58 protein-coding genes and 6 pseudogenes (1 of these 64 running past the window's edge) are annotated in these 55628 nt (G+C 57.3%); 33 read left to right on the forward strand and 31 right to left on the reverse strand.

Going from position 1 to position 55628, the window contains the following annotated elements; all coding sequences use genetic code 11:
* Window positions 1-1297: 1297 nt before the first annotated feature.
* Together DJ75_RS18175 and DJ75_RS18180 are read left to right on the forward strand one after the other, a co-directional pair.
* Window positions 1298-1504, forward strand: coding sequence for a hypothetical protein (locus DJ75_RS18175; RefSeq protein ID WP_094558235.1), 207 nt, complete (start codon window positions 1298-1300; stop codon window positions 1502-1504).
* An 829-nt stretch (window positions 1505-2333) separates the two neighbouring features.
* Window positions 2334-2693, forward strand: a complete 360-nt coding sequence (locus DJ75_RS18180; RefSeq protein WP_141212001.1) for a hypothetical protein — start codon at window positions 2334-2336, stop codon at window positions 2691-2693.
* 596 nt (window positions 2694-3289) lie between these two features.
* Here DJ75_RS18180 and DJ75_RS18185 read toward each other — a convergent pair.
* Together DJ75_RS18185 and DJ75_RS18190 are read right to left on the reverse strand one after the other, a co-directional pair.
* Window positions 3290-3745 carry a hypothetical protein gene (locus DJ75_RS18185; RefSeq protein ID WP_141212002.1) on the reverse strand — a complete coding sequence of 152 codons (456 nt, stop codon included), beginning with the start codon at window positions 3743-3745 and terminating at the stop codon, window positions 3290-3292.
* A gap of 208 nt (window positions 3746-3953) precedes the next feature.
* Window positions 3954-4388, reverse strand: coding sequence for a hypothetical protein (locus tag DJ75_RS18190; RefSeq protein WP_141212003.1), 435 nt, complete (start codon window positions 4386-4388; stop codon window positions 3954-3956).
* A gap of 712 nt (window positions 4389-5100) precedes the next feature.
* Here DJ75_RS18190 and DJ75_RS09760 point away from each other — a divergent pair.
* The 6 genes from DJ75_RS09760 (at window position 5101) to DJ75_RS09785 (ending at window position 9405) form a co-directional block, all read left to right on the forward strand.
* Window positions 5101-5694: a hypothetical protein gene (locus DJ75_RS09760; protein ID WP_094524302.1), complete on the forward strand. Its 594-nt coding sequence runs from the start codon at window positions 5101-5103 to the stop codon at window positions 5692-5694.
* A 157-nt stretch (window positions 5695-5851) separates the two neighbouring features.
* Window positions 5852-6685 (forward strand): hypothetical protein, encoded by an 834-nt coding sequence (locus tag DJ75_RS09765; protein WP_094524303.1) that lies wholly within the window; start codon window positions 5852-5854, stop codon window positions 6683-6685.
* Window positions 6686-6746: 61 nt separating this feature from the next.
* Window positions 6747-7199: a helix-turn-helix domain-containing protein gene (locus DJ75_RS09770; protein WP_094524304.1), complete on the forward strand. Its 453-nt coding sequence runs from the start codon at window positions 6747-6749 to the stop codon at window positions 7197-7199.
* Complete coding sequence (locus tag DJ75_RS09775) at window positions 7196-8101, forward strand: hypothetical protein (protein WP_094524305.1); 906 nt, start codon at window positions 7196-7198, stop codon at window positions 8099-8101. The genes DJ75_RS09770 and DJ75_RS09775 overlap by 4 nt, the downstream gene beginning before the upstream one ends.
* 71 nt (window positions 8102-8172) lie before the next feature.
* A complete protein-coding gene (locus DJ75_RS09780; protein WP_094524306.1) occupies window positions 8173-8949 on the forward strand; it encodes a hypothetical protein in 777 nt (258 codons plus the stop codon).
* Between the two features lie 69 nt (window positions 8950-9018).
* The gene (locus DJ75_RS09785; protein WP_094524307.1) at window positions 9019-9405 is read left to right on the forward strand and encodes a hypothetical protein; all 387 of its coding nucleotides are present in this window, start codon (window positions 9019-9021) and stop codon (window positions 9403-9405) included.
* A gap of 652 nt (window positions 9406-10057) precedes the next feature.
* Here the strand turns inward: DJ75_RS09785 and DJ75_RS18640 are convergent.
* The 3 genes from DJ75_RS18640 to DJ75_RS19080 form a co-directional block, all read right to left on the reverse strand.
* Window positions 10058-10222, reverse strand: a complete 165-nt coding sequence (locus DJ75_RS18640) for a hypothetical protein (protein ID WP_170938240.1) — start codon at window positions 10220-10222, stop codon at window positions 10058-10060.
* Window positions 10223-10305: 83 nt separating this feature from the next.
* Complete coding sequence (locus DJ75_RS09790; protein ID WP_094524308.1) at window positions 10306-11127, reverse strand: IS5 family transposase; 822 nt, start codon at window positions 11125-11127, stop codon at window positions 10306-10308.
* Between the two features lie 68 nt (window positions 11128-11195).
* Window positions 11196-12596 carry a DUF6498-containing protein gene (locus tag DJ75_RS19080; RefSeq protein WP_254921667.1) on the reverse strand — a complete coding sequence of 467 codons (1401 nt, stop codon included), beginning with the start codon at window positions 12594-12596 and terminating at the stop codon, window positions 11196-11198.
* 1772 nt (window positions 12597-14368) lie between these two features.
* Here DJ75_RS19080 and DJ75_RS09800 point away from each other — a divergent pair.
* Both DJ75_RS09800 and DJ75_RS09805 read left to right on the forward strand, forming a co-directional pair.
* Entirely contained in the window at window positions 14369-14707 is a 339-nt protein-coding gene (locus DJ75_RS09800) for a type II CAAX prenyl endopeptidase Rce1 family protein (RefSeq protein WP_141212004.1), read from the forward strand.
* 263 nt (window positions 14708-14970) lie between these two features.
* Window positions 14971-15372 carry a hypothetical protein gene (locus tag DJ75_RS09805; RefSeq protein ID WP_094524309.1) on the forward strand — a complete coding sequence of 134 codons (402 nt, stop codon included), beginning with the start codon at window positions 14971-14973 and terminating at the stop codon, window positions 15370-15372.
* Window positions 15373-15788: 416 nt separating this feature from the next.
* On the opposite strand, the gene DJ75_RS09815 is transcribed toward DJ75_RS09805, so the two are convergent.
* Window positions 15789-16208: a DUF5518 domain-containing protein gene (locus DJ75_RS09815; protein ID WP_094524310.1), complete on the reverse strand. Its 420-nt coding sequence runs from the start codon at window positions 16206-16208 to the stop codon at window positions 15789-15791.
* Window positions 16209-16419: 211 nt separating this feature from the next.
* Here DJ75_RS09815 and DJ75_RS09820 point away from each other — a divergent pair, with 211 nt between their 5' ends.
* The 3 genes from DJ75_RS09820 to DJ75_RS09830 all read left to right on the forward strand — a co-directional run bounded on the left by DJ75_RS09820 (window position 16420) and on the right by DJ75_RS09830 (window position 19371).
* Complete coding sequence (locus DJ75_RS09820) at window positions 16420-17931, forward strand: bacterio-opsin activator domain-containing protein (RefSeq protein ID WP_249269070.1); 1512 nt, start codon at window positions 16420-16422, stop codon at window positions 17929-17931.
* A gap of 147 nt (window positions 17932-18078) precedes the next feature.
* Window positions 18079-18423 carry a winged helix-turn-helix domain-containing protein gene (locus tag DJ75_RS09825; protein WP_094524312.1) on the forward strand — a complete coding sequence of 115 codons (345 nt, stop codon included), beginning with the start codon at window positions 18079-18081 and terminating at the stop codon, window positions 18421-18423.
* A 420-nt stretch (window positions 18424-18843) separates the two neighbouring features.
* A complete protein-coding gene (locus DJ75_RS09830; protein ID WP_217900383.1) occupies window positions 18844-19371 on the forward strand; it encodes a CPBP family intramembrane glutamic endopeptidase in 528 nt (175 codons plus the stop codon).
* Window positions 19372-19683: 312 nt separating this feature from the next.
* Here DJ75_RS09830 and DJ75_RS09835 read toward each other — a convergent pair whose 3' ends face one another.
* Window positions 19684-21171: a sensor histidine kinase gene (locus DJ75_RS09835; RefSeq protein WP_094524314.1), complete on the reverse strand. Its 1488-nt coding sequence runs from the start codon at window positions 21169-21171 to the stop codon at window positions 19684-19686.
* 953 nt (window positions 21172-22124) lie between these two features.
* Here DJ75_RS09835 and DJ75_RS09845 point away from each other — a divergent pair.
* Window positions 22125-23162 carry a HAMP domain-containing sensor histidine kinase gene (locus DJ75_RS09845; RefSeq protein WP_094524316.1) on the forward strand — a complete coding sequence of 346 codons (1038 nt, stop codon included), beginning with the start codon at window positions 22125-22127 and terminating at the stop codon, window positions 23160-23162.
* 69 nt (window positions 23163-23231) lie between these two features.
* Here the strand turns inward: DJ75_RS09845 and DJ75_RS09850 are convergent, their stop codons facing one another.
* Together DJ75_RS09850 and DJ75_RS09855 are read right to left on the reverse strand one after the other, a co-directional pair.
* Window positions 23232-23804 carry a response regulator gene (locus DJ75_RS09850; protein ID WP_094524505.1) on the reverse strand — a complete coding sequence of 191 codons (573 nt, stop codon included), beginning with the start codon at window positions 23802-23804 and terminating at the stop codon, window positions 23232-23234.
* Window positions 23805-24100: 296 nt separating this feature from the next.
* Window positions 24101-24958, reverse strand: a complete 858-nt coding sequence (locus tag DJ75_RS09855) for a CPBP family intramembrane glutamic endopeptidase (protein ID WP_176451434.1) — start codon at window positions 24956-24958, stop codon at window positions 24101-24103.
* Window positions 24959-25856: 898 nt separating this feature from the next.
* On the opposite strand from DJ75_RS09855, the gene DJ75_RS09860 reads away from it, so the two are divergent.
* Entirely contained in the window at window positions 25857-26282 is a 426-nt protein-coding gene (locus DJ75_RS09860) for a universal stress protein (protein WP_094524318.1), read from the forward strand.
* Between the two features lie 426 nt (window positions 26283-26708).
* Here DJ75_RS09860 and DJ75_RS19085 read toward each other — a convergent pair whose 3' ends face one another.
* The gene (locus DJ75_RS19085; RefSeq protein ID WP_394338275.1) at window positions 26709-26969 is read right to left on the reverse strand and encodes a TRAM domain-containing protein; all 261 of its coding nucleotides are present in this window, start codon (window positions 26967-26969) and stop codon (window positions 26709-26711) included.
* Between DJ75_RS19085 and DJ75_RS09865 the strand changes: the two genes are divergently transcribed.
* Window positions 26970-27539, forward strand: a complete 570-nt coding sequence (locus DJ75_RS09865; RefSeq protein WP_094524319.1) for a type IV pilin — start codon at window positions 26970-26972, stop codon at window positions 27537-27539.
* A gap of 198 nt (window positions 27540-27737) precedes the next feature.
* Here the strand turns inward: DJ75_RS09865 and DJ75_RS19325 are convergent.
* The 6 genes and pseudogenes from DJ75_RS19325 to DJ75_RS18200 all read right to left on the reverse strand — a co-directional run.
* Window positions 27738-27848: pseudogene (locus DJ75_RS19325) on the reverse strand (AAA family ATPase); the annotation flags it as partial.
* Window positions 27849-28499: 651 nt separating this feature from the next.
* Complete coding sequence (locus DJ75_RS09870; protein WP_241881394.1) at window positions 28500-29012, reverse strand: hypothetical protein; 513 nt, start codon at window positions 29010-29012, stop codon at window positions 28500-28502.
* Window positions 29013-29550: 538 nt separating this feature from the next.
* Complete coding sequence (locus DJ75_RS09875) at window positions 29551-31101, reverse strand: hypothetical protein (RefSeq protein ID WP_254921939.1); 1551 nt, start codon at window positions 31099-31101, stop codon at window positions 29551-29553.
* Between the two features lie 59 nt (window positions 31102-31160).
* Complete coding sequence (locus DJ75_RS09880) at window positions 31161-32000, reverse strand: ABC transporter ATP-binding protein (RefSeq protein ID WP_094524321.1); 840 nt, start codon at window positions 31998-32000, stop codon at window positions 31161-31163.
* Between the two features lie 37 nt (window positions 32001-32037).
* A complete protein-coding gene (locus tag DJ75_RS09885) occupies window positions 32038-32757 on the reverse strand; it encodes a hypothetical protein (protein ID WP_094524322.1) in 720 nt (239 codons plus the stop codon).
* A complete protein-coding gene (locus DJ75_RS18200; protein WP_141212005.1) occupies window positions 32757-32945 on the reverse strand; it encodes a hypothetical protein in 189 nt (62 codons plus the stop codon). The genes DJ75_RS09885 and DJ75_RS18200 overlap by 1 nt, the downstream gene beginning before the upstream one ends.
* Window positions 32946-33093: 148 nt before the next feature.
* On the opposite strand from DJ75_RS18200, the gene DJ75_RS09890 reads away from it, so the two are divergent.
* Window positions 33094-33300 (forward strand): hypothetical protein, encoded by a 207-nt coding sequence (locus tag DJ75_RS09890; RefSeq protein ID WP_094524323.1) that lies wholly within the window; start codon window positions 33094-33096, stop codon window positions 33298-33300.
* Here the strand turns inward: DJ75_RS09890 and DJ75_RS09895 are convergent.
* Window positions 33283-33951, reverse strand: a pseudogene (locus DJ75_RS09895) (RNA-guided endonuclease InsQ/TnpB family protein); the annotation flags it as partial. The gene DJ75_RS09890 and the pseudogene DJ75_RS09895 sit on opposite strands and share 18 nt — an antisense overlap.
* Before the next feature lie 261 nt (window positions 33952-34212).
* On the opposite strand from DJ75_RS09895, the gene DJ75_RS09900 reads away from it, so the two are divergent.
* The 3 genes from DJ75_RS09900 to DJ75_RS09910 all read left to right on the forward strand — a co-directional run bounded on the left by DJ75_RS09900 (window position 34213) and on the right by DJ75_RS09910 (window position 35572).
* A complete protein-coding gene (locus DJ75_RS09900; protein WP_094524324.1) occupies window positions 34213-34536 on the forward strand; it encodes a hypothetical protein in 324 nt (107 codons plus the stop codon).
* A gap of 213 nt (window positions 34537-34749) precedes the next feature.
* Window positions 34750-35076: a hypothetical protein gene (locus DJ75_RS09905; protein WP_094524325.1), complete on the forward strand. Its 327-nt coding sequence runs from the start codon at window positions 34750-34752 to the stop codon at window positions 35074-35076.
* Window positions 35077-35170: 94 nt separating this feature from the next.
* Window positions 35171-35572: a DUF4864 domain-containing protein gene (locus DJ75_RS09910; RefSeq protein WP_094524326.1), complete on the forward strand. Its 402-nt coding sequence runs from the start codon at window positions 35171-35173 to the stop codon at window positions 35570-35572.
* Window positions 35573-35607: 35 nt separating this feature from the next.
* Here the strand turns inward: DJ75_RS09910 and DJ75_RS09915 are convergent, their stop codons facing one another.
* A complete protein-coding gene (locus DJ75_RS09915) occupies window positions 35608-35928 on the reverse strand; it encodes a hypothetical protein (RefSeq protein ID WP_094524327.1) in 321 nt (106 codons plus the stop codon).
* Between the two features lie 270 nt (window positions 35929-36198).
* On the opposite strand from DJ75_RS09915, the gene DJ75_RS09920 reads away from it, so the two are divergent.
* Window positions 36199-36726, forward strand: coding sequence for a helix-turn-helix transcriptional regulator (locus tag DJ75_RS09920; RefSeq protein ID WP_094524328.1), 528 nt, complete (start codon window positions 36199-36201; stop codon window positions 36724-36726).
* Window position 36727: 1 nt separating this feature from the next.
* Entirely contained in the window at window positions 36728-37168 is a 441-nt protein-coding gene (locus DJ75_RS19380) for a hypothetical protein (RefSeq protein WP_094524329.1), read from the forward strand.
* A gap of 44 nt (window positions 37169-37212) precedes the next feature.
* On the opposite strand, the gene DJ75_RS09930 is transcribed toward DJ75_RS19380, so the two are convergent.
* Window positions 37213-37860: a 7-cyano-7-deazaguanine synthase gene (locus tag DJ75_RS09930; protein WP_094524330.1), complete on the reverse strand. Its 648-nt coding sequence runs from the start codon at window positions 37858-37860 to the stop codon at window positions 37213-37215.
* 163 nt (window positions 37861-38023) lie between these two features.
* Between DJ75_RS09930 and DJ75_RS09935 the strand changes: the two genes are divergently transcribed.
* Window positions 38024-38929: an SDR family NAD(P)-dependent oxidoreductase gene (locus DJ75_RS09935; RefSeq protein WP_094524331.1), complete on the forward strand. Its 906-nt coding sequence runs from the start codon at window positions 38024-38026 to the stop codon at window positions 38927-38929.
* 91 nt (window positions 38930-39020) lie between these two features.
* Here DJ75_RS09935 and DJ75_RS09940 read toward each other — a convergent pair whose 3' ends face one another.
* From DJ75_RS09940 to DJ75_RS09950, 3 genes are all read right to left on the reverse strand, one after another.
* Entirely contained in the window at window positions 39021-39419 is a 399-nt protein-coding gene (locus DJ75_RS09940; protein WP_094524332.1) for a universal stress protein, read from the reverse strand.
* Between the two features lie 123 nt (window positions 39420-39542).
* A complete protein-coding gene (locus tag DJ75_RS09945) occupies window positions 39543-39977 on the reverse strand; it encodes a universal stress protein (protein ID WP_094524333.1) in 435 nt (144 codons plus the stop codon).
* A 153-nt stretch (window positions 39978-40130) separates the two neighbouring features.
* Window positions 40131-40766 (reverse strand): helix-turn-helix domain-containing protein, encoded by a 636-nt coding sequence (locus tag DJ75_RS09950; protein WP_094524334.1) that lies wholly within the window; start codon window positions 40764-40766, stop codon window positions 40131-40133.
* Window positions 40767-40842: 76 nt separating this feature from the next.
* Here DJ75_RS09950 and DJ75_RS09955 point away from each other — a divergent pair, with 76 nt between their 5' ends.
* Window positions 40843-41685, forward strand: a complete 843-nt coding sequence (locus DJ75_RS09955) for a hypothetical protein (protein WP_254921942.1) — start codon at window positions 40843-40845, stop codon at window positions 41683-41685.
* 13 nt (window positions 41686-41698) lie between these two features.
* Window positions 41699-41920 (forward strand): annotated as a pseudogene (locus DJ75_RS09960) (restriction endonuclease); the annotation flags it as partial.
* A gap of 234 nt (window positions 41921-42154) precedes the next feature.
* On the opposite strand, the gene DJ75_RS09965 reads toward DJ75_RS09960, so the two are convergent.
* On the reverse strand, window positions 42155-42421 hold the full coding sequence (locus DJ75_RS09965; RefSeq protein ID WP_094524335.1) for a hypothetical protein: 267 nt from the start codon (window positions 42419-42421) through the stop codon (window positions 42155-42157).
* A gap of 537 nt (window positions 42422-42958) precedes the next feature.
* On the opposite strand from DJ75_RS09965, the gene DJ75_RS09970 reads away from it, so the two are divergent.
* Both DJ75_RS09970 and DJ75_RS09975 read left to right on the forward strand, forming a co-directional pair.
* Window positions 42959-43210 carry an AbrB/MazE/SpoVT family DNA-binding domain-containing protein gene (locus DJ75_RS09970; protein ID WP_094524336.1) on the forward strand — a complete coding sequence of 84 codons (252 nt, stop codon included), beginning with the start codon at window positions 42959-42961 and terminating at the stop codon, window positions 43208-43210.
* Entirely contained in the window at window positions 43211-43645 is a 435-nt protein-coding gene (locus tag DJ75_RS09975) for a PIN domain-containing protein (protein WP_094524337.1), read from the forward strand.
* Window positions 43646-43682: 37 nt separating this feature from the next.
* On the opposite strand, the pseudogene DJ75_RS19090 reads toward DJ75_RS09975, so the two are convergent.
* The 3 genes and pseudogenes from DJ75_RS19090 to DJ75_RS09990 form a co-directional block, all read right to left on the reverse strand.
* A pseudogene (locus DJ75_RS19090) lies at window positions 43683-43941 on the reverse strand (transcriptional regulator TrmB); the annotation flags it as partial.
* Between the two features lie 87 nt (window positions 43942-44028).
* A pseudogene (locus DJ75_RS09985) lies at window positions 44029-44727 on the reverse strand (IS1595 family transposase); the annotation flags it as partial.
* 33 nt (window positions 44728-44760) lie between these two features.
* Window positions 44761-46491, reverse strand: a complete 1731-nt coding sequence (locus tag DJ75_RS09990) for a site-specific integrase (RefSeq protein ID WP_094524338.1) — start codon at window positions 46489-46491, stop codon at window positions 44761-44763.
* A gap of 218 nt (window positions 46492-46709) precedes the next feature.
* Here DJ75_RS09990 and DJ75_RS09995 point away from each other — a divergent pair, with 218 nt between their 5' ends.
* Window positions 46710-47351 carry a MarR family transcriptional regulator gene (locus DJ75_RS09995; protein ID WP_094524339.1) on the forward strand — a complete coding sequence of 214 codons (642 nt, stop codon included), beginning with the start codon at window positions 46710-46712 and terminating at the stop codon, window positions 47349-47351.
* A 431-nt stretch (window positions 47352-47782) separates the two neighbouring features.
* Window positions 47783-47992 (forward strand): annotated as a pseudogene (locus DJ75_RS10000) (IS4 family transposase); the annotation flags it as partial.
* A 147-nt stretch (window positions 47993-48139) separates the two neighbouring features.
* On the opposite strand, the gene DJ75_RS10005 reads toward DJ75_RS10000, so the two are convergent.
* The gene (locus DJ75_RS10005; RefSeq protein ID WP_217900388.1) at window positions 48140-48370 is read right to left on the reverse strand and encodes a winged helix-turn-helix domain-containing protein; all 231 of its coding nucleotides are present in this window, start codon (window positions 48368-48370) and stop codon (window positions 48140-48142) included.
* Between the two features lie 285 nt (window positions 48371-48655).
* On the opposite strand from DJ75_RS10005, the gene DJ75_RS18210 reads away from it, so the two are divergent.
* Together DJ75_RS18210 and DJ75_RS10010 are read left to right on the forward strand one after the other, a co-directional pair.
* The gene (locus DJ75_RS18210) at window positions 48656-49261 is read left to right on the forward strand and encodes a hypothetical protein (RefSeq protein ID WP_141212006.1); all 606 of its coding nucleotides are present in this window, start codon (window positions 48656-48658) and stop codon (window positions 49259-49261) included.
* A complete protein-coding gene (locus tag DJ75_RS10010; protein ID WP_094524341.1) occupies window positions 49254-49910 on the forward strand; it encodes a hypothetical protein in 657 nt (218 codons plus the stop codon). Before DJ75_RS18210 ends, DJ75_RS10010 begins: the two co-directional genes overlap by 8 nt.
* A gap of 253 nt (window positions 49911-50163) precedes the next feature.
* On the opposite strand, the gene DJ75_RS10015 is transcribed toward DJ75_RS10010, so the two are convergent.
* Window positions 50164-52707 (reverse strand): PAS domain S-box protein, encoded by a 2544-nt coding sequence (locus tag DJ75_RS10015; protein ID WP_094524342.1) that lies wholly within the window; start codon window positions 52705-52707, stop codon window positions 50164-50166.
* Between the two features lie 320 nt (window positions 52708-53027).
* On the reverse strand, window positions 53028-53261 hold the full coding sequence (locus DJ75_RS18215; protein WP_176451435.1) for a hypothetical protein: 234 nt from the start codon (window positions 53259-53261) through the stop codon (window positions 53028-53030).
* A 460-nt stretch (window positions 53262-53721) separates the two neighbouring features.
* Here DJ75_RS18215 and DJ75_RS10020 point away from each other — a divergent pair, with 460 nt between their 5' ends.
* Window positions 53722-54069, forward strand: a complete 348-nt coding sequence (locus tag DJ75_RS10020; RefSeq protein ID WP_094524343.1) for a DUF6788 family protein — start codon at window positions 53722-53724, stop codon at window positions 54067-54069.
* A gap of 48 nt (window positions 54070-54117) precedes the next feature.
* On the opposite strand, the gene DJ75_RS10025 is transcribed toward DJ75_RS10020, so the two are convergent.
* Together DJ75_RS10025 and DJ75_RS18220 are read right to left on the reverse strand one after the other, a co-directional pair.
* Window positions 54118-54555, reverse strand: a complete 438-nt coding sequence (locus DJ75_RS10025; protein ID WP_094524344.1) for a TRAM domain-containing protein — start codon at window positions 54553-54555, stop codon at window positions 54118-54120.
* 200 nt (window positions 54556-54755) lie between these two features.
* A complete protein-coding gene (locus DJ75_RS18220) occupies window positions 54756-54953 on the reverse strand; it encodes a hypothetical protein (RefSeq protein ID WP_141212008.1) in 198 nt (65 codons plus the stop codon).
* 283 nt (window positions 54954-55236) lie between these two features.
* Here DJ75_RS18220 and DJ75_RS10030 point away from each other — a divergent pair, with 283 nt between their 5' ends.
* On the forward strand, window positions 55237-55628 hold the 5' end (the start) of the coding sequence (locus tag DJ75_RS10030; RefSeq protein WP_254921943.1) for a glycerophosphodiester phosphodiesterase. Its footprint extends 694 nt past the window's final position; 392 of the gene's 1086 nt are visible here — the first part of the coding sequence; the start codon lies at window positions 55237-55239; the stop codon falls past the right edge of the window.

Genomic DNA, 55628 nt, shown 5'->3' on the forward strand with positions numbered 1-55628 from the left:
GCTCTCAAACAGTGATCCCCACGCCGTCATCGGATTCAACAAAGCAGTCACTACAGAACATTCACAAACTACCCTGAAAGGGAGAGCATATATCTCACGCCAAATGGTACTTATCTATACAAGATGAATCCCTATCGCAAATTTATGTTTATTGCGCTGGCTTGTCTGCTGGTTGGTGTCTCTCTTTGGACGTTGGTTCTAGCCCCGAGTGAGTTTTCACCTGCGATGGTTCTAGACCCGGGATTTTGGATAGCCGTAGTAGCCGGGTTTGCTATCCTTCTCTTTGGTTTTTGGATAGGGGAACGAACAGATACCGGTGAATAAGCGCACCTGCTGAGCGGCTGTTATACGCGATATTATATCTGAAGAATAGGATTTCAACAGAGCCTGTCCGTTCTAATTGCTCTTCTTGGAGTAGTCGCATACATTAGGTGGCGACCCCTTAGGTGACTGAGCGCAGGATCGATATGTTCGCAGCACTCATCGACCGACTGTTTCAGGCGAGAATATGTCTAAAGAATAGGGTTTCAACAAAGCCAAGCGAGATGAATCTGCTTTGACCGCGCTATTCGGTCAGTAAGTGTCGAAAGCCCCCGGCCCACTCACAACCGCTGCGTGACGTCTTCTCGGTTGATTTGGCCACTCGAATAGTGGTCGCAGTTTGATGATTGAAACGACAGTCTCGTCCATCCAGCGCTGGCCGTATGATTTACCGTCCAATTGGGCGTTATGTGCGTGATCGTAGTGTTCAAACAGTAAATATACCGGTCGTGGAGTGTAACTCGCGGTTATGAACCCCTCTAGGTTAGTCGCTCTCTGCTTCTTTTTTGTCAGTGTCTTGTTGTTAGCTCAGGTCAGTGTCGGTGGAGAGTTACGATTCACCATCGGAACTGTGTTACAGCTGGCGGGTGGTTTATTTTTGTTACTGACCAGTCTCTACGGATTGGCACGGTATGAGGAGAATCCAATCGTCAGTGAGTATAACCCGCTAACGTATCTCCTGATCTCTGGCTTGTTACTCTGGGCTGTCGGATTACTTACGCAAATAGCCACAGTTTGAACCGAACAAGTTTACGTTGCCAACAGATCGATTGATCGTGAGTCATACTTGGTTGTGGTTGAATTACAACATTTGAATTTGTTGTAAACCTCTGTCGCTGATAGTTTACCAAGGGCTTGCTGCATACACAGCGTATATGTTGCAGTGCAGCGTGTCATAAAATTAGTTAGTTATCGTAGCGACGTTTCAGGACTGGTAACTCCTAGATTTAATACCGTGTGCAGATGTCAATCAGGTATGCCTGGTAGTGGTCGTTCGGATTCACCAGCGATCAGAGCCATCGGGACTATCGTCGCGCTGATTGCCGTCATCGGTTATTTGATTTTTGACTGGTCGTTCAACGGCTCTGCGAACACTATCCCTGCGGTTATTGGCATCATCGTCGCGGTCTCGGCCATCGGATGGACGCTGTACAGCCGCGTGTATTCAGATGGAGGACCATGATAAGGGCTGGCTTGAGTAGAGATGAGATTGCAAGCATCACAGTTATCGGCATCACTGTTGCCGTGTTCGCTTGGTATCGAACTGGATTGACCGGAATACAGCGATGGACAAACGCTATTATCGTGTTACTTGTGAGTGTCTCCGTGGCAACGGCTACAACTCTTGTCATAAAAAATGGAATCCCAGGTGGCATCGTTCATGACTGGAAACATGCGTACTACTACCGGTGGTGATGCCAACTCGATACAACTGAACTTACAATAAAGCCTGTCATAGAATCGTTCTTAACAAATTTCCGCTTAGATATTTACTAAATTAACTGTTAGATAGGGCATGCGAATGGCCTGATTGCGATGGTTGCTCTCCGCCAGAGTGCCATCCACTAAATCGTGAAGCGGTCTTGTTGAAATCCTCTCCTTCAGACAGGTTCTTGCCTGAAAACCTGTTCCCCAAAGAATGTATCTCTAACGAAAGACACATTCACCCATCCACGGTGATTGTGGTATGGATACTCTGCGGGGTCTGTACCAGCGGCTTGACGATTGCGTACGTGGCCTATCCCGTGTTCCTTATGCCCTCCTCGTTGGCCTCGTCTCCGCTGTGGGTGTATTTGCTGTTAGGCTCCTACTGTCGGGTGATGGAAGTTTTGGGCCAGTAATGATGGGAATCACAATGGCTGTCGTTTACTACGCCTTTGATCCAAATGACGCGAGTTGATGCGACCTTTTCTTATACTGACCGAAGCTAGTTTAGAACGTATCACCTGCTGAGGATTTCAACAAAGCCCGTGAAGCAAAACGCATTAGTGATGCGTTTTGAACTGGCCTGTATGCCCTCCACTAGGCGACAGATGCTTGCCTCCGTTGGAGCGTCTCTCTTGGGAGTTGCCGGATGTCTGGAGTTGGGAGATCCGAACTTGGTGATCGACAACGAGTTGAATCAGCGGGTAGCCGTTAATATCGATATCACCAGAGCATCGGATATGCGGGTGGTCATGCGTACGGACCGCTCGCTCGGAGCCGAGGAAACGACGGCGCTCTCGTATCCGGTTGACGAATCTGGCGAGTATCGTATTCAGATCACGGCTCAAGAGGCGAACACCGGCGGCGAAACGACCGTCTCTGTCGATGAATCCGTTGTTATCCATGCCGCTCTCGGTCCCGACGGGGTGTCGTTCGAAACCCGATAGCGCTCAACCGACTACCATTCTGGGAGGTCGTATCTGTATCCCTTGTATTGACCACGGCCGGGTCAGAGTGTATCACCTGTTGAGGGCTTCAATAATGCCACAAAACTCGACTGTTTCGGGCGGCCCGGTCTGCATACAGGCCGTGTACGCAGCGAGTTAGCGATGGGTGGGGACCGATCTATCTTTCTTCGAGGAGAGAGTCCCGCCGTTCACGGCGGGCGTGAATCCGACAACGCCTCCACAACCTATGTTCAGCAACAATACGGATATTTAACTAACAGTGTATCGTAGCATGACGTACACCGAGGCGGTCACACCGCCCACTCAAATGCACAATATCGGGACTCCGAGGCCTAGAACGTTCGAGACACACTCTCGAACCGCTGTGGTGTCTCGGTCAAGATAACTCCGAGTCCCCTGCCGGGATAGGAGTAACGGCGGTGTGACCCCGCCATCGGCCTGTCATGCCGACAGGCCGTGAACCAGCAAATATCCCACCCCAGCGGTGTAGTGCCGTGGGAAGCCTCGCCGTCGTCGGGCGTAGCCCGACTGCCTGAGGGAACTCCGCTCCCTCTCCGTTTACGGCGAGGAGGAGGTCATCTTCCACTTGTCGCAGTCCAAGTCGCACTTGCCTCGACGGCGTTCTCGACCGTGAGTTGCGCTACTTCTGGCGGAGTATCTTCTCCGCCTGCTGGGAGGAACTGGAATCGTATAGCGTCCCCTGTTGAGCCGAACTGAGCGACAAGAGTAACGATTTCACCCTGATTAGCAGTGACGAACTCAGGACGAGCGACCGTCGTTCCGGCAGCGACCTCAATATCAAGTGAGGCGTCGTATTGATCTAATTTCGTCTCTACCGAGACTGGGACAGCGTTGTTTCCTGTGTTCTCGACGAGGAACGTTCCTCCCGGATACTCGGATTCTTGATTGCTACCCGGAAGAATCTCTGTGCACCCGGATATTGAAACGACACCGAAACATCCCCCGATTGCCTGCAGATATTGCCGTCTTTCCATATCTACGACTCCAAACCGGGCGGTAAATGTCTTCATACACAGTGGTCATCGTTCGTTGAGGTAATTCTCAGTTATTCCGTCGGCCCCTCCTCGCGGACTCGAACTACTGAGGTCGCTCTGCTGGATCGACGCTCTATATTTCGCACGTTGCTATTGACAGAAACTGAGGGGATCACGTGAACGCTACTGAATATGGGGCACGTATACGGACGAATGCTTAGTTTCGTGCCGGTCTGGTTGATACTCAAGCAACCGTATTGGATTCTCCAGCAGTGACTTGGCGGCCCCGGCGGACGACAACGCCGACCCCGAATGCGAGTATCCCAAGTAATAGGCCCAACGGAATCCACATTTTCCACGCGCCGACTCCGCCGAATGACAATGGGAGTGCGACTGGGGATGGCTGGTTGAGGTAGAGCCACCAGTAGTATGTCAGTCTAGCTATCACCGGTGCTAATATCAGGAGTACGCTGATTGCGAGCCCACTATTGTCATAGGCCCACCAACTTGCCAGCCCGAATCCGACTATCACAAAACCTGGCTCAACGATTACACCCCCAGCAAGCGGCAGGAACGGAATAATTAGAACGAGCACAGATACTCCCGCCGCTGTGAGAACTCCCTGTAACGATCGCTTCTGGTCACTTCCCAGTAGTGCGGTCCGGAGGGCAACTTCCATACGCCCAGATCAATCGTGGATGGTATATCTCTTGCTCAGGCCCAGCCTTGTTTAGACCGGTGTCGATCGGACGAAACGGCCGCTATCCGAAAACGAAATGGAACAGAGGGGCTCTCATAGACCGGTCCTGTTCATTCAACATAAACGCTAACCTACGTAATCGGTAGCGTGGCTCTGTTGAAATCCTCAGAAAGTGATATATTCTGCCCCGGTCGCGGTCAGTACAGCTGAATCATAGACCATCAGCGTCTTTCAACAACCGCAGTAGTAGACCCAGAGTCACCACCATTGCGACGACGAACGTAATTGCGATAATAATAGTCCCTATACCGACCATACCTGCTTTCGAGGATATAGCATCAAGAAGATACTGACTCGGGGCCCCTCATTTCAGAACCATTCAGTGCGCAGTCTTCAGCGACTGGCTGTTTCAAGTGAGAATGTATCTGAAGAATGGGATTTCAACAGAGCCGGTAGCGTCTAAACACGGCTGAACGGTTGTTATCGGCGTGCACTTGGTGCACGCACTCCTTAGGTCATAACGCTCTCAAAAGATACCCAGAGTGACTATAGCGTATGAAGAGTTCTATGACATGACAGGCTTCACGTTCGATAGCTTGCACGCCATGCCGGTCAGGTTCCGAAGATTTCAACAGATCTACCAACCAGAATGCCCTATATTTAAATGTTAGCTATGCACAATATTTTAGATATGGAGACACCACAGCAATACGGCGTTGCTGGTCTCGGCCTCTCTGGGAGTCAGTATACCGTCGAACAGACGGGACAGGACAAGAATCTTCAACCCGAATATGAAGGCAAAGATATCACCGGCGACACGATATTTCGCTGTACCTACAGTATGTATGAGGGGAAGGACACGTTTCCGTTCGTCGACGCCGACGGAAACGAGATGTTCACTGTAGAGGCCAGTGGCACCTGGGATATTGCTGGTGACTACGCACTTACCGATGGCCATACTGGAGAACCTCTCGTCATTCTGGACAACGATTTTTCGCTGTTCCAAGACACATGGCGAATCCGCGACGCGGAGGATGGGTCGCTCCTCGCAGAGATTACTTCACGTGGGGGGCTCATCACGATGGGTCGAAAACTCCTGCCGGTAGGACAGTTTATCGGGCATAAATTCGAGGTGACAGACCCGGACGGTAGTTCCGTTGGTTCCATTGAGAGCGACTTCGCAATTCGTGATCAATACGATATTTCGATCAGCGATAGCAGCTCGGTCCCCATAGATCCGATCGTGGCTGGGACAGTCGTTATAGACGCGATCCAGGGAAATTGAGCCATCACGGGGTATGTCAGAGCAAGTGGCCTATCGAATCGAAGTCGTGTGTTGCGTTGCCTCCATCGAAACAGTAGCTCCAGACGCTCAAGATGATTAAATATGGATTTGATACTACGTGCGGTCTAATACGCGACGGCGGTAATTCGTGGATACGATGGTCATACGCTCCGCATTCAAAGATGGATTCACCGCCCTCCGCGCGAATCCGATCCTGTTCGTTGCCGGTCTCCTCGTTGGGGGTGGAAGCCAACTGCAATACGTCGGTCAGCTGACCGACTCACCAGTTCTGTCAGCAGGCGTCTCACTGTCGTGGCTGGTTGTGTTTCCGTTCGTTCTCGGTGGGTTTATCGGAACTGCTCAGGCGGCAATCGAAGGGACAGACCCCTCACTCACCCGATTTTTCACTGCAGCGCGGACGCACTATTTCGCACTTCTCTTTGCAACGGTGGTGTTCCTGCTTCTCGTCCTCGGAACCGCTATCGGACTCGGATTGATCGGATTCGCCCTCGGCATTGTGCCGATAGCGCTCGCCGCGATTAACCGGACAGCCGGTCTCGTCGCAGGTATCGGGTCTATGATCATCTGGCTGGTGTCGATTCTCGCTGTCATTATGTTCGTACAGTTTTACGACACTGCGATCGTCCTTGAAGATCAAAGCGTTACTGATGCGTTCCGGAGAAGTATTGCGCTCGTCCGCTCGAACATCAAAAGCGTCGCCGGATTCTCGCTGGTGTGGCTGGTCTTGGTGAACGCCTTCTTACTCCCCGAATACCTGCTTCGGGTAACGCTAACAGACGCTAAACCGGTTGAGGTATTACCTATCGACCTCGGGATACCGATAGCAGTTCTGCTCCCGATCGGGATTACACTTTCCGCAGTCGGCTTCGCGTACTTCTATACGGTGTACACGGCCTACTACCTGCGACTGAGCGCTGTCTCACCTGCCGTTCCGGAAGCAACGAAAACACCTATCAACGACTACGCATGATGTTCTCGAACAGCTATCGATCGGATCAGGTCCCCGCAACCGCTATTTACAGAAGGTAACCATGGCACGACTCCTTCCGACACAAACCGACGCTGCCGTTGAGCGAAGCGATGCCCCGACGGTACTGAGCCTCGACGACGACGCAACACGAGACGTGATCGAAGCGTTATCGTCCGAAACCGCCTACGAGATCTTTCGACTGCTCAACGAGACACCGGCGACCCCAGCGCGGATCGCTGAGCAGCTCGACCAGAGCGTACAGAACGTCCACTACCACTTGGAGAATCTCGAAGCAGCAGGGGTAATCGAAGTCACGGACACCTGCTATTCGGAGAAAGGCCGTGAGATGAGCGTCTTCGTCGTTTCCGAGGATCCGACGCTGCTCTTCCTCGGCACTAAAGACGATCGACCAAGTCTCAAACGCGCGTTCAAATCGTTCGCATCGCTACTCGGACCCCCGTCGATCCTACTTGCGGTCGGCGAATCGGTCTCACACCTCTTCACCGGTGAATGAGCGATCGTAACGACCGATCGATTCAAAATGCTTCTGTTGTCGACGACTCGACCGTCCGTGACGTGGCACCGACGATCAGAACGCAAGGTGATACCGACGGCTGCGGCTGCCTCAACTGCCGAAACATCGAGACAATCACCACGCATCGCACCGTCTTCGATACGTTAGTCTGGTCAGTTCGCCTGTTTCGGTCCTATCCATCTATCCTCGGCTTCTCGGCCGTAATCATTCTCGCTAATCGACTCCTCGAAACGGAGAGTATCAATATACTTCCAGTACCTGCGATCGACATCATCGAGTTCGTCACAGCGTTCGCGTTCGTTTTTTTGATCCGAGCGTACGTTGCGACAATCGTTGCCGGAGAACTGACCAGTGATCGTGTGACGGCGCGTAAAGGACTCTCTCACACCGTTGCCCGAATCCCCGCGTTCGGTATCACCATTTTACTCGTCATCTTACTGGTAATGAGCACAGTCGCTGCCTCAGCCCCGCTCTTCGGGCTTCTCCTCGTGTTTCCCGGCAACCCTATCGAAATCGTCGGATTTCCTGCCGTTGCAGGGGTCGGCGCTCTCGTCGCCGTGGGTCCGCCTCTCCTGTTGTTATTCAAGTTCTGGTTCGCGTTGGAAGCGTGTGTCGTCGGTCATTACGGTCCCGTCGACTCACTCCGAATCAGTTGGCGCATTACAACGAACTACCGAGCGAAAATCCTCCTCCTCGTCCTGATCGCTCTCGGAAGCGGCGTCACTTTCTACCTGCCTTCGTACGTCTTGCAGATCGGATCGGATCTCGGCCTGCTCTCCTCCCTCGTGAATCTGATCGCAGCGAGTATCGGCGAACTACTCTCCGTCGTCTGGGCGAGTGCTTACGCACACATCTACGTTCAGCAGGTTATTACGGAGTAGCTGCGAATAAGACTAAAAACTCAGTATGATTTTCAGCCGTGCTTATACTATCATGGGGCGTAAGACGGAGTATGGCCCTCCAACTAGGTCGTGCGGTCAGCGATGGCATCAGACGGGTATTTACTCGAACCGGCGGGATCCTCTTCGTCGGGCTACTTGCCATCCAACTGCTCACTCAAACCGCAGTCAACAGCGCCGTGCTCGGCTTTCTTCCCTCTGAAGCAATGACGGAATTCGCTGGAAGCGGCGGGCTGGCACTGCCCGTCTCCGGAAGCGTCGGACTTGCACTGTTCGGCGTGACGAGCGTCCTCGGTGCGGTGTATTTCGTCGTGCTCTCACGCGCTTTCGCCCGGCCGCTCCGTGAACTCTCGACGTTCCCCGCGGGATACGCCAACCGACTCGGACGCGCCACGTTCTCGGCGGTCATCGGCGGAACGGTCGTGAGCATCTCGGTAGGTATCGGCACCGTACTGTTGTTCCTCCCCGGGATATTCCTCGCGGCGTCGTTCATGTTCTTCATATTCGCTATCAGCGTCGAGGATCGCGGCATCTATGCAAGTCTCAAGCGGAGCTGGGGACTCGCTCGTGGATCGCGGCTCAAACTCTCCCTCCTCGTGATCCTGTCTGCCGTGTTCGGTGGGATCGTCGGCGGCGTTGCGCCGGTGTTGGACCTCGCAGGTCTTCCCCTCGTCGCCGACCTCGCTACGGTTGTTCTTACTACGGTCTTCTTCCTCCCCTTCTACGCCATTGTCGCGTCGGCGTACCTGCAAGTACGTGACGATCCCGGTGGTGGCGGTAGTTCCGAAACGATCGACCCGGTTGAGACGTCGCAAATGGCCGAATTATGAACTTCGTCTGTTAAATCGGATTTTTACTTTTCACCGGGTTATTGATCTCAGCGGTGGAACGGTTGATGTATGCCCTCCGCGACACGGCGCAATGTACTCGCACTGCTCGGCGGCGGAGTCGTCATCGGCTCGGCCGGCGGCGCGGTTGCGTACACTCAACCTGATCAGACACCGTTCGTGATTGTGAACAATCAGCTGCGTAGTGCGCAGGTGGTTACGGTGCAGATTCGCACTACCGACACGGGCGAGATACTCATGGACGATACACGGACGATCCCCGCAGGCGACGAACAGGGATACACGGATCTCGTCGCCGACAAACCCCTCTTAGTCACCGTACGAACCGATAACGGATTAGAGAAAACGTATAGTTGGAGCTCACCGGCCGGCAACAATGGGTTAGGGGTCGGGATCACCGCGGACGGGATCGGATTTGAGGTCGCCACCCTGTCATAACCCCCGTTTACACTGGCTTCGCGCTGTGTATCTCGCACAGCTATTGGAACACCTGCTTAAATAAGCAGAAGCTCCGGTGGCCAATATGCAATCCTGCAGCTCTGTTGACCGGGACTGGAACGGTATGTATCAGCCGATGAGGATCTCAACAGAGGCGCTCAACGTACAGGTTCCTATTGTCAGTAGCATCAGCTAGGTCGCTGAACTTGTGCGACTCGTAGTAATCCTCTATAGCCTGTAGCCACTACGACGCACGGAGGATACTTGCGATCGGCGTCTCAGTTCAAACAGCGGAAGGTAACCGAACCCTCTGGTAGTCACTCAAAACAACAGGAAAAGAGTGAATCAAGTCGGCATAGTGATAATGACGCATCTGAGTCGGACAAAGAGTCGGTAGATTCACAGGAAAAATCGACTCGGATGAAATACGCCGAGAGGTACGGCAATTCGTGGCCAGAAGACCGAAAACGCCGCTTCCTCAGAGAACATGAAGTTTCTTCAGAAGAGATGGGTTGGAAACTGAAAGAGTGGCTCTGTTGAAATACTTAAGAACTGATAGGATTGGCGTGGGAGATACAGAGGATGTAGTCAGCACAAGAGCTTCGAGATCTTCTCTAAATGAATCCTGAATCAGCTGATAGAATGTGACTGCTTACTGATACATCCGTTCGAAAACAGACTGCGTAACGATTATAACGACGACGACAATCGTAAACCTCGACAACAGTCCAAAATCCGTCAATGCCCGTAGGGAGACAAGAACAACGAGGGCAACCACAGCAGAGGCGGCTAGTTTCTGGTTCTCGCGGGAGACCATATCGTACATCAACAGAATTGAATAAAATACCTACCGAAAAGTGGTTCCTCTGTACTGACCGATTCATACCCTGTATTGACCGTTCAGAGTGATCGGTCTATATTATGAATGAGACAGGCGATGGTGAGTTCCCAGAACTGTTTCCACCAGCGTCGTGACCGGACAAACGCACCAAACTTCCGATTAAGCGTAGAGTTGACTGTCTCGGATTGACTCCGCTGGCCGTAGAGATCAGTGTCTAAGCGTGCGTTCCATGCTCGATGAAGTGACGTGAATTCACGATGTTTGATCAGTGGGCGAACCTCGTGTTGACGGCAAAGTCGTCTGATATTCTGGTCGTCGTAGCCTTTATGACCGAGCAGAATACCGACACTCTCGGGATTACGCTTGATCGACGACGGGGCAATCTGGCTATCGTGTTTCCGAGTCGTCGTCACGTGGAGATCGAGAATTGCGTTCACCTTCGCATCAACCAACAGCGTCACTTTGAGCTGCTGAATCGTGAGTTCAGCTCGTTTCGTATAATGTTTCGAGGCGTGACTGCGGTCACACCCTGACGCATCAATCCCGACGATTCCGTTTGTCGGGAGCAGTGTCGCTGAGAGAGTCAATAAGACTCGCCATACGACCATATCAAGTCGATTAAACGCCTTACAGAGCGTTGATGACGTAGGAAGTTCGGCTAATCCAAGAGTCCGGCGGATGCGTGGCATCTCGATCAGTTCGTCAAGCAGGTCACGGTAGGTCGTACTCTTCCGAACTTTGAGACACAACAGAACAACGTGTTGGAGAAGTGTGTAGCGGTGTTTAGAGAATTTCGAGGAGTATCGAGAGACCGCTCGACGCGCCAGATGGATCGCCTTCTCAGTAAAACGGAGAATCTGCGACTTCGGGAGGGGCTTCATCTCGTCGAATCACACGGCGAACATGTAACTCTCTGAGTATTTCAACAGAGCCACAGAACCCTAATTCATTAAATCCGCGTGAACATCGCATACAGGAGAACACCGATCAAAATCGCGAAAAACGGAGCCAGTAACAACAAAATCACAACCGCCTCCACTCCACTCACCTGCGAAGACACAAGAAGCATCGTCGGTACTCCGAGAAAAGCTAGTGTTAACACGAGCGCAGCACCCACAACTGCGGGGTCTTTGTCAGGTCGTCCCTCGTGCCTGACTGGCAAATCAAGCGTTTCAATCGCTTGATCAAGGTTAGGGACGGGGCCAAATTGGACCGTGTTTCTCGGTGTCGCATCGACGTTGGAGATCGTTAGCGTTCCCGTATCGAACAGTCGGTCAGGAATTGCATTCGCAATTTCAAATCGGGTTCGTGAGTGAACGGGGACCACCCATTGTGGTGCCTCAAGAACTGTATCATACGCAACCAGTGAATTACCGCGTCGCTGGTATTCGATGGTACCGTATCGGAGGTAGTAGCTGCCGACCCGGACCGCAATAATACAGAGAAGTATACAGAGACCGATACTGCCCCAGAAGATGTTCCCGGTGAAGATCGCGGCGATAATTCCGAAGATCAGAACCGCTACGCCACGATTAAAAACGGTTAGCAGTATCGCGCTGGTACTTCCGAGAAGTACCGCTTTCGGGCTGACCGTCACACGTGCCCGGATATCCCCGTCAGCGGGGTCAGATTCCGGCTGCGGACGACGGAGTTCATCGTCGTCACCAAACCGATCAAGAAGTGCTCGCAAGCCTGATGCGATCGGTCCAGTAGATTCCCCCGATACCGAAAGGATGGTTTTCACGAGCACAAATCCACTGAGCACAGCGACACCTGCCGCCTGACTCGCTGTCAGTCCGACCATCCCGAGTAGCATCATCGCCATCGTGAGCTGGGTTGGTCGCTGAAGAATCTCGCGGGCAGACACCGTCTCGTACTCCCCGGTCTCGAGATAGCCGACACGAAACTCGATTACCTGCGCAATCAACAGCGCACCGATGCTCACACCGACCGGCCATGAAATTGTTATTCCGGTTTCGACCGTAATCCATGACAGGAGCGTGATTGGGACGATAGTAGATATCCAAAGGCCGAGGATAGATAGCGCAAACGGCACGTTTCGTGGATACACCGGTGGAAGCGTCGGGAGTAAATGCCATCCACCTCGTTTGTGTCGTAACTCATGGAGCGGCTCCCGCTGTCCAACGAGATCAGGCGAACCTTGCTTCGCGAACAGCGATTTTAACGCACCGAGAAGGACCGTACTAAAAGCCTCAATCCAGTAGAGCGCCAGGAGGGTCCAGATATTCCAGCCGCTGATGAGTACGCCGGCTAGGGGAATCATATTTGCTGCGATAATTGCGAAGTCGGAGGTCGTTCGGTGCGGTACTGTGGAGGGCGCACTCCGCATATTATGGCGAATACAGGTCTGAGAAATTCAACCTGTGGGAATACACTCGCAAATTCAGATATATAAGTTAATATATCATTTCTTGCTGATAAGTGTCGTGGACAATCGCCGCCACGATAATAATAGGACAATCACCCAGAACAGGGTCCAGATGTTCACAAGCAGCGGCGAGCCGAGTAGCCCCTCACTAGTCAAGACTCCAGATGCGAGCAGTGGGTTTGCGATTCGCAGTACGACAACGAGGAATAGAACAAACGGAAGGAGAAGCATCCCAGTAAAAATGATCCACCGCCGTTTCTGTGACAGTACACTGGCGGCTCGGTATAGTGGGGGACCAATAAGTAGCAGAACGATGCTGAGGCCGACGGCGAGGCGCACTGCTGGATCAGCGGTCGGGAAGGCTCCACGCAGGATGACCATTTCGTCACCTCCGGACTGCGCCACAGTATACAGCCGACCGAAGGGCATTGTCGCGAAAACAAGACAAAATCCTACAGACCGTTTGACCGGTGACTCTGTCGGATTCAATAACCGATACCCGATCCACATCAACCCGTAGCTCCAAAGAAGTCCCGCGAGTGGTGCCAAAACAATCTCCGGCGTTTTCGAACAAGCAAGCTGCCAACTGTTGAAATTTCGTGGTCCCCACGCGCCACAAATGAGACGACCGACTCCCGTGTGCGCGATCTCATGGACTTCGTTGTGTACAAAGAGTAACGCCACGAAGGCGATCGCCCAGCGGCTATCTCCATTGAAGGATAGTGGTTGCTCAGAGTTCATGGATGGTAGCCGATCCTCAGCACTGTACCTCCGTTAGTGACTGTCTGTCTACACTGAGAGCATGTGATCTTCGGGTGACAGCGGCAGAGTAGTTAATTTGATTAGAACCACAGCAACCTACACCGATTATCAAGTAACAAACGGTTCTGCGAAGAGACGGTGGCTGATAATGTTCCAGTATCATGTGTTTCTATACGATAATCGGGTTAATAATGGCTAATAGGGTGTTTCAAGTGCGGAAACGTAGAATTTGATAGTATATATCTGACCCGGTGAGAAGCAGGATGAGCGGACTTTGACATCCTCCCCGCCCTGAAGGGCGAGGATTCCCTCGTGGGGCATCGGGCCGTTCCCAAGCCCCCGAGGGCAACTTCCTCCCACGAAGGGAGTACCGGGTTCGTGCGCTCCACGTCAGGGCGGTGAGCGCGTGGTGACGCTGACTCGTTGCGAGTCGCCCTGCTTGTGGCGTTCCCTGCGCCCAGTCCCAAACGGACTGTGCGAACGCGAGGACTCACGCCCCTCGTTTCGAGGAGCGTGACACGGGTCGTACCATCGACCGTACTCCGCCACACAGCTTCGTGGCGAAGTGCAACCGCGAACGGGGCGTGTTTTGATTAAGCCGTCACCCCCTCCCGTACACGAGCATTACTGCCCGTCCCAGCGGGGTTACGGGTTCTGTGAGGACGGCGAACGAGTCTCAACCACGCACTCCCCACCTCGTTGTGAACCGAAGTGGTGGGCGTGGAACCGTCCGTGTCGGCGGGAAGCGACCCCGAGTCTTCCGATTGATACTTTACGCGATTGGCTTGCTACTATGTTCGATGCCGGGCTAGTTGATGATGTCGGTTGTGTAGGGTTTGTCGGATTCATTCCCGCGCTAAAGCACGGGGCTTTCTCCTTGATTTCCGTAAACCTGAAAGTCCCACCGCTCGGGATTCTTCTGTGTTTACATTTGATGGCGTGACGACTATAATCCGCTGGGCCGGATTCAGATGCCCTCAGTTGAAGGGATTGCGTGGATTGGCTTCATACCGATCGGGTACGAGATGGCGGTGCGAGCGGTGACCCCGGTATTGCCAATGCTCGGGTTGAGCTACACCACGCACGGTGGCACTGCGACGTGGCGGGTATTCTTCGACCACCCGGAGATCATTGTCCCGGGCTTGGTGATCATGTTCGCAGCTATGACACCCATGGAAGAGATCCTATACAGAGGGGTAGTCCACGATGCGCTGGAACCGGCGATCGGATCGCCCTGTCGGGTGCTTATCGGCGGTCTCCTTTTCCGTGGAATACATCTGTTCGGCTCTGTTGAAATCCTCAGTAAGTGATATATATTGATCCGGTCGTGGTCAATACAGGGGCTCATACACCAGATTAGACGAAATATTTGGCTCTGTTGAGATGCTTATAAAGTGACAAATTTTTTTTATTCGGCGTAGTCGTACAGCATGTATATTCAGCGGAGTACCTTTGACAACGGTGGGCGTCACGAGAGACGGACTAGTCGGTGTCGTAGAATGTAGCCAATTTGGATGAACGGACTCATCTCGTGTGGCGAAATTTTATGTTTCATCGTTCTTGACCGCAATTTGTGACCGAACAGCCCTCCAATACTGAGATAGATATCGGACTTATTGCCCAGACGATCTTCGTTCTCGCAGTGGTTATCGGCATCCCTTCGGCGTTTGCGCTCGATGGACAACTCCGCTCTCTCACCTTCGTAATCCTAGCCGTCCTGCTGCTCGTAGGCTTTCTCGTCGTCGGTTACCGCCACGCACGCCGACAGAAGTCTCTTCACCAGCACATCGCTTTTTTGATAGTTTGGTTCGGTGGTTTCGCTCTAGCGGACCGGCTCGCCCGCATAGCAAGCAGCCGGCTCCCAGAGCCAATTCTATACCTCTTGGCGATAGGCGTCACGCTCGGTGCACTGTGGGCCGGTTCACGGCTTGCTTACGATGGTGCACTGACTCGGGCAGTGTTTGGGTCAGACTGAGACTTCAGTAGGAGACTAAACTGGTAAGTCGAGGTTCGGATACTCCCAATACAAGCGTTCTATGTCGCATTCACAGACACGTTCTGTCGGTTAGTTCGGGATCTAGATGGTGAAATATCGTAGCCCCCGGCTGACTGTATCCTCTCTATTCGGCACGCGATACTTGTCAGTTTCAGAGGATTTCAACAGGGCCATCTGTTCTTTTCGGGTGGGATTGTGTCAATACTCCTCACGAGCATTTTAGCTATCCTTGCGGCTGGTGCCTACGAGCGGACAAAAAATTTGACTGTGCCAATCACGGCGCACGCAGGCTATTGGCTCATGTTCACCACTATTTAGCTGGAGTTGGGGGCGAAGTCATCCTTTTTAATTAACAAGCCGGGAGCAAAGCAGGCGAACAACTCATTATCACTTGATCACGATGCTTGGTCGACTCCGAAACCACCGACAGTGTTTGCTGCCCAGCCACCAATCCGACCAAAAATAAGGCCGAACACCGGCGAGAGACACAGAATCATCACGACGGCGATAAGGAAGAACACGATCGTGTTGAGTGACCACGCTACAGCCGTGGCTTCTGTAAGGATAAATCCAGATACCGCAACCACACCACCTAGAAAGCCAGCACGGAGCCCAGCAGCACTCGGCCCTACCGAGCGCTTAGCTGCGATGGCGCCCGCGACCATTGGCCCAACTATTATTGCCCCGCCACCAGCAGTCGCTTCAGAGTTCGGAAGCCAATTTATTACAGCAGTTGCGGGTAGTGCAGCTATTGTTCCGAGAATCACAACGCGCCAGGTTTGAGAAATTCGACGGCCTTGGGTGTTCGAGGGCATACCCTGTATTCTACAACTATACATATAATCCACTTCTTGGGTTGCTGACTCTGAAACAACGACAGAACAACACCGGTGTCAGTGACCAGTATCTAAGTTGTAAACTGCGGTTTAACCGGACAACACGTATAACTAGCCGACGGGAAAACACCGATAGAACGAGGAGGTCCCTACGTGAATGAAGTTGGAACATCGTCTCGCAGAAGCACCGATGGGAGTTATCACCGTCCGAGATGGGGTGGTGTGCGCGTGGAATGATCGGGCGGCCGATATCCTTACAACTGACACACCTGACGGTGAGCCAATTGCTGGGGTGTTTCCCCAGTCGGTCGAAGGGTCGCTCACAAAGGCGTTCGAAGGGACATCGATATCTGATGTAGCATTCGAAGAGTACTATCCAGAAGTCGACCGCTGGCTGTCAGTGTCAGTTGTTCCTGACGACGATGCGGCAACTGTCTACGTTACCGACATCACTGAAAAACGCACCAACAAGCAAACGATCGAACGGCTTCGTTCGGAGTCCGAGCGGGCCGAAATGGTCGATACTCTGATCGCCGACGTGCTTGAGGGGTTGGTCGGAGCTACGTCTCAGGGCGCGATCATGGAGACTATCCGGGACCAACTGGGGACATCGGACCAGTACCGGTTCGTATGGACCGGTGAGTACGCCGTCGACGGCGACGAACTCGTTATGAGCGGCGTTGCGGGTGAGCAGGGAGAACTGTTCCCGGCGGTCCGCGAGGCAGTGAAAAGTGGACAGGCTACCCCGGAACGGCGAGCGGTCGAACAGCAGCGCCCCAAACTGGTACAATCGTTAAGCGAGAATCCATCAGTCCCGGACGCGGTTCGTGCCGCTGGATTCGCGGACGGAGTCCAGTCGGTGTTCGCGCTCCCGTTAGTGTACGGCTCCAGCGTGTACGGCGTTGTCGGTGTCTATGCGGGAACCGAAACCGCATTCAGCGATCACGTACAGGCCAGCTTTGAGACACTCGGTGAACTAGCAGGGTACGCGATCAACGCGACACAGAATCGGAAGCTATTGTTTTCCGACACCCTCACGGAGGTTACGTTCGGGCTCACAGAGAACTCCCCGCTGGTACGTGTGAGCGACACCTGCGAGGCGGAACTCACGCTTGAGGGGACCGTAATGCCGAGTGAGACTGGTCTCACGTGTTTCCTATCAGTATCGGGTTCCGATCCGGACACCGTCGTTGAGACCGCCGAAGCGCTACCGAGTGCGCAGGATGGTCGTGTGATTCGCCAATCGGACGCTGAGCGCGGCCGGATCCAGGTGACGCTGGGTGAGGAAGTTCCGCTCGTTGCGGCAATCAACCGTGGTGCGACGATACAGACGGCGGTGTTTAACGGCGATGACAGTCAGCTGATCGTCGAACTGTCTCCCGACACGAACGTGCGTCGGGTGGCAAACGTGCTCGACGATGACGGACCGGCACCCGTTCTCGCACGACAGGACAAAACCCGCTCGCCGACGACCACGCGGGAATTTCGAAACGATCTGAACGACCGGCTTACTGACCGACAGGCGACCGTCTTGCGGACGGCCTATCTCGCGGACTACTTCACCTCCCCGCGTGGAAGTACGGCCGAGGAGGTTGCGACATCGCTCGGAATCACCGGATCGACGCTGCTCCACCACCTTCGGGCGAGCCAGCGAAAGCTGCTGGACGCGTTCTACGACGAACACGACGACAGTAGCGGATAGCGGTCGGGATTCGCCGGGTCGCGGCCAATCGACATGCGGCCGCTTGCTCTCACACGAAGGGGAGTCTGGATAGTTAGATATCCTCGCTGCGGAGACTCTGAATACTGAGCATATTCCACCAAGCGTGTTCCGTTACATCGTAGCCACATGGCAGTGCGACACAAGTCGCGCGGCGACCGGACTGAGGAACCGACAGACGAGCTATCGACCGAAGAGCTGCTCGACCTCTTCGGCGACGAGTACACCCGGCGAGTGTTCGAGGCAGTCTCCGAGCAGCCTCGCGGCGGACGCGCCGTCGCGCAGGCGGCCGATGTCTCGCGGCCGACGGCTTACCGGCGTCTCAATGAGCTTCAGGACGCCGGACTGGTCACGAGCGAGTGTTACGTCGCACCTGACGGCCACCACCGAGAGCAGTTCAGCGCCTCCGCGCAACATCTCTCCGTGTCGCTCGATGGTGGTGACATCGACGCGACGATCAGTCTGAGCTGCTAAGTCGAAAAGCGATTTACGCCGAACAGATGAGCACACGCTTGCGACCAGTCAGTCGTATCGGGTCCGAGGTATCGGTCAGCGGGGCGGTGGTGCGAGTGGTCGTAGCAGCGGTGATGTTCGTCGCGACATTTGCCGCTGTAGGGCTGGTACTCGCTCAACTCTCAACTCCGGACGTGTTGACTAACCTTCCGAATCAACTTCCAATGCTTTGTGGGGTAGCAGCGGTGTTACGTCATATCCTACGCGCTCGAAACTACCCCCGCCGCGTACGGGCTCTCTCTGGGTCGGCAGTGGCTCAATGATTTCGCCGGCGGTGCCGTAATCGGCGCGCTGTTTCAGGCTGTTTCGACGGCCGCGATTCTCGCTACCGGGAGCGGGAGGATCGTTAGTTCGTGGTCAATGGGGGTTTTCAGCGACCCTGTGACCGTCGGACTCGCGATCGGAGCGACGGCCGCTGCGTTCGTTATTGTCGGGTTGTGGGAGGACTTCATCTTTCGAGGCGTACTGATCCGTGAGCTCGTTGTCGGGCTTACGTCTCGCCAGGTCTCGAGGCCGGCTGCCACGGGGAGCGCGGTCGTCGTATCGGCTCTCGTGTTCGGAGCGATTCATTTGAACGCTGGCGCGGCGGGACTCTCCGCGTCGGTTGCTGTGGTACAGGCGGTGGTCGGAGGGCTGTATTTCGGTCTCGCGTACGTGCTCACCGACAGTCTCGCGCTTCCGGTCGGCATCCACTTCTCGACCAATCTCTGGACGTCGGTCGTATTCGGGCAACCGGAGAGCGGGTATCCGGCGGCGTTCCGACTCACCCGACCGTTCGATCTCGGTGCCGATCTCATCGTCGTCTTACTGCTCCCGACGGCCGTACTCATCGTGGCGATTATGTTGTGGGTTCGAGTCACGCGGGGTGAAGTTCCAGAAGCGTCACTCCGGCCAGTCGGGGAACGTTGATATCGGGGTCGAGGTGACAGATCGCATGACGGATGCGAAGCCGCACTTCGATCGCACCCCCGTTCACTTCGCACGGCACTCATCGCTGTGGCGACCTCAGTTCTCACGACGGGACTCGTCATCGCCGGTGAAGACGGAGTAGGATTTCCGATGTTTGTTCTCACGCTCTGTATCTGTGCGTATGCTTTCATCTCGCCGCTATTCGGCAGACTGTAAGCAGGTGACGCTCTTCAGGGCGCAGACAACAACGCGCTACCAGTCCGAGTGAGCCTAGAGAGATACGTCGAGATTGCGGGTTAGACGGGTCCACACTCAGTTCGGAAACTCAATGACAGCAGCCGTGCCACCGAGGTGACTTGGTTTGAACTCCAACGTCCCTCCGACGGTCTGGATTGCCCAGTTCGCGCCCCACAATCCGAAGCTACTCCCGTGAGCAAGATCCTCCTCGGTACCGGACTCAATGACGTCGAGTTCAGTTTGTGGGATACCAGGACCGTCGTCTGCGATAACTACTTGTACGCCGCTCTCGTCCCGTGAGCCGGTGATTTCGACGCGTGGCGGCGTTCCGTCGCTGTGTTCAATTGCGTTCTCGACGAGTTGTTCAATCGCGTACCGGCACAGACTAGGGTCGGCATCAAGGGTCACAGTAGGAAGGGTGACGCTCGTTTCAGCCTCACCAGTGGAGTCGGTCACGTCGGCAACGACATCATTGACTATCTCCTGAAGCGGCGCCTCTGTTTGCTCCGGTTCGGAGCGTTGCATCAGCGTCTCGAGCCGGCGAGCCTCGGTACTGAGTTGGTGAAGTTGGTCAGCACTTCGGACGATCGGCGTGTTCTGCGTCTCCTCGGCGTGGGCTTTGATAACATCAAGTCGGTTGCGGAGATTGTGTCGAAGGACTCGGTTGAGTACTTGAAGCCGTTGCTGTCGGATTTCCCTGTCAGTCACGTCGAACAATGTGATAGTGAGACCGAGGAGCTCATCGCGATCGTTTCGAAGCTCAGTGATGCGAGGATCAAATTGGCGCTGTCCGTTCGTGGTTTGACATCGAATTGTCTCGCGTTCCGTGAGTAATTCTACGCCAAAGTCAGTCACCTCGCTGATCTGTACACCCGCGCCGATAGTGCCAAAGTGATCTTCAGCCGCCGGATTGACGCGAGCAACACGCCCGTCGCGATCAACGACGAATACCGCCTCATCCATTCTGTTTACTACCGCACGTTCTCCGAGCGTGCCGGTTCCAGGACGATCTGAGAGAATGGAATATCGGGACATACCGAACCAGATCACGACAGCTACCAATCCCAACCCCGTTCTAGCTAAGATGTCATTGAGCCACGGAGTAGACGGGCGAGTGGTTTGGAAGACCAGCAACGGGATAGCGACTGGCGCAACGGCCAGCAGCCCGTCTCGCCAGGTGAACCGATCGTGACGGCGCGACGTTGACAGCACTAACCACATCGCGGCAAAGGCGATCGCTAAAAGCGATAAGAGGAGGACAGACGAGGTGACACTCAGTAGTTGCCGCTGCCCCATAGCGAGGTTGAGCGGGTTATACAGTGCGATAGATTCGAGCCCGACGATCAAAATGCTGAGTCCGGCCGCAACAGTAATGCGACGACGCGTTACCAGCGTTCCCCGGCCCACGTATCGAAGCGCGAATACCGTCCACGGGAGGACGATAGCAGGAAATAGCAGACCCATAGTGCGGTCTGCTGCGGAGTCGACCAGCTGGACGCCAATCGTTTCGAACACGAGGACGCCAGCGTAGACGAATCCAGAAGCACCGAATAGCAGAGACATGACACCAAACGGAACGGCCAAGTCGGCATATGCGCTAGCTGCCGGCCCTCGCCGTTGGAGTGCCACAGACCCGGCGATGATACAGGCAAGCCCGGCGAGTACGGGGACCAGCAAGCGACCCGCCAGTTCGACAGTGAAACTGACCACGGATAGTGTACTATTATACTTCGATCAACCTGTTAATGATGGTATTTTCGAGTGGTGCGTTGATTTACACAGAAGTGTTTGCCGAGATCCCAGTTGCCTCACAGTCCCCTATCATTGCCGGCTTCTGACTCGATGAGCACCCACAGTATGATCGTTGTTAAGAAGGATAGCACGACGCCACTGGTCGGAGAGAGGATCACCGCACCCAAAACGAGCGAGGTGATCATCCAAAGTACAATTCCCGCTCCCCGATGTCGCATGACGGTAGATTGGTAAGTAACCCGTTATGCCCGTCGGAGAGTGTCTGTCCCAGAAACAGGCCAATTCAACTAATCTGTTCGGAGTGATTCCAACCCAGAAACACGCCGACATCAATATATCAGCACATACTGATGATCTGGTATGTCGCAATCAGCGAATGTATTCCGCAGTCCGGTCGTTCGTTGGGGCATGCCCGCTGTGACGGCCACTATTATCGCAGCTATCGCGTTCCTCGTCGTCGAAGATCAGATACTTAGATTAGCGATGTTGGGGGTTGCCGTCGCTGACTTCCTTGTCACGCCACAGATATTGAAACGCGCCGCTCGGAGCGCGTAGCCGGTTCACAAATGAGATAGAGTTATCTGGTTATAGGAGCTAACATAAAAAGAGTGTTTCTGGCTCAGAAATAAGAAATAATATTAAACAGGTTGCCGGGCCAAAGTGATGATAGGTGTTGTATCGGGTGGTGGTCCAACCAGTTACCATGCGCACTCGCACGGAGAAACGGGCGCGGTAACAATGCCAAATAGAGATGTGAGCAACCGATGAGTGATGATCGTCACACGGCGATTCCGTTGCGTGAGTTTCCGGACCCCGCGCTCGCATACACCGTCGACGGTGACGATGCTCGCGTGACCGCCACGAACGACGCCTTCGAGCAGCAGTTCGAACAGGAGCTGGTGGGCGGACGCGTGTCGACGATATTCGACCGGTTCAACAGCTACAATACGACCGGTGACCGGGAGCCAGTCTCACATCTCGTCCGCGGCGATCGGATCGGCATCCGTCTGGACGGATACGGCAACCGAGGCCCGTTCTTCGCTCGCGTAATCCCGTCGGACGACGACACCGGGTATCTAGTGTTTACCGACCTTCGTGAGTGTCCCGACGAAGGTTACTCACCGGGCGTTGACCAAGTGAGCAGCGTCATCAGCCATGACCTCCGGAACCCGCTCGATGTCGCGAAGGCCCATCTCCGTGCAGCACAGGAGACCGGTGACCCCGAGCACTTCGAGTCGGTCGCTGACGCACACGATCGGATGGAACGGATCATCCGTGATGTCCTGACGCTGACGCGCGACGATGCTGTTGTTCAGCCCACAGAGGAGGTCGCAATCGAGACCGCTGCGAGAGACGCGTGGGAGTCGATCGATACCGAACAGGTCGAACTGACGGTTTCGGAGTCGCTACCGACGGTCACCGCGGATCCCGATCGCCTCCAGCGGTTATTTGAAAACCTGTTTCGGAATAGCGTTGAACACGGTGTCGCGACCGACGAAACGGGGAACGATCAGCCGACAAAGGCACCAACAAAAGGTCGTTCAAACGGCCGAGACGGGCAGACGAGCGAGAGCACGACCGTGGCCGTTCACCCATTCGAGGGTGGATTTTATATCGCGGACGATGGGCCCGGTATCCCGTCGACGGAGCGTGAAATCGTCTTCACCCCCGGATATTCCACACGGAGTGGTGGGACCGGTCTTGGCCTAGCGATCGTCGACCGAATCGTCGAAGCACACGGCTGGGATCTGACGCTCACAGCAGCGGATGACGGCGGTGCGCGGTTTGAAATCAGCCATTAGTCAGGGTGTCGGGGGAGGCGACAGAGACCTCTTTGATCAATCAGCCCCGGTCGCGCCTCTCGCCGGGGATCAGTACCCCTCGCGCTCGATACCGGTGAACCGGTCTAACAACTCGTCTGCGTCGGGTAGAAGTCGACAGATGCGGTCCCGCAAACGGTTGGCGTGCTCGTTGAGCGACGAGAACTGGTCGTGGTCCTCGAGACGGTCCTGTGGCAATTCAGCGGCGATAACCGCTCGCTTCGATTCGACTCCGAAGTATTGGCCGAGGAGTTCGTATGCGAGAACCTGACATTGCTGGTCGACAGCGGTCCTGATATCCGCGCGGTCAACCGGTTTACAGAGGTAGTCGTCGAACGGGAGTTCGAGGAGTTCCAACCCCGGGTCGATTGCGGTCACCATGATAACTCTGGTGTGAATATCATACTCTCGTAACTCACGGAGAATATCGTCACCAGACCGTTCCGGCATGTGCCGATCGAGGAGAATTACGTCCGGCGGGTCAGACTCGTCGACCGCAGACAATGCCTCAGGACCGCTGTAAGTAACTGTGACGTCAGCCACTGCGTCCAGCCGGAGGGCGTACGCGTCGGCGACCTCTTTCTCATCGTCAACGAGCAGCACCCGCGGCCTGTCAACGTACATGTCGGCCGTCACGTGGTGTCGATACTTACTACAGCGTTTAATAGCTGTGGCTTCCGAGAAGGTCTCTCCCGGGGATACAGGCGTAACAGCGGTCTACGGGATCTGTGCTCGCCCCAGAGGGTGAGCCGCCACTCGGTGCGTGTCACCGACCGCACAGCGTGGCAGAAGCGAGGCACATTTGAATTGTCGTCCGTCAAGCCGCTCAGACGAGGATTGTGATCTCCAATCGATTCTCGACGACCGAAAATTGGAGTGATCGTTAAGTAGCAATTTGGAGTACCAATCCCGACGCGACGTCAATCGGCTGAGTGACTTTCCTGACCGGGTTGACCCGTGAGCTGCCCTGGGATATCAGGGAGACTACGGTCACGAGTTAGCGTTTGAGACCCAGCGTATAGCGTGATTGCGACCGCACAACAAAGATAGAAGATAGCGTCACCAGAAAGGGTCTCAAAGACCCCAGGCGCACCCCCGGTCGGATCGCCGACAGGAGGCATATTATGCGACGCGTGCGCGATCATTACGGCCGGAAGCGCGCCGTTTGTGCTGTTGTACAGCCATCCGAGAATGACGGACATCATCGTGATATTCAGCATGTACTCCCAAAAGACGGTGAAGTTGCCCGCCCCGCCGAGTATCATCGGAACATGCCAGAGCCCCCAAATAATGCCGATGAACACGCTTGCCGATATCGCCGAAAAACGGCGCTGGAGACGAGGTTGAAGAAATCCACGCCATGCGAGTTCCTCGATCGCGCCAGCGAGAAGAAGTGTAACCCCGAATGTGATGAGATACGCGAGAGGCGGCGCTGCTGGAACGCTCACGTCTCCGCCACTGACGAGCGTAACGATGGTTTCGAACTCCGTGCCGAGCAGCATGATCCCAATCCCGGCAAGATACCAGTGGATGCCGACCCGTAGGTTGCGGAGTTGTCCAAGCCAATCGCGAATGCTCTCGTCGACGATCCAAACAGTGAGACCCGCGCTCATCATCGGCGTCCACGCGTAGACGATCGCCGCAGTGCCGGGCAGCTCAGATCCGAAGACCGCATACAGCATCGCTGCGACGGCAGCGGATACCGCAATCAGTACGAACATGAACGTTCTAACGGGGCTCGCAGATGCTCGCTTTGTGAGTGCGGTGAGCCGGCTCATCGATCTTCCCCACAGGACCATGACGCGAGGTGCGCACAGACACAATTGGATTGACGACACGACCCGAGTTGGGTGATGAACCGATGGCGCTGCGTTAATGCCTGATCTGGACCCGGCATGGCTGAGCTCATGATGACGCCGCAATTAAATCCGGTTTACGCATTTCTGCCTGTGAAGTACCGCTACAGGAATTATACAGTCAATATTTGGATTTATTGCGGAGGCATGGACGAGTCGAAATCCAAGCGTTACAACACTGAGGCGACGGGCGGAGAAGCTGAAGGCAATCAGTTAGTTATCTCGTGGTTTGAGGTTTTATAGAGATTCGAGGAGAATACCTACGGCTTGAGCTGCAGGACGAATCCGACAGAACCCTACACGAACCACTGTTCGGTGGCATTCCCGAGTTTCCAAAGCCCGCAGTTTCAAATGGTGTCAATTCGTACTAAAGAGTAAGATCAGGTCGGAACGGAGCGATTCCGAACGGCCTTGGGAGGCGGCCTCGCCGCCGCTAACGAGACAATACCCGAAATACCAACACGGTGAACGCGAATGCCAGAAACGTTCGTCTGTGCCTGTCGGTTGAGCAAGTCCAAGTGTACCAAGTCTGTCGACGTGTTAGCGACTCCCTCCTGGGAAAAACAACAGATGAGTCAACGGCATTGAGGATAGAAGTAACGGCGGCTTGGCACCGCCAGTCACCCACCGTTTTGCGATGCGTTAAACGATTTCTCGAAGAAGAAATCGGATTCACGATTGCGAACCTGAAACTCCCACCGCTCGGGATTCCTCCGCGTGAACGCGGAGGAGGATGTCAATAGTTGGGAAGTGCCATGTGGATCGGTCCTGCGAGTCAGTAACCCGTACGCTTTTTTGTATCGTCAGACACGGTATATACATGAACGAGGACTTATTCGAACGTATTTTAATTCCGATCGCGAGTCCCGACGACGCTGAAGCGACGGCACGTGCGGTTCGGCCGCACTTAGACTCGGATACGACTCTTATCGTAACACACGTAACCCCGGGAACGGCCGCGGAGACGACAATAAAAACCGGCAGAGATCAGTTCGCAGGAGCGACTTACGAGAAGTTCGTAGACATCCTATACCGTGATGATCTCCAGTTTGAGTGGGCGACGCTTGAAGGGCGCGAGGTCGCGGAGGCACTCACTGATGCGATCGATATGATGGAGGCGACACTCGTCGCCTTCACACCTCGAGATATGGACACGTGGGAGCGGACAATTGCCGGCGACCCGGGAGGTAAACTCATCCGAGAAGCAGACGTTCCGGTGATGGTTTTCCCGAACCAGCAAGCCTGATCGAACCCTCGGAATGCGGCGCTCATCAGCAACTACAGTATTATAACGCGGTGGCTGACGTGTCACATAGTTTCTTTTAAATATACTGTAAGCGACCTCCCTCTATGAGCGCGGTAATGGACAGTGCAGTTGCGAGTACGCCACAAGTAGCAGTGCTTGCTGTCGTTGGCGCGCTTCTCTGTGGCCTTGTCATTCCGTATTTTCTGCGTTCGGTAAGCTAAGAGAGACAGCGCATCGGGGTCTCCTCTCAGAAACGTTGTCACATTCGGAGCTACACAGCACCGGTCCGTCCCACCCGCTCAACTAAGAGATACATCGAGATCCGCAGGCGAGTCCATACGCTCCCTGCCCGCTAGCGGTGGCGCCTAACTCACAGGTGGAGGCGGTCAGCAGCCAGAGACCCGCCTGCAGCCGGAGATAGCTGGGCTACGGGGTATGGGTCAACAACAGCGGCAAACGCCACGTTCCTCGGCGCCGTCTCCATCTCAACTGATACTGCTCACCAACGGTTGTCTCCGAGACGATCACGACGTAGCCACGATCGATTTTTGCGATTCCATCGCCCTGGTCACAAAGATACGCAATCTCAACGACTCGTCGCTCACCCTCAGTCACAGCTGAGAGCGGATCCGCAGTGGAGTGACCGGAGGCCGAACACTCATATCCCCAACTCCGGTATGAGAACATGTGAGCACAGACCGAGGCGTGTCGTCGGTAATCTCGGTTATTTTGTTAGTCGCCATCGTCGTTGTACTCAGCGGAGCTATTGCAATTGCGGCTTTAGACGTCACCACGGCACTCCGGGAGCCGGCGCCACGAGTGGCCCAGTCGAGCGGCGATTTCGCCCCGCAGGACGGGACGAGCGGGGGTATCGTTACGCTCACGCACATCGCAGGCGATCCTGTCGCGGTGTCTGACACAGAGATTGCCGTGCGTGCCGATTGTGACAAAGGCGTCCGAAGCGGCCGCATTGTGCATCTACCAGCCGGGGCAGGGAATGCAATCCGTGAATCCGACGGCCAGATTGCGGGCGCGAATCTCTTCGATGAACGCTCGCTAAAGGCAGTGGACAACGCTGTTGCAGACGTGGGTGACGGTGGAGCGCTGCTTCAGGGTGGCCGGTACGCTGTGGGAGACACAATTATGTTCCGGATCCCGGAGAGTAAGTGTGCGCTGGCCACCGGCAGCGACGTGTCTGTCCAAGTGATCCACCGGCCATCACAGACAGTTGTGATCCGCAAAACGATGGTCGCGTAACCCCAGCCGGGTAGTGGATGGCTCGTCTGAGGTCACCTCCAACGGTGCCGAGAGCCACCCGCTTCGGTAACACACGCCCCACGCTCACCTGTACTGACCGATCACTCTATCCCGCAGATTAGCCTCGGTTCGTACCATGTTCGCGCCTTCTATTCAGAGGACTGTTTGTCTCAGGCGCTGAGGATTTCAACAGAGACGGATCAGCGCGACCTGCTCCATACTGTGGGGATCGTAGATGAGGCTCGGGTCCTTGCGTTGATCGACCTCGTTGAGGATGATGACGGTTCGCGGGCCGTCGTACCGTTGGAGTGGCGCGTATTAGCTCAGACGTGGTATCAAAACGATATTTAACCGATTTGACCGCTAAGATCACTTTTTTGCCGAGACAGCACTGTGCGCATTCGATTTCGAAACCCCCTCGAGGTTATACAGACTGGAAGGCGAATACACCCGCCTTTAGGCGGGTGATGAAGCCGACATGGTGGGAAGCAATCCGCTGGCCGAACGTCTGTACCGAGTTTCATATACCGATGTTTAACTGACAGGCCGCTCTATACGTAGTTAGGAATCGGTCGGAACGGAGCGGATTCCGAACCGTCCTTCAGAGGCGGCCTGTCCGCCCGCGTACCGAGGCAGTATTTGAAAGGGCAGTCGGTGAACGCTACATCCTCGAAGGGTGTGTCTGTGTTGACTGCTCGAAGCGAGTCAGACGATATCCCCAACTCCGGTGATGCCTGCCAGCGTCCCCGCGGCAAAAACAACACTTGGACGCCGTACACGGCCGAGGATAGGGGTAACGGCCAGTTGGCATAGCCAGCAGTCCACCAGTCCGACACTGTGGGACTACCCATGCCCGAAAGGACTGGGAGTCCGGTAATTAGACTGCGAACCTGAAACTCCCACCGCTCGGGATTCCTCCGCGTTTACGCGGAAGAGGATGTCAATCACTCAACAAGACTCTCACGCCTGTGCGAGATCACTCAACGACTCACCGACGGTAAAACCGATTGTGTCGTCGAACTCTTCGCCACCGAACACTATCGCAAGCATCTCCTCGCTCGGGTTATCAATAGTTATTGACGACGAGGTAGCGGATTCGACTTGGATGGCTGGATCATCATCCAGTTCGACCCTCGCGTCATAGGCTCTAGAATCAGTCCATACGTCCTCATACGCAGTCATGCCGTCTTCATCGTCTTTTTCGTCGGCGTCTTCATCGCCCGATGCCGGCGGCAATTCAAATGCGTCCGAGAGAACAGTCTCATCCGCCGAATCGGTAATCGTCACAGTGCCAGTAAGGGTATCGTCAGTTTCGTTGAAAAGGTTGACATCGCCCAACGCGAGGTCGGCAAGACTGTTGACGATCCCTGTACAGCCGGCTGTTCCTGCGATGAGCACTCCACCACTGCAGGCGAGGAACCGTCGTCGGGAAGCGCTGTCTAAATACTGACGGACCGTCCATTGGAGGGCCATGTCACCTCATCGAAGTGCTACCGACATCAAGATACGGAAGACTAAAATCCGATTTGAAACACGACAATTTCCGTCTATCAACCCCCCGTACTAGACTTTTGTAGCCTTCGGAGATGAATTTCGGGAACCACATTACTGCGATAGCACCACCAACGAGCACGAAGTAGCTGAGTGACTTCGCTGAAAAATATTCACGTAGAATAGCGACAAATATTCAATTTAGCTACGCACCTGTGGCCGCCTCGATCCAAAGTAAACGGGCGTCCGCCTCCACCGCACTCGACATCGACGGCGTGGAGCGGACAGACGAGTGACGGCGACGGCAGGCCATACTCAGTTCGAACTGACGCCCGTTTCAGCGGAAAGTGTCGAAGCGATCGGCTTCCGACGGAGCCGACCGTACGAGTGCGTTACCGGTCAGGGTCTTCGTTTCGGCCGTAATGCCCGCCTCTCGCCTCGGGAAGGTCGCCTCTTCTCACGTGTGGTCGGGGCGGACCACCAATCGTCCCCGTAGACGTCAACACCAGCGACAGGACCCTCAGCCGAGCCGATAGTTGCTAACGCGGTCTCGCGCAACGTACATCGAGAAGAGACCGACGAGACACGCGATGACAGCCGAAACGAGCGTCCCACTGAGACCGATCACGAACTGACTAACCCCGAGGACCGAGCCGAGCGCGCGGCCGACAGTACCGGAGTGTGCGATAAGGGTCGGGAGCGCGACGACAAGTACGGCGACCGGGTAGAGTGCGAACGCGAAGGCGCTGGGGACGATCGCTTTGGTACTTCGAGAGACGCTGACGGCCTCAAAACGCGGAAAACCGACACCGATTCCGGTCCCGATCGTCCCCGACACGACCGACAAGACGAGCGCTGACACGCCGAGGCTCGCAACGACCGGTACCGAATGCGGACTCAGAAGTCCCGTGGTAACGGTCGCCACGACGGTTATCGGCGCTATCAGGAGGGCACCGGAGAGGGCGTGTCCGATGACCAGTGAGCGTTCGGGGGTCTCCGAAAGCAGTGTGACGGGGAGCGCTGCGCCCTCTTGACCCACCACGTTGAGCGCGAACAACGACCCGGCAACCCACGTTCCACTGAGCACGATCCACAGCGGCAGCCCGGTTCCGATCTCCCCTGTTTGGACGGCCGTGACAGTCGGACCAGCGAGGACGATCAGGGGATACAACGCGAACGAAAGCGAGATCGGCGACCGGCGTGCACGTTTCCAATCGACTGCAACGACACCGAAGACCGGCCGTGAGAGAACTTTTGAGAGGCCGTTGAGCCGTGAAGATCCCCCCTCCGACCGCTCGATCTCGTGCGTGATGTGAACGCCATCAGCGTACCAAAGCCACTCTGCAAGTCGGGATAGGGACGCAGCCGCGACGACGACGAACGCTCCTGTGAACCCCACCGCGCCGACCGCCCTGAGCGGTGACGCCCCGATACCGAGCCCCACTGCCGCGAGGTCGCCGAACCAATCGATCGGCGTCGGCGCGAGCGCTCGATAGACCGGTTCCAAGACAGACGCGAACGCGTTCGTGAATATCAGCGCGAAGTACCCGATACCGAACAGAAGCAGGAACAGCGTTCGAAGGCGGCTGAGGAGCCGCGATCGAACGCCGGCGTTTCGCACCCCCAGTGCGATGATGAAGCCTGCCGGGATCCCGGTCGCGAGTAAGAGACACAATGTGAGCAACAGGGCGGGGATCGTGAGCAGCGAGCCGGCACCGACGGCGAACGCGACTGTGGCGGCGCTTCCGATTTTGAGGAGGAACGCTGACCAGAGCGTTAGTTCGGCAAGGACGAGGCCACCGATCACGTCCCGGTGTGAGACCGTCGTCAACAAGCCGCCAACGTTGTCTGGGCGAAGCGCGACGGCGTACGCGCGATATCCACCGAATCCGACCACGAAGATCCATCCGTAGACGAACGCCATCCGCGCCCATTCGAGGAGCGGCTCGGTCTCGCTTCCGGCGACGAATCCCCCGGCGAGGTACGCCCCGAACACACCGCCGATTGAGAACGGAAGCAGCATGACGCCCGCGAACGCGAGCGCCAACAGCTGCGTCGTGTTCCTCCTCATCGTCCGCCAGCGGCGTCGGAGTTCGGTCCAGGCGATGAGCCGGGGCCGTTTTGCACGCCTCATCGGTCCTCAATCCGTCCGTCGTCCTCGACTCGTCCGTCTTGTCGGGCCGTCGCGTCTCCGGCGTTCCCGGGAGCCGATTCGGAAGCTGCCGGGCCGCGTTCGGCGGTGACCGAGAGGAACACGTCCTCAAGCGTCGTTCCCTCTTCGGCTTCCATCCGCGCCGTCAGTTCCGCGGGTGCGCCCTCGGTAACGAGGTCGCCCTCGTAGAGGACGCCGACGACATCCGCGAGCTCTTCGACGACCGAGAGGATATGCGTCGAGAGGAACACCGTGTGGCCGTCGTCGGTCAGGTCCGCGATGACGTCGATGACGGTTCGAGCCGCCCGCGGGTCGAGTCCGCTGGTCGGTTCGTCGAGGAATACGACGTCGGGCTCGTGTAACAGCGCCTGAATCAGCCCGATCTTCTGGCGCATGCCCTTCGAGTAATCGTCGATTCGCTTGTCGGCGTCGTCCGTGAGACCGAATCGATCCAACCAGTCTGCGATCCGAGTCTCCATCTCGGTAGCGGGGATGTCACGAAGCCGACCATAGTACTCGAGCTGTTCACGACCGGTGAGTTCGTCGAAGACCGGCGGCTCTTCGGGAAGGTAGCCGATCGATGCCCGAATTTCATCACGGTCAGAGACGGGATTTCCGTTGATCCACGCCTCACCGTCAGTCGGTCGCGTCAGCGACGTCAGCATCCGCATCGTCGTCGTTTTTCCGGCCCCGTTCGGTCCGAGGAAGCCGTACACCGTGCCGGGGTCGACGGCGAGGTCGAGCCCGTCGACAGCGATCTCAGTCCCGAACTGTTTTGTCAATTCACGCGTCTCGATGGCGCCTGTCTCCTGTGTCATTGTGACGGATGGATGGTCAGGTTCGTACCGCAGTCGGTCATAGGGCGATACCTCCGACTCCGACAGCGACGAACGCCAGCGCGACCACCGTCGGAAACACCGCCCGCCAGAGCCGTGAGAACGCGAACCGTCTCGGGGAGCGATCGGTGATGACAAGATCGCCTGTGAGGACGGCCTCGTTCTGTTGCCGTTCCGTGTGTCCCGCGATAAGATACTCCTCGTCGGGAACGGTCCGACGTTCGACGTAGCGCCGCGTCCCGAGTCCGGGAATAATCCGTGCCCATCTCGCAACGGGTTCGAGATCGTCTCGCACGTCGACGAACCGTTGGATTCGCTCGGGTGGCGTTTCACTGGCACCGACGGTGATGACTGTTGATTCCGTATCGAGAGAGAACCGTTTGGCGGACGGGACGACGTCGAGAGACCCGGACGGACCGTCGAGAGTGAACGGACGCGTCGTCATACCGTCATCGAGATGGGTTTGAAACCACGGGATCCCGATCCCGAACGGTTGCCGTTCGGTGACCTCGAACTCGAACCCGAGGCTCCGCGATCCCGTGAACGGAGTCGTAAGGGTCTCGCTCGATTCGTTCGCAACGCCGCGGCACACGACGAAGGAGCCGGTGCTGGCCACCTCGCTCGGGTCTCGAACGGTGGCACGGAGGACACTCGGTACGACCGCAAGCGGCCGGATCCCGTACCAGCCGATCGCGAGACCGAGAGCGATGAAGCCGCTCCCGACGACCGTGTACAGCATCAACGGCAGGGACGCGGCTTGTCGATCGCATGAGCGGCGCGGTCGGTCGTCGTTGCGCCTGACCGGGACGGGTTTCCGTCCGTCCCGACGAGAGCTCGGTCGAACCTGCTGAATGTCGTCGTCACGAACAGTGTCGGTTGCTCACGGAGAGGCCACGAGACCTCTCGGAGGGCTTCGAGGAGGGCCACACTCTACGTGTCAGCGAGACCTACGCATAAAATGACGGGATCGTCCGATTCGAAACCCCGGTGAGACACAGCTGTCGAACCGTCCGTGAGAGACGCCCCGTAAGCCACCACCAGAAGGGCTGACCATGGAGTTTGAGTATCCCGACCTATGGCCCTCCGCTCAGTCGAAAACGTTGCGGAAGCGTTCGGCGTCACACGGGAGTTTCTGACTCCTATTGATGTTCGCCGCTGGCGGACGCTCGCGCTCGTCGCGCTCTTCGTCGGGGGCGGCGTCAGCTCCCCGACGGCACAGCTCAACATGTCGACCCGACAGGAGACGTCTGTGAACTACCCTCCCCTACTCGCTCACGGCTGACGCCGTTCGCTCCTTGAGGGAAGGGCCTCCTGTTTCCACGACGCGCTTTGCAGATAGGAACGTATCCACAGGGAGCGCAGTCCCCACAGGCGTTGACGAATCGCAGAGCGATTCGTTCGCCAACCAGAAATCCTCGATTTCTGGTGACGTTGATTCGGAGTGTCCCACTCCTACATCTTGTAGACCGCGAGAAAGGATGCTCCACGCCGCGCTCGCGTCCCTGTCCGCCTCAAACCCAGAAGACGGACAGGAGTGTTCACGGACCCAAAACGGCTTGTCGGTCGAAACGCCGCACGACGCGCACTCCTTGGTCGTCCCTCTCGGGTTGACCGCGACGAAGTGCGTTTCTTCACGCTCGCACTTGTATTCGAGCAACGAGAGGAACGTTCGCCACGCGGCAGACGCAGTGTTGCGGCTGTTCGACGGACCTTTCATCATCCCCTCCACGTTCAGGTCTTCGACCGCTACAAGGTCGTATTCTCGAGCGTAGTACGCCGAGAGCCTGTGCAAGAAGTCGCGGCGCTTCCGTCGCAGGTCGGCGTGACACTCCGCGACTCGACGCCGTTATTTCTCGTCGTTGTTCGACCCGTGCTGTTTGCGCACGAGCGTCCGTTGCTCGCGCTCCAAGCGGTCGCGTTCGTCTGAGGGGTCAGACGTATCCGCGCCCGGTTGTGGGCTTCGAGGCGCGCCGCGAGCAGTTCTGGTTCCGGTACGAGGACCGGCGGCCTGAGGCGGCACGGGAGCTTCGACGCGAAGCGATTGCGAAACGCGCCTCGCTCTCCGGCGGCGACGCCGCCGCGCGAGCCATCGCGGACAAACACGGGCGGCCGAGGCCGACGTGCCGGACGGAACGCAGCTCTCGCTCGGCGAACTCGCCGACACCGGTATGTGCGCGACGACCCAACAACTGGTATGTCCACCACGAGCGTCGAGACGGCGGCCAATCCGCAGGCGCTGGTCGACAGGCTCCCAGCAGCCCCGGGCGACTGGGAACGGAACGAAGAACCCGGCGGCATCGTTGAGTACCGGCTTTCGGACGAGGAAAGTCCCTGTACCGCGGCGAAAGTCGCTGTCCGTCCCGACATCCTGAGCGACGCGGCCGTCCGGCTCGTCCGCAAACGCGGATGTGGCGACGCGGGGAGCGACACCTTCGACTCGATCGCCGCCGCCACAGACGCAGTCAGCCGAGAACTCCGCCACGTCCTCGCGGCTGTCGGCGACGACCAGCCGCGATAGATTCGGCTGCGGGCTCGGTCGCGGCATCAATACCGGCACTAGCGGCTCCGGTGCGCGGCACCGGCGCGGGCCGATCGCCATACCGACATCGGTATCCGACGGGGTGACATACTGTGTGCCGTGTCGACACGACACACTGACGCCGCTTCGGCCGCGCTCGTCGCACTCGCCGTTTGGATTACCGGGCGGCGAGACGGACGTTCGCCGCGAGCGTTGCTTCGCCCGGTCCCGTTTCTCGGCGGTGCGGCCGTCGCGGTGTTCGTCGAAGTCACGTTCGCGCGGTGGCCGGAACGCACGACTCGCCTCTGGCGGTATCCGGCGATCCGCTTCGGCTCGCCGCTCGCGCTCCTTGCCGCGACCCTGTCGGTTGGCCGTCGAAGCGGCGCGCCACACGCGGCGACGCTCGGAGGCCTCGCCGGGTACTTCGCGCTGCTCATCGGAATCACCACGGACGTCGTTCCCGAGCCGAAACAGTGGTTTCGGCGCTCCGTCCCGGACGAGCGGAGGGCCCGCGACGACGTCGCTCACGGCCGCGAATAACCGGCTCTCGGATCGTCTGACCGAGGACAAGCGACGCCTAGAGCCGTCTCAACGGACGATTAATGCCGCTCGCGCCCCTACATCTGACACTCAGATGTCCGACCGGTACCCGATAGCTGGGCTCCCGACGCCAGACCCGACGTACGATGCTGACCGGGTGGTCGCGATCCAACTCGAGGCGCTAGCGACCAACGACGACCCGTTCACGAACGCCGGCATCGGCGTCGCGTACAACTTCGCATCGCCGGCGAACAGACGGGCGACGGGCCCGTTTGACCGCTTCCGGCAGATGGTGCACAACCCGCGATACGCCCCGATGATCGACCACGTCGAAGCGACGACGGGACCGGTCGAGCGCGACGGCGATGATGCCGTACAACGCGTCACGCTGACCGGCCCCGACGGCCGCACGGTCACGTACGCTTTCGGGCTGTCGCGACGCCGACGCGGCGAACTCGACGAGCACTGGCTGACCGACAGCGTGGTCCGCGAGTAGCGCAGCCGGCCGAGCGATCGCCGCTCGGGTCCCGGTCAGTGATCCCGCCACCGAAGCGACTGCCGATTCAGCGCCTCCACGGCGGGCTTGCCTTCTTCGAGCATTCGGTCGGCGATCGCGATGGCCGCGCGCAGTTCGTCGGCCGACAGCTGCTCGTACGCGGGGGTGCCGTCGACGTGGTCGTACCAGACCCCCTCGAACAGGCCGTCCAACACGACGCGGGCGAAACAGTGGTCGCGGTGGATCGGCCAGTCGCCCGCTTCGGCCGCCTGTTTCGGGAGCGCACCGGTGACCCGCTGGAGATACGTCTCGCGCAAGCGCGTGAGGTCGTCGCCGCCGAGCGTTCGTTGCCCCATTCGACACCGGTGATACGAGCCCGGTCAATAAGACGGCTTTCCCCGCGGCGCTATTCAGCACGGTATCAACAAACACCCCGACATGTGTCAGTAACAATCCGACCGATACAGAGGTCGAGTTCAGCAAGCCACGCCCGGAAGCGAGACACATTGCTACTCACAAACCTTGCCGGGCGTCAATTCCGAGCGACAAAAAACTCGACCGACACAAGACTCACAGATATTTGAGTGATACAAACATATATTGATACTCGTTCCGTAGAGACGCACATGAGCGAATTCGATCCGGCTCCTGACTCAGCGACAGAGACGCCACGGTGGCAAGACGGAACCGATACCTTCGGCCGCGTCTACGATGTGGCCCTCGGTCTCACGTCACCGACGACGTACACGAGGGTTGCAGAACTCGCAGACTGCTCCCCGAACGCAGCGAAAAAGCACCTCGATCGCCTCGCGGAGATGGGGATTGTCCGCGCTGATCGTAGCAGCCGTCCGGCCACGTACGAGCGAAATAATGGGTATCTCGAATGGCAAGAGGCGAGTCGGATCGCCACCGATCTCTCTGTCGATGCGATTATCGACCGCGTCGAAGCGCTTGAACAGCGACGGACGGAGTACGAAGCCGAATTCGGCACCACCGACCCAGCCACCGTTGCGGTGTTCGATGCCGAAGACCACGAGACGATCCACGACCGCATGACTGCAGTAAGCGACTGGCAGGGGGTCATCCGAGACATTCGCTTATACGAACTTGCCCGCCAACTCTCACAGAACGACGGGCACCTCATCCCCGCATAAGATGAGTCCGCCCCCAGAGGATTCAGCGGCTGACTCGACAGGCCCGCCCGATCGACAAACGTTACGCCTGCTTGAAAAACAGTTGACGACGGACCAACTCGTTGCTGCCACCCAGTTCGACCCAAATACGCACGAACCGCGACTGCTCACCGCAACCCTTGACACTGACCGATATCCCGATACGATCGCTGACGCCAGAGTCGATATTCGATGGTTCACAACCGGAGATTTTTCCATCCACTACGTCGAGACCCGGAGAGAGAACACCCACTGGGAGTGTCGCTGGGATCGGCATCCAAACACACACAACACCCGACTCCATTTTCACGAACCACCAACCGGTACTGAAGTCTCAAATTACGATCTCGCTTCACTCCACCCACTCGATGTCTATTCAACGGTGTTCAAAGCGATCGAGCGGCGTATCGAAACGCTCTGGTGAGTGGTCTTTCTGCCCGAACTGAACCGCAGCCAACTAGCAACGAACTACGAGAACTCCGGCCGCTCAGCATACGCGACCGGATCGCGAGACCCGGCGTTCCGGAACGCCTCAAGCCGGAAGGCGCAGGCATCGCAGGTCCCACACGCAGGCTCCTCGTCCCGGTAACACGACCACGTCATCTCGTACGGCACACCGAGTCCCGAGCCACGCTCCGCTATCTCCGTCTCTGGCTTCGTCCCGACATCGATCACGTTCTGAAAGGCGTCGAAAAAAGCCGGACGACAGTCGGGATACCCGGAGAAACCCTCCGAACGCGCGCCGACAAACAGCGTCTCCGAACCGGTCGCTTCTGCGTACGATGTCGCCATCGACGATAGATTCGCGTCTCTGAATGGGACGTACGACGTCGGAATTTCGTCACTCTCCATATCGGCGTCAGCCACATCCATCTCTTCGTCCGTCAGACTCGATGTCCCGATCTGTGAGAGATGCCCCGTTACGATATGAAGGAAGTCACCCGCGTCAGCCTCTTCAGCAAGCGCTTTCGCACACTCGTACGCCTTGTCTTCAATGCGCTTCCCGTACGACGTATGGAGGAAGTACGGCTCGTATCCCTGCTCGATCGCCTCGTAGACTGCTGTCGCACTATTCATCACGCCGGTTACCGGAACCACTGTGCTTTCGTTGCTTATGTCTGCTCAGTTGCGTCGAACTGATCGCCGCTCTGTTCACCACACTGTGCTTTCCACAATGCCATCATCTAACCCTGACACCCTCCCGGCCCGGATCGACCGACGACCCGCCCCGTCCGCACCGGACTGCCGTTGTTTTCATCGTCGAGCCCCTATCGGGTGTATGAGCGATCTCCCGGAGAGCCGCGCGGGTGTGTCGGACATCGACTGTACCGGACTGCAGGCGGTCGTCACCGGGTCGACGAGCGGGATCGGTCGCGCGGCGGCACTGGCGCTCGGCCGGCTCGGCGCCGACGTCATCGTTCACGGTCGCGACGCGGAGGCGGGCAGGGCGGTGGTCGACGAGCTCACTCGAAGCGGGGTCGACGCCGGCTTCCTCCGAGCCGACTTCGCGAGCGTCGACGCGGTCAGGGAACTCGCGGCCGACGTCCGCGAGGAGACCGACGGGATCGACCTCCTCGTCAACAACGCCGGTGGACTCTTCAGGAACGGGGCGACCACCGACGCCGGGATCGAGTACACGTTCCACGTCAACCACCTCTCGCCGTACCTGCTCACGGCCGAACTGCTCGACCACCTCCGCGAGGGCGCTCGCGTCGTCACGACCGCCTCCGGCGCACACGAGGGGGCGTCGCTGGACCTGGAGCGGGTCCGGGGTGATGACCGGTTCACCGGCTTCCGAGCGTACAGCCACTCGAAGCTGGCGAACGTCCTCTTCGCGTCGGAACTCGCCAGACGCCTCGACGCCGCGGACCGTGACGTGACGTCGAACAGCATCCATCCCGGCGCGATCCCGGGCAGCGGCTTCAGCCGGTTCCTGCCCGGGCCGCTCCCGGGGCTCTTTCAACGGCTCGAGTCGCTTCCCGGGGTCACGTCCGTCGCCGACGGCGCCGCGGAGATCCTGTTCGTCGCCGTCTCGCCGCGGACGGCGGACGTCTCTGGACGGTACTTCGCGGATCAACGGCCGCGGTCGCCGTCGAACGCCGCCCGGGATCCCGACGCCGCACGGCGGCTCTGGACGGAGAGTGCGGCGTTACTCGACACGGAACCGCCGTTGGCCGAGGAGTGACCGTCCGCCTCGGCAGGGGAGTCCGGCTTCGCTCGTGATTTCGTCCGTTCAGCGATCGGCCGAAACCGATCCCGAGGGCACGGATCGGACCTCACCCGACGATCACGACGGCGCGGTCCGTCGACCTGAGGACGTCACTGGTGACGCTTCCCATCACGACTTCCGCAACGCCCGACCGTTTCCGACCGGCTACCACGATCTCGTCGGCGTCGAACGACTCGGCGGCCTCGAGGATCGTCTGTGCGACCAACCCCTCGAGTTTCTCGCCCTCACAGCGGAAGCCGGCGTCGGCGATCTCCTCGACGGCGGTGGTCGCCGACGGGATGTCCTCGAACTCCCTCGGCGGTGCGCCCTCGTAATCGGCCTCGTCGACGTAGATCACCTTGACCTCGACTTCGTCGCGGTCCATCGGCAGTGATCGCACGTAATCCGTCTGTTCTACCGTACGCTCCTTGTTCGCGTCGATGGGGACGAGTATTCGATACGTCACAGTCGGAAGTCGTTACTGAACCTACATAATTATTCATCGTATTTTGGCGGATCGGGAATCCGCCGGAGCCGGTGGCGCCCGTCACCCGGCCCGTCCGGTTCGGGATCCGCGGGACCACCGGCGCTACGGTACGAAAACCACCGGACAGTGTTCCTGTTCGAGGATCTGTTGTGGCGTGCTGTCCGAGAACACGGAGTCGATGAACGAGTCCTCGGTGTAACCGATGACGACCGTATCGATGTCCGACCGCTCGACGATCGACAGGATCCGTTGGCGGACCTCGGCCATCGAGCCGACGTCCGTCACCGACTCGATCGACACCTCGACCGACACGTCCAACTCCTCGGCCAGTCGTCTGATGTCCGCTGCGCCGATGTTCTCCTCGAGATCGATCGAGTCCGCCGAGAGGTGGATCGCCGTCACCTCCAACTGGTCGTGAGTTCCGAACGTTTCGAGGGCGTAGTTGACGGCACGTTCGCTGGTCGGCGAGAAGCCGAAGGCCGACTGTGGCACCCGACTGTCCACCGGAACGATGTCGAACGGGAGGAGGACGTGCATACGTGAACTGTATCGTCGGGGAGCATATTTTTATTGATATTTATACATATAATAATCCTCTAAAAACAACGTGGGCGGTGTTCAGATAAGGATGAAGAGTGAGGCGGTGTGTTTTCGATCAGTCCAAAGAATTATGCCGAACCCACCCGCTCGTCATTCGACGTTTACGTCGGTCAGGTACCACGCAATAAGCCGCGCCTGCGCTCGGCGGACGATTCCGCTCGCGGTCGACTTGTCCACGCCGACCACGTCGGCGAGATCCGCCAGCGTGCACCCTCGCGGGACCTCGAAGTAACCCTCTCTGAGGCCGGCGGCGAGGAGCTCCTCTTGTCGGCGTGTGAGGAGTCGGTCCGACCGCTTCTTGTTCACCTTCGAGAGGAGCTCGTACTCGGTACCGCTCGCTTCCAGCGTCTTTCGGAGCTGGTCGAACTCCCCGCGAGTGCCGGTCAAGTCGAACTCGTAGAACCCGTTCCGCACTTCGATCGGAAACTCGGGCGGGAACCCTCCGGCTTCGACGAAGGCGTAGAAGTCGACATCGGTCGTCTCGTACGTCGTGAGGAGCCGATCGTCGGTACGTTCCAACACCTCGTACGCGTCGACCGCATCGTGCTCGCGAAACGCCGCCGCGACCGACTCCGGAGTCCGAGTCAGCACCTCACCAAGTTCCTTCGCGGTGGCGCCGCTGCGGACGCCGGAGAGGAGGCGAAAGGTCGCGTCGGGAAACGCCTCCGACAGGTCGGCGATGTACAGGTCCGCCGGGAGGCGAATGCGGAACCGAGCGTCGATCATGCTGGTCACCGCCGCTTCGGGCAGATACCAACATGTTGGGGTCACACACACATGAATCGCCCGGCAACACTGTAGTATGAACTCCGAGTCGGCCGCTGCGGCCACGAGCGGACGGACGACGCTGCGGACGATGGCGCAAACGATCGCCACGTCGATCGGAGAGCTGCGGCGCCGCGATCCGGTTTTGTCCGCCGTGGCCGCGATCAACGCTGTCCTATTTGGTGCCTTCGCCGTCGGCATCGTCTTCGACCCAACGGTCGTCAACGGGGAACCGGCGTGGCTCAAGCCGACGAAGTTCGCCGGCTCGATCGCACTCGTGTGCGCGACGCTCGGCTGGCTCGGTGTCCACCTCCCGGTCGACCCGGACTTTCGCCGCCGCGTCTCCCGGGTCGTCGGGGTCGGTCTCCTCATTGAAATCGCCCTCATCGGCGGACAGGCCGCGCGGGGCGTTGGGTCCCACTTCAATCAGGCGACGGTCCTCGACGGGGTTGTCGGGGGAGTCATGGGCGTCACAATCGTCGTCGTCACCGTCGCGGTCGCAGCGCTGGCGGTCCGGGCGCGCAACAACGAGTTCGATGTCCACCCGGCGTTCGCCGCGGGCATCCTCCTCGGCATCGGGTGGTTCGTCGTCGGGGCGTTCGAAGGAGCGGCGATGATCGCGATCCAGTCACGGGTCGTCGAGGCGACGGAGCCGACGGTCCCGATCGTCGGCTGGCAGCTCGTCGGAGACCTCCGCCTCGCCCACTTCGTTGGCCTCCACGCTCTCCAGCTGTTGCCGCTGACTGGCTACCTCGCGGCTGTCGGACACCGCCGGGGCCTCGTCGACCATCCGCGACGCGCGGTATTCCTCGTCGCTACCGGATACGGCGCGGTCCTTCTCGGAACCGCCCTCCTCGGCGTCGCCCCGGCCCTCGTCTGACGGGCGACCCCGCGAAACGGACCAGTGGGGCTACACGGTGACGGAGTACCTGCCGGCGTTCCGGATCACGGACCTCACGGAGCGGGAGGCGGACCTGATCGAGCACTTCGTTCCGGTCGCCGTCGACGAGGCGGGTGGCTTCGAGAACTTCCGTGAGACGGCGACGAAGACGAACTCGCTCGTCGATCGGCTGAAGGCGATCGAGTTGTCCGACCTCGACGACGTGGCCGACGGCCCCATCCTGGCCGTCCTGAAAGGACTGGAGTTCGCGCAGTGCATCCGAGAGCCCCTGCCGAGGCGGTGGTGACAGATCAGGTTCGCCCTCTCGTCCGTACAGACCGCCCGCGGCGTCACCGACGAAGAGCGTCGGCAGATAGTCCTCGTGAACCTCGCGAGCGACGCCGTCCGGTGTGAGCGTTCACCAGGCGAGGTGACCGTCTCCGAGAGACTCCGGCGTGCGCGTCACGGGTTATGTGTCGGTGAGTGAGTCGACTCGTAACTCGGGTTCGGCGATCCGGCGTTCCTGTTCAAGCGCGATCGCCATCCACACCGGCGCCAGCGGGTCGGAGTGGTTGAGGTGACCGGCGGCGTCGGCGCGATCGCGAGCGTACATGAACAGGTGGTCGAACCGGAATTGATCCTCGCCCCGGAGCGCTCGTCGCGCTCGTCGGAACGCGCTCCACTCGTTTTCGACCGCTCCCAACCGATCTCGGTACGTCGGATTGGTCCGTCCCATTACGGAGAATCAAGGAGAAAGCCTCGCGTTTCAGCGCGGGGATGAATCCGACAGTTCTCTACAGTAACCAGGAGCTTCTGGTCGGGTGTTTTAACTGAGTGATTGTCATACTGCTAGGTAGCCGAGGCGGTCTACCCGCCCACCTAATCGGACAATATCGGGATTGCCCGAATCCACACAGAAAGCACCCTTTCTGTTGTGGATTTCAGGATGCAGTAAGAAGTACCTCTGAATCCCAAGTCGGGATAGGAGTAACGGCTGATTGACACAGCCAGTAGCCGTCACCGGGACAGCTACAAACCGTAAACACCCCAACCCAGCGGTACGGTGCCGTGGGAACCTTCGCCCTTCAGGGCGGAGAGGATGTCAACGAAAGTGTGTACCCGCTTCCGGGTGCCTTTTCCGGCCGACGACCAGACGGCCGGCTCCCAACAACTCCAAGATAGCTCACCATCCTCTTCGTCGGAACCGCTCTCCTGTTACTGAGTAGTGTGACGGCACACTATGCTTTTCACGGTCAGTCACATACCGGGAAGTATGAGCAGCGACAGAATTGACGCCGAAAGCAAGGTGTCTGGAAACCAAGCGAATATTCCCGCCCGGATTCGGCGGGAACTCGGTATCGACGATGGTGATCAACTCCGTTGGCATCTCGAAGACGACGGGAGCATTCGGGTCCACGTTGTCCGACAGCAAACAGGCACGTTCGCCGACTTTGACGGCTACGATGGTGAGGAACCGACCGATGTGACGAGCGATCACGACGCCTGGGGCGTCGACGTCGAGTAAATGCCGCGAGCACTCATCGATACGACAGTCCTCTTTGCCGCCGCATACCGGCAGGATGGATCCCACGATGCCGCGCTTCCCGTGCTCCAAGGAATCGACAATGGAACGCTCCCTGAGGCAGTCGTCCTCGACTACGTACTCGCTGAAACGCTCAACGGCCTCACGACCCACGCCGGCCACGACGCAGCCGTGGATCTCCTCGATCGCATCGAAGAAAACGCCCGTTTCCACATCGACTCACTCACCACTGACGCCCTCGCGACGGGGAAGGCTCTCTTCCGCCAACACGAACCGCTTTCGTTCGTCGATGCCTGCATTGTCGCGTATATGCAAACCGAGGGGCTCGGCTACCTGTATGCGTTTGACGACGATTTTGACGCTGTCGAGGATGTTTACCGACTCGATACAGCGACGAATCCCTACGACCCAAACTGACGCTGGCAGACGGCACGGCTGGTAACGATGTCCGATCTCAGGGTAGTTGCCCCTCGTAGTCAGCCGCCAGCTCCCGGAACTCGTCCCCACTCCGCGAGCCGAAAGTCGTCGACCTCGCCGTGCGTCTCGAGGTAGCGGAGCGAGGCGTCGATTTCGTCTTCGAGGCCATACGTCGCCGCCTACTCCCGGAGATTTTTCTCGTCAACGTCGACGTCGCTGAGCAGGAGGAGACAGTACGAGCGGTGGCGGCTACCGTCATTGATTAACAGCGTGTGACAGCAGAGCTCTGCCGGGGACTTCTACGGATTCAACAGATCAGACCATTCCGAGGCTGTCCGCGATCGCTATGGCCATTAGCACCACAGTATAAGAGATCACCTCAATTATCGAAGCGACACCTGGCTCTTAGTAGAATTGCGGAAAGACCCGATAACGAGACACTCAACCGCTGTCTCGACAGATCCTCCGGCGAGAGTGAGTGACCGTACGATACCGAAGGTGTGAGCGGCCTGTTCCAAGCCCTGCTTGGACAGGCCGCGGAACTGCCGCAGCCACGGCTGGACGATCGAAAACGGGCACTCAGCTTGGTTGATGTGGACTCCGTCGGGCGATACGTACCTCTCTTTGTGGATGACTGTTCGGTGGTCACGCTCCATCTCTCGGTACGCTTGGAGTCCATCGGTCCAGACCTCTCCCAGCGGCTGGGAGAGGTCTTCAGCCTCCTGAATCACTGGCTCAAGTTCGTCTTGATAGTCGATTCCACGGTGTCCACGAATCACGCGCAGTGAGTCGCGGCACGCCGCGACGAGCGTCAGCTGATCACCGTGACGCCCCCGCCAGCGTGACCGGCCAGACCGTGACGAACCGCCGCGAGAACGGCTGTTCCGCGGCGACTCTTGTCCTTTGTAGCTCGAACAAACCCTGCCAGATTCGCCGACTTGCGTTGGTCCATCGATGATCTGGTCGAGGTGCTTCCAAACTGCGGGGAAGCCGCGCTGAACCGCGGCTTCCACCTCCCGAATCACTGTGTGAACCGTTTTGTAGGCTCGATCGAGGAGCGGCGCAATCTGGTTGATACTTAACCAACATCGACCGTCGAAACCGCCCGAAGTTGGTTAAGGTTCGACCTCGTTAAGCGTGGGGAGCGCTTGGGTGACCATCGCGAACCCCAGCCCGAGCCCGAGCACGAGCGCCACCTGCGACGTCGCTTCCCCAGCGAGCAGCGGCTCGATCGTCCCGGTGTAGCTCATGAAGGCGCTCACCGCGAGCAGGTACACGCCGAGCCCGACACCGATCGCCGCTCCACGCTCCCGGCTCGGCGGATAGTGCTCCATTTGTGGATCGAGAGACAGCGTCCGGTGTTTCGCGCGGCCCCACGCGGCGGCCGCACGGTGGCCGACGTCGACGGCGGTGCCGGCCATGACGGCAGCAACCGCCCCCGGGCCGCCGTAGAGACCCGTTTTATCGCCGTCGGCCGCCCTCTCAGCCGTCTCGATCAGGCCGTCGAGCTCTTCGTAGAACTTCTCGCGGGTAGTTATTACGCCCCAGAGCTTCTTCACTGACCGAAGATCTCCTGCGTCCACCTCACCATTCATCATCATGCTCAGAAGGTCTGTCTCTCCGTCAGCTACTGTCGCCGACGTCGTCACTTCGTGACGCTCCTGCTCAACCTTTCCGCCGCAGCAGACGCAGTTTTTGACGTGTCGTTCGGTCCACCGTCCACAGTGGTTACACTCGATCGGCGTGACGTTGATCTTGTCCTGAAGGAGGTCGACACCTGCGCCGTCGGCGGCCGCGATGTTCTGGTCGATGTCGGTCCGGAACCGAGTGATGTAGTGCTGTGGTGAGTTGGAGTCGAATGACCAGCCGAACTGGGTGCGGAGTTCGACCTCGCTCACTGTCGGCTTCCCGGCGAAGAACGACGCCCGGGAGCGGCGGAAGTGCCGCGGGTTCGTGTCCTTCGCGATGCCAGCGGCTTCTCCAGCCTCGTTGAAAATTCGATACAGGTTGTCGTAGTCCATTCGCGTGTTCGAGTTGAGCTTGGTCCATAGATACGTATCCGGGCCAAGTTCGGCTTCAGGATCGGCGTGGACGGGATGTTTTTCTTCGATCCAGCGACGGAGGATGGCAGCCCCGGGGAAGAGCCGGATGGTTCGGTCGCCGGTCTTCCCGTCCCACGGGATAGACACTTGGTAGTGACCATCTTCCCATTTCAAGTGCTTGTACTGGAGCCGGAGGAGCTCGCTATCAGGTCGGGCGCCGAGTCCCCACTCAGAGAGGATGAGTGCTTTGTCCCGACAACTGGACCGCACCTCAGCCATCTCGATAGCCTCCTGCCAGTTAACGACGTTTCCTGGAAGTGGCGGTTTGCCCTCGTCGCGGAAGCGACCCGGCTTGATCTCGTCGACGCGGTCCTGGACAATCTCGGAGCCGAGCACCTCGCCGAACGTCTGGACGGTGATCAGTAGGTTGTGGATGTAGTTGTTCGAGTAGCCCTGGTCTTGGATCCACGCGAGCAACTCGTCGAGCGCATCCTTCCCGTCGTAGGAATCGTCAAGGATGTCGAGTAGGAGCCCAGACTTGGTTTGGAGGAGGCGCGTGATGTCGACATGGAGAGCGCGGGTAATCTTCCGGTGGCGGTCTTCCCGGTTGTTTAAGTTGCGAAGTTCACGGTCGAACTCGTAGAGTGTCCGCTTTTCTTTGGGGGTAAGACCGTCTTCGTTGACCACGCGTCGACGCGCGGCGTTGAGCTCTCGCTCGCCCGACTCGTACTGGGCGCTGAGGTTCGGATCGTAGAGGGATTCCGCCTTCGGGAACCCATCCGAGAATTCATCGAGTGATGACATACGCTGCGCTACAAATACCAGAGGTAAATATCTAATGGCGAAATTTAACAATTGGACAGTCGAAACCACTTTCTGAGTCAGAATCAAGGTGTTAGTATATAAAACAGCCTCAGTATCCCAAGCATTTATATACAAACGTACAGAAGGAACTGGTAGGCGCAGGGGTGCCCTAGGAAACGGGCCCGGTGCTAGAACACCGTACCCTGTTGCCGTCGGCTATGACGACATCAGAAAGTACGCGCCCTACCGGTGATAATACTGGCGGGGCTCCGACAGGAGCAGAACTGATTGATCACCTCCAGGATGTCGACCGGCCGGTTTCGCTCGACCAGCTGGCGAAGGCGACCGGCGCGGCACGTGACACACTGAAGGGTCGGCTTGAGCAGCTCGAAGCGCGCGGCCTGATTATCGTCTCGATAGGGCTGTACTACGTGACGGTTTCTCTTGTCGACGGTAGCCAGCCGATCGCCGACGGCGGTCGCGCTCACCCGGTCGCCGACGTCGACCTCTCGCCGGAGCAGATCTACACCATCCTTTCGAACGAGCGACGCCGCGAGACGCTGCGCTTTCTCTCTCGCCTGGCTGACCGAGACGCCGAAACGTACGCACCGGTGAGTCCTCTCTCTGCGGTCGTGTGCGGGTCCGGCGAGGAGTTCGACCCAGTGACCGGAGGAGATGACGATGACCAGCACGCGACGTACGTGGCGCTCACGCAGACGCATCTGCCGCTCCTCCACGATCTTGGCGCCGTGGAGTACTACTCTCGCGTCCAGAAGGTCGCCCCGACCGACATCGGCCTCGCGCTCGCGGAACTGATGGACATCGTCGACGGCGCCGCGGACACCGGCGAGTCAGCATGACAGACATGGACTCCCGGCGCCGGCAGATCGCACAGGGAGTTCAGATCGGCGAGCACACGACGATCAAGCAGTCCGCGGCAGAGGCCCTCAGCGGGTGGTCCGGTCGCTCGCACTCACGAGACGACGCCCTCACGCCCCGGCAGTGGGAGCGGATGCTCCGAGCGAGCTATGGCATCGACAACGAGGAGATCGCCCTGGAGTGCCGGCTACCCGTCGTTGCCTGTGGTCGCCTCGGGGTCCGCTCCGGCGAGGTGACTCACCTCCACGAAGACTGGATCGAATGGAACGACGGCACGATCCAGATCCCCACAGAAGAAATTGTGGAAGCTGACTACGAGGTTTCCTCTCTCTCAGAAGACGATTCTGACACCTCTGCCAATCGAGGAGGTACTCCACCGGTGGGACCTCCATTTGATGGAACGTATATTAATAATAGTGAGCTTGTGTTTCCGACAGAGCGCTGGGCGGCCACCTTCCGGTCGGACGCCCAGCTCATACTCCACGAACTCGGTGATTTTCTCGGCTACTCACCACCGCCGCTGCTCGAACGGCTGATCGAAGACGCTCAAAAGACCCACAAGCAACGACTAATCTTACAAGAGACGCTTGTTACTGCTACACAACCGAGGTGTGAGACTTAACTAAGACGGATGAAAGTCACCTATAGGGGCGCGATCAAGCCAATCTAGGAGACCGACGACCTCCTTGAGGACGACGAGTGGGTGGCCCAGGGCCGCTACGCCAACCTATTCTACGCTACTTCTGTATCTCAGTCCAGTAAAGAGTAGTTAGAGCTCGTCAGGATCAAGATCGCCGGCAAGATACTGGTCACCCATCTCGGTGATCTTGTAGTAGCCTCGCTTGACGCGTTCGACGAGGCCATGATCGACAAGTACTGAGAGTCGACGGTTTACTTCGCTTCGTGCCTTGTCAATGTTGAACGCAATAACGGAGGGAGACAGGACTAGCCCAGATGTTGCTAGTGCCTCAAGAATGCGGTCGTCAATGGGCATTTGCATCCACGGGGCTGGCTCTCTCACGGTTCTCCTCTATGCTACATCACTTTTTCAACCGATATATCAAGTGTGATAACTACTTGATGAAAATAATCTCACTAATAGATGAGGTTTTTATATCTATTCTACATATACTAGCTCGTGAGCCATGGCATCACACAGTAAGCCTCTGATCGGAGGAGTAGCTTGGAAGGGACTCATTCAACAAATGGGTTCAGCAGCTGTTGAACTACCTGCTAAACACCACTTTACCGGGGCTGACCTCGGCGCAATAGCGATGCGTGGGCTATGACAGAGAACTGCTCTCCAAGCCCCGATGTGATCAATCCCGAGATGAAATTAGAAGATATTCGCTACAGGGTAAATGCGAATACCTGTGACGGACATGGGCGGTCAACTGCATCTGGAAGAGGATACAACGCTGAACGCCTCTTTAATGCCATATTTGACGAATCTGGCACCGCTTTCCGCGGGACAATTGAGTCACATATTGATAGTTATGTCCCTGGTGAGATAGCCTACGAAGTTGAGGTCAAATCCTGTGTCGCTCGCTATCAGAGTAGTACTAGCGAGCCTGGCCGATATGGACAGTTCCGGATCTGGAAGCATCATCACGACCAGTTGATAGCTGAAACCTCACAGTTCGATTCACGCACACCGATTTACTTTTTTGTCGTATATTCAGTCAGATATGGGATCGAAGAAGAGGAAGGGAAATTACTCGTACCTGCTGAGGTAGTTGACGATGTGCTTGATAACTGGTCTCTTGAAGAGCACGTGACGATGGGCGAACAGAAGACCCGTCAGATCTCGTGGCACCTCCTACTGAAGCGATTAGGTGTCTCGGCAGATCGATTCAAATCTGAGGATCTTATCGACCTCACACATGAGTGACTCACGACTCACTCCAGTTGCGTTCGACATCGAGACCTCTGGATTCGATGCGGACGCTGTCATCACCGTCGCTGGGTTTGCGCACGGTCTCGGTGAATCGCTTATTCTCAATACTGGCGGCCACAGCAAGGTTGATCGCAACACACTGGTGAGGGCGCTTGATGAGGAGTCAACTGGGACAGCCCAACTCGACGTCGCTGCTGACGAGGGCGAACTCCTCGAGGCGGTCGCGTCGTTTGTCACGAACCAACTCGATGGTGACACCCACTACGTGACCGCATTCAACGGTGAAACGTGGAACGGTGGGTTCGATCTCCCCTTCTGTCGAACGCGATTTCTCCAACATGGACTACGATGGCCCTTTGGCGATATTGCGTACGCCGATATGATACAGGTGGTTGACCGGTTCAATACCCATGATCACAGTGACCTCGTTGGGGTGTATGATGTCCTTGTTGGCGAGGAGACGTGTGACCCGTTTGACGATAGCGCCGAAGCAGTGGATGCGTTCCAGGCCGGCGACTGGCTTCCACTCTGTAAGCACAATCTTGCCGACATCCAGCGAACCCGGAAGTTGGCTGAACTGGCCGGACAGTTTGTCGCCCAGTCGGATTTCAAGATGAAGAATCTACAGCCACCACATCGATGAAGGGGTCAGATTGGAGAAAGTGTGCCACGAGGTGCGGAACACCATGTCGATGCTGAGGGCAGCTCGATGTCCACCATCGTCACTGGTTATCGCGACTGCAGGATGAGGATGTTATAGAACTGTTGCCACAATCTTATTACACGATATCAGATGTGAATTATCCGTGAGAACGTGCCTGCGTATTGATCGCCAGGGATTCTGCCAACTCAGAGGAGTGTCCAAATAGTCATGTGAGATACAGAGCGCGTATCGGTCACGCACCCTCTTCGACACCGGTAATTTCGAAGCGGGCCCCGCCCCCTTTGCTCTCAGTCACGATAATCTCCCAGCCGTGCGCGTCGGTAATTTGCTTGACGATCTGCAGGCCGAACCCGGTCCCGCCCTCATTCGTCGAGTATCCTGCCTCGAATACGTTCTCACGATCAGACCCGGGGATTCCGGGGCCGGTATCTGCCACGTAGAAGCCGTCTTCTATCGCACCGACGGACACTGTCACGTCGTTGCCGCCGTGTTCTATGGCGTTTTGGTAGAGATTTTCGAACAATTGCTGGATCCGACTCCGGTCGGCTTCGATGACCTGTGGTGCGTCGGCGTCGAGTGTTGCTTGTCGCGTCTTTACAGTTTGCCAACTGTTCCTAGCTACGTTCGCAAGTCCAATCTGTTCGATCTCATCAACTCGGCTGCCTTCTCGTGCCAGTGTCAACAAGTCCTCAATGAGCGCGTCCATCCGGTCAATTGCCTGTGCTACGCCGTCGATATGGTCACTCGCACACTCGTCCCGAATCAGTTCCAACCGTCCTTCGGCCACGCGGAGTGGGTTCCGCAAATCGTGGCTGACGATGCTGGCGAACTCTTCCAAACGCTCGTTCTGTCGTTGCAATTTTTCTTCGTACTCTTTCTGCTCAGTAATGTTGGTGGCGATGCCACAGGTGGCATATACAGAGCCATTGTCAAACAGTGGGACAATCCGGGTGAGAAAGTACTGACGACCGTCGTCGGTCTGAATGACCTCTTCGATCTCGACCTGTTCTCTCGTTTCATAGACTCTTTGGTCGTTCTGCTGAAATTTCTCAGCCACTTCCGCCGAGTGTAAATCTACTGCCCGTTTTCCTGCGATGTCGGTATCGTCAGCGATGTCGAACAGGTCCCGATGATGTTGATTCATGTACACGTACTCGTGATCGGTGCTTCGAATCCACATCGCGGACTCAACGCTATCGATAACACCCTGTAGTTGGTTGGTGGTCTGGCGGAGTTTGGCTTCACCTTCTCGTTGCTCGGTGACATCCCGGAGTGTGCCGACCGACCCGTTGAACTCCTCGCCATCGTACGGAAGGACGCCCATGTGATCTTCGCAGACGATTGGGTCGCCCTCGCGGGGGTGGACCGTCACTTCGAATGTTACCCCTTCCGGGCCATCGCTCGATAGTAACCGTCCCAATTCCTGCTCGGCCCGTTGTACGGCCTCTTCGTCTTTGATCAGCGATGGTGTGTTCCCGAGAATCGTCTCCCGGTCGTAGCCGACTAATTCCACCAACTCGTCGTTAACGTAGGTGAACTGCCCCTCTTCGTCAAGCACGTACACCGCATCACTGAGTGCCTCGATAATCGTCTCGTACTCTTCTAATTCAGTCTTCCGCCGCTCTCGGTCGGTAACATCCTGAAACTTCGAAAAAATCGTCTGGACGTCCCCATCTGCGTCGGTGACGACACGGTTGTGCCACTCGCAGGTGATTACCTCGCCATCCTTTCGGACGTTCCTGTTGATCACGTGGGTTCCGCCGTCCGCGTCAAGGAGTTTTTCTACAGCATCACCCACCTGTCCGCGGTCGTCACCGGAGACAATTCCCTCCCATGACTCGCCACGCAACTCTGCCTCACTGTAGCCGAGAATCTCTTCGGCCCGTCCGTTCATTCGTTCAAGCTGGAATTCAGGATCCCACTGGACTGCCCCAAGCGGTGATTCTTCAAAAAACAGTGATAATTGCTTCCGTCGCTGCCGAGCGGTCCGTTCGTGCTCCTCACGCTCAGTAATATCGTGACCGGCCCCCCGGAGCTTCGTTACTTCTCCCCCATTCTCGACAACCGGAGTAATTGTCATGTCGAGGAGACGTTCCTCGCCGTCACCCGGCTGGAGTCGCCATGTGTCGTACAGTTCTTCGCGCGTCTCCAACACCTTGTCGAGTGTATGCTGGATGTCTTCGCGGTCGTCTGGATGGAACAGTTTCAGCGCCTCCTCCAGAGGCATTTCGTGTTGGTTATGACGGCCAATGATTCGCCGGGTGCCTGCCGTCAGCACGACAGTATTGCTCTCTGTGTCCAGTTCGAAACCGCCGGTATCACCGTTGAATTCCGTCAATCGCATCAATTGTTCTTGTCTGTCGGCCCGCTCGGCCTCGCGGCGGGCCCGAACGGCGTTGCGGATCCGGTTGGCCAAGAGTTCGTACCGTTCGGTGCCGCTCCCCTTCTGGAGATAGTCGGTGACACCGGCAGCAATAGCGTCACTGGCGACTGTCTCGCTGCCCTTGCCGGTGAAGAGAATAAACGGGAGGTCGGGATACTCCTCTCGGACAGCCTGTAGGAATTCGATGCCATCCGTGCCGGGCATGTTGTAATCCGAGACGACGCAGTCAGGCGGGCGGTCATTAATATTCACCAACACTTCGTCGGCACTGGTCGCTGTCTGGACAGCGAAGCGGTCGTCCTCGCGTTCGAGAAACGTCCCTGTCAGGTCCGTGATGGAGGGGTCATCATCGACGTGGAGAATCTGAATCTCTTGGTGAGAACTGAACGGCATGGTCTACAAAGTGTTACTATCATCAAAAAACTACTGTAGCATAATTAGGACTGAAATTGACCTTGTCGATACCGAGAAATTAATTCATATTTGGCCATTGAAATGACAATGATCTGATGATGACTTTATCCTCTGTATCTCGCACGCTGCTACTGACATGTCGTAGAGAGGTCGGCGTTCGACATCGGTACATTGGTTCCCTGTACTGAGCGGTTCTTGAGTATCCTGTACTGACCGTACTGAGGCAGAATATGTCATATTCGGAGGGTTTCAACAGAGCCAACCTCTCGTATCTGGACTACTTGATCTAAGAGACAGCGCTACAGTATCGATTCTATTCGATCTTCCCATCCTTCCTCACTATAATCATCACCCGGGGCATTTTTGAACAGCCGTACCACAGCATCAATCGATTCGAGTCTGTGTTTGAGTTCTGTTGCGCGCTCTGGGTCGACGTAGTAAGTATTCTCAGAATGGCAGATGAGCTGGTATTCGAGTAGGTTCTCCATCGTTTCGGAGATGTCACCCTCCCTCACCCTCGTCTGTTCGACCATGTGACGTGAAGTAAAGCGCTCGCCGCTGTTCCGGACGAGAAAGCTGAGGATAGTATGCTCGTCAGTATCTGGAACCACTGGAAACGGTGTGTCGTCACTGGATTCTCCCATAATTAGTTGAGTTTCATACTAGGGGTTCGCCAATCTTCGACTACTGCTTCGTAGAGTGGATAGCCACCAAGTCCTCCCGCTTGATTATTGAGTAGCATATCTCGCTCGGTTACAGCTTTTAGGGGAATGAGGGGGAGCGTGTGACACTGCTCGGAGCTGGACCGTCCTCAGCGAAGCCTGCTCCGCCCCCTCTGTAGCGATATACCCAGCCATCCGTCTTATACTTCAGGTAGACACGCACCTCAACCGAAGTTGAATGATTAATGCGCAAGCGCGATCTTGCGGTAGATAGGGTCAATACCTTATGTAGCAACCGAATCCTAATATAGCCCCAATTGTTACATAAGGCATGAACCAGCCATCACCACCCACCTCGCTCCCGAAGTATCTCGCAGAGGGGCTCCCAAAACAGGACACACAGACGCTCCAAGAGGTACAGAACTACATCGAGGCGCTGATCGAGTATCGCGACCAGTCGGTTGACACCGACGAGCTTCCCGAGACTGCCGAACCCGTCGAGGAGTCCGACAATACGGAGAAAAGAACAGTCGTCAAAGAGAAAGTCACCTGTGGCGACGCGAGCTGCAAGTGCGCCAGCGGGAATCCCTCGGATATGCACGGGCCGTATCTCTATCGCTACTATCGTGAGAACGGGACGATGAAATCGGAGTACGTCGGTAAGCCAGAAAGTGAGTAGTGGTGTGGGAAGTTGGCCATAACCACCCGTTCGTGCCAACCTGCGGTCCTAGACTTCCCCACGAAGGGTGTCATCAACGATATCAGCGAACGCAACGTTCTCACGCACCTGTTGTATCTCGACGGTGACTCGGTCTCCGACACTCGTTTCGGGAACGATCACGACGTAACCGTGCTCAACTTTCGCGATCCCGTCACCTTGGTCACCGAGGTTCTCGATTTCAACGTCTCGCTGTTCACCTTCCTCGACAGGCGGGCCGTCGTATTCGTGTTGCTGACCAGCGTGGTCAGCTGACTGAGTGGCCTCAGTCGTGTCGGTGGCTTCGGTATCCGACGTCGATGTCGATATAAGCGCAACACGGTATGTTTCCCCCTCAGCAAGCGTCCCGGTGGCTATCTCACGGTCTGGCACAGTTATCTGGTAGCTGCCATCATCTTGCTCAACAGTCGCAGTATACAGTGTCTGGAGCGTTTCAGAGATGTCCATAAATCGTATATTGCGTTGACTCGTGCCAGTTGACTTGTTTCTAGCGTTTCTAGTGCTCTCAACTGATTGCCGTCGGTCTGATCAAGGTTCCCGAGAGACCACTTCAGGACTCATCGCCAGCATCAAACACGGCCGCAAAGTCTTCGAGAAGCTCCGGTGGCGATCGCTCATTTCCACGAGACGGAAGTGGAGCTTCCCAGCTATTCGATCTCGAGCGTGCGCGCATTCGACACTGACTCCGGTTCGGTTGTCACATTGAAAATTCCGGTATGATAGATCGCCAGCAGTCGCTGCTCATGAACGGTGACGTAATCGATTCCGGCCCGGTCCAGGACTGTTGAAACATTAGTAGGCTCAGATAACGAGACAGAGACGCTTGGAGACGCCGAGTCGGTCATACCAGGTCCTAGGTTTATTCTAGTAAAACCCGACTTGAGCACGGTCCGGATACACCATCTGGCCAGTTGCCGTGGCCGATCTGTCGTCTCCCAACGAGTACGATAGAACAGTCCTCCCGCAGTCTCGGCTGTGACAGTATCCGCCCAGAGGCCGGCTACCCACCAGTTGAACGAGTATGGTAAGATGTCCCGGAGTCAAAACGGACCGATGGGTATCCATAGATATAGACACCTCCGGATACCACATACCAGCCGATTTATTTGATCCCCGAGACATAATTACATGGCTCGAAATACCTGTGGGTGCTCCGCGAAGGCGGGGGAGCGGACGATGCGGCGCCGGCGACTGCTGAGAAGCACCGTCGGTGTCACCACGACGGGCACGCTGGGCGCCGTGTATACTGACGGCGGGATCGACTCTGGAGGCGGCGACGCGGCAGGCGATGATACCGCCGTACAGAGACGCGACGACGGATCTGGGCCGGTTGACGCTCGGTCACCGAGCGAGCTCACGCTCATCGCCCACCGCGGATTTGCGGGCGAAAATCCGGAGAACACCGTCACCGCGGCGCGGGTAGCCGCGAGCGAGAGCGTCCCGGCTGACGGCGGTGGGACGACGAGCCGGCGAGCCGACATCATCGAAATCGATGTCGTTCCGACGGCCGACAACGATGT

The sequence above is a fragment of the Halorubrum sp. Eb13 genome, from assembly GCF_002252895.1.
Lineage (GTDB): Archaea > Halobacteriota > Halobacteria > Halobacteriales > Haloferacaceae > Halorubrum.

Excerpts from the sequence above, each read along its gene's own strand:
- DJ75_RS09995 (WP_094524339.1), top strand. The coding sequence starts at position 46,710 with ATGACGACATCAGAAAGTACGCGCCCTACCGGTGATAATACTGGCGGG.
- DJ75_RS09885 (WP_094524322.1), bottom strand. The coding sequence starts at position 32,757 with ATGCTGTACACGGTCGTCGGGAGCGGCTTCATCGCTCTCGGTCTCGCG.
- DJ75_RS10025 (WP_094524344.1), bottom strand. The coding sequence starts at position 54,555 with ATGGACATCTCTGAAACGCTCCAGACACTGTATACTGCGACTGTTGAG.
- DJ75_RS09875 (WP_254921939.1), bottom strand. The coding sequence starts at position 31,101 with ATGAGGAGGAACACGACGCAGCTGTTGGCGCTCGCGTTCGCGGGCGTC.
- DJ75_RS09950 (WP_094524334.1), bottom strand. The coding sequence starts at position 40,766 with ATGATCGACGCTCGGTTCCGCATTCGCCTCCCGGCGGACCTGTACATC.
- DJ75_RS09760 (WP_094524302.1), top strand. The coding sequence starts at position 5,101 with ATGGAGACACCACAGCAATACGGCGTTGCTGGTCTCGGCCTCTCTGGG.
- DJ75_RS19085 (WP_394338275.1), bottom strand. The coding sequence starts at position 26,969 with ATGTTCTCATACCGGAGTTGGGGATATGAGTGTTCGGCCTCCGGTCAC.
- DJ75_RS18190 (WP_141212003.1), bottom strand. The coding sequence starts at position 4,388 with ATGGAAGTTGCCCTCCGGACCGCACTACTGGGAAGTGACCAGAAGCGA.
- DJ75_RS18185 (WP_141212002.1), bottom strand. The coding sequence starts at position 3,745 with ATGAAGACATTTACCGCCCGGTTTGGAGTCGTAGATATGGAAAGACGG.
- DJ75_RS18175 (WP_094558235.1), top strand. The coding sequence starts at position 1,298 with ATGCCTGGTAGTGGTCGTTCGGATTCACCAGCGATCAGAGCCATCGGG.
- DJ75_RS19080 (WP_254921667.1), bottom strand. The coding sequence starts at position 12,596 with ATGCGGAGTGCGCCCTCCACAGTACCGCACCGAACGACCTCCGACTTC.
- DJ75_RS09920 (WP_094524328.1), top strand. The coding sequence starts at position 36,199 with ATGAGCGAATTCGATCCGGCTCCTGACTCAGCGACAGAGACGCCACGG.
- DJ75_RS09970 (WP_094524336.1), top strand. The coding sequence starts at position 42,959 with ATGAGCAGCGACAGAATTGACGCCGAAAGCAAGGTGTCTGGAAACCAA.
- DJ75_RS18210 (WP_141212006.1), top strand. The coding sequence starts at position 48,656 with ATGACAGAGAACTGCTCTCCAAGCCCCGATGTGATCAATCCCGAGATG.
- DJ75_RS09800 (WP_141212004.1), top strand. The coding sequence starts at position 14,369 with ATGCCCTCAGTTGAAGGGATTGCGTGGATTGGCTTCATACCGATCGGG.
- DJ75_RS18220 (WP_141212008.1), bottom strand. The coding sequence starts at position 54,953 with ATGACCGACTCGGCGTCTCCAAGCGTCTCTGTCTCGTTATCTGAGCCT.
- DJ75_RS09975 (WP_094524337.1), top strand. The coding sequence starts at position 43,211 with ATGCCGCGAGCACTCATCGATACGACAGTCCTCTTTGCCGCCGCATAC.
- DJ75_RS09870 (WP_241881394.1), bottom strand. The coding sequence starts at position 29,012 with ATGGCCCTCCAATGGACGGTCCGTCAGTATTTAGACAGCGCTTCCCGA.
- DJ75_RS09785 (WP_094524307.1), top strand. The coding sequence starts at position 9,019 with ATGCCCTCCGCGACACGGCGCAATGTACTCGCACTGCTCGGCGGCGGA.
- DJ75_RS09990 (WP_094524338.1), bottom strand. The coding sequence starts at position 46,491 with ATGTCATCACTCGATGAATTCTCGGATGGGTTCCCGAAGGCGGAATCC.
- DJ75_RS10015 (WP_094524342.1), bottom strand. The coding sequence starts at position 52,707 with ATGCCGTTCAGTTCTCACCAAGAGATTCAGATTCTCCACGTCGATGAT.
- DJ75_RS09850 (WP_094524505.1), bottom strand. The coding sequence starts at position 23,804 with ATGTACGTTGACAGGCCGCGGGTGCTGCTCGTTGACGATGAGAAAGAG.
- DJ75_RS09765 (WP_094524303.1), top strand. The coding sequence starts at position 5,852 with ATGGTCATACGCTCCGCATTCAAAGATGGATTCACCGCCCTCCGCGCG.
- DJ75_RS09835 (WP_094524314.1), bottom strand. The coding sequence starts at position 21,171 with ATGTCTCTGCTATTCGGTGCTTCTGGATTCGTCTACGCTGGCGTCCTC.
- DJ75_RS09775 (WP_094524305.1), top strand. The coding sequence starts at position 7,196 with ATGAGCGATCGTAACGACCGATCGATTCAAAATGCTTCTGTTGTCGAC.
- DJ75_RS10020 (WP_094524343.1), top strand. The coding sequence starts at position 53,722 with ATGAACCAGCCATCACCACCCACCTCGCTCCCGAAGTATCTCGCAGAG.
- DJ75_RS09860 (WP_094524318.1), top strand. The coding sequence starts at position 25,857 with ATGAACGAGGACTTATTCGAACGTATTTTAATTCCGATCGCGAGTCCC.
- DJ75_RS09825 (WP_094524312.1), top strand. The coding sequence starts at position 18,079 with ATGGCAGTGCGACACAAGTCGCGCGGCGACCGGACTGAGGAACCGACA.
- DJ75_RS09945 (WP_094524333.1), bottom strand. The coding sequence starts at position 39,977 with ATGCACGTCCTCCTCCCGTTCGACATCGTTCCGGTGGACAGTCGGGTG.
- DJ75_RS09845 (WP_094524316.1), top strand. The coding sequence starts at position 22,125 with ATGAGTGATGATCGTCACACGGCGATTCCGTTGCGTGAGTTTCCGGAC.
- DJ75_RS09815 (WP_094524310.1), bottom strand. The coding sequence starts at position 16,208 with ATGCCCTCGAACACCCAAGGCCGTCGAATTTCTCAAACCTGGCGCGTT.
- DJ75_RS10005 (WP_217900388.1), bottom strand. The coding sequence starts at position 48,370 with ATGCAAATGCCCATTGACGACCGCATTCTTGAGGCACTAGCAACATCT.
- DJ75_RS09955 (WP_254921942.1), top strand. The coding sequence starts at position 40,843 with ATGAACTCCGAGTCGGCCGCTGCGGCCACGAGCGGACGGACGACGCTG.
- DJ75_RS18180 (WP_141212001.1), top strand. The coding sequence starts at position 2,334 with ATGCCCTCCACTAGGCGACAGATGCTTGCCTCCGTTGGAGCGTCTCTC.
- DJ75_RS09790 (WP_094524308.1), bottom strand. The coding sequence starts at position 11,127 with ATGAAGCCCCTCCCGAAGTCGCAGATTCTCCGTTTTACTGAGAAGGCG.
- DJ75_RS09900 (WP_094524324.1), top strand. The coding sequence starts at position 34,213 with ATGTCCACCACGAGCGTCGAGACGGCGGCCAATCCGCAGGCGCTGGTC.
- DJ75_RS09820 (WP_249269070.1), top strand. The coding sequence starts at position 16,420 with ATGGGAGTTATCACCGTCCGAGATGGGGTGGTGTGCGCGTGGAATGAT.
- DJ75_RS09880 (WP_094524321.1), bottom strand. The coding sequence starts at position 32,000 with ATGACACAGGAGACAGGCGCCATCGAGACGCGTGAATTGACAAAACAG.
- DJ75_RS19380 (WP_094524329.1), top strand. The coding sequence starts at position 36,728 with ATGAGTCCGCCCCCAGAGGATTCAGCGGCTGACTCGACAGGCCCGCCC.
- DJ75_RS09915 (WP_094524327.1), bottom strand. The coding sequence starts at position 35,928 with ATGGGGCAACGAACGCTCGGCGGCGACGACCTCACGCGCTTGCGCGAG.
- DJ75_RS18215 (WP_176451435.1), bottom strand. The coding sequence starts at position 53,261 with ATGGTCGAACAGACGAGGGTGAGGGAGGGTGACATCTCCGAAACGATG.
- DJ75_RS09855 (WP_176451434.1), bottom strand. The coding sequence starts at position 24,958 with ATGAGCCGGCTCACCGCACTCACAAAGCGAGCATCTGCGAGCCCCGTT.
- DJ75_RS10010 (WP_094524341.1), top strand. The coding sequence starts at position 49,254 with ATGAGTGACTCACGACTCACTCCAGTTGCGTTCGACATCGAGACCTCT.
- DJ75_RS09890 (WP_094524323.1), top strand. The coding sequence starts at position 33,094 with ATGGCCCTCCGCTCAGTCGAAAACGTTGCGGAAGCGTTCGGCGTCACA.
- DJ75_RS09965 (WP_094524335.1), bottom strand. The coding sequence starts at position 42,421 with ATGGGACGGACCAATCCGACGTACCGAGATCGGTTGGGAGCGGTCGAA.
- DJ75_RS18640 (WP_170938240.1), bottom strand. The coding sequence starts at position 10,222 with ATGGTCTCCCGCGAGAACCAGAAACTAGCCGCCTCTGCTGTGGTTGCC.
- DJ75_RS09770 (WP_094524304.1), top strand. The coding sequence starts at position 6,747 with ATGGCACGACTCCTTCCGACACAAACCGACGCTGCCGTTGAGCGAAGC.
- DJ75_RS09780 (WP_094524306.1), top strand. The coding sequence starts at position 8,173 with ATGGCCCTCCAACTAGGTCGTGCGGTCAGCGATGGCATCAGACGGGTA.
- DJ75_RS09935 (WP_094524331.1), top strand. The coding sequence starts at position 38,024 with ATGAGCGATCTCCCGGAGAGCCGCGCGGGTGTGTCGGACATCGACTGT.
- DJ75_RS09910 (WP_094524326.1), top strand. The coding sequence starts at position 35,171 with ATGTCCGACCGGTACCCGATAGCTGGGCTCCCGACGCCAGACCCGACG.